Annotated in this window: 55 protein-coding genes and 1 riboswitch (1 of these 56 cut by a window edge); of the genes, 26 read left to right on the top strand and 29 right to left on the bottom strand. The window is 73.0% G+C overall.

Going from position 1 to position 56326, the window contains the following annotated elements:
• Nucleotides 1-161: 161 nt before the first annotated feature.
• From ACIPEP_RS17465 to ACIPEP_RS17480, 4 genes are all read right to left on the bottom strand, one after another.
• Nucleotides 162-293, bottom strand: coding sequence for a hypothetical protein (locus ACIPEP_RS17465; protein WP_258027649.1), 132 nt, complete (start codon nt 291-293; stop codon nt 162-164).
• 110 nt (nt 294-403) lie between these two features.
• Nucleotides 404-2275, bottom strand: coding sequence for a hypothetical protein (locus ACIPEP_RS17470; RefSeq protein ID WP_402717958.1), 1872 nt, complete (start codon nt 2273-2275; stop codon nt 404-406).
• A 100-nt stretch (nt 2276-2375) separates the two neighbouring features.
• A complete protein-coding gene (locus ACIPEP_RS17475; protein WP_402717959.1) occupies nt 2376-2879 on the bottom strand; it encodes a peptide deformylase in 504 nt (167 codons plus the stop codon).
• A gap of 1 nt (nt 2880) precedes the next feature.
• Entirely contained in the window at nt 2881-6291 is a 3411-nt protein-coding gene (locus ACIPEP_RS17480) for a pyruvate carboxylase (RefSeq protein WP_402717960.1), read from the bottom strand.
• A 60-nt stretch (nt 6292-6351) separates the two neighbouring features.
• On the opposite strand from ACIPEP_RS17480, the gene ACIPEP_RS17485 reads away from it, so the two are divergent.
• The gene (locus ACIPEP_RS17485) at nt 6352-7164 is read left to right on the top strand and encodes a ParA family protein (protein ID WP_070418636.1); all 813 of its coding nucleotides are present in this window, start codon (nt 6352-6354) and stop codon (nt 7162-7164) included.
• A 504-nt stretch (nt 7165-7668) separates the two neighbouring features.
• Here the strand turns inward: ACIPEP_RS17485 and ACIPEP_RS17490 are convergent.
• From ACIPEP_RS17490 to ACIPEP_RS17510, 5 genes are all read right to left on the bottom strand, one after another.
• Nucleotides 7669-8229 carry a MerR family transcriptional regulator gene (locus tag ACIPEP_RS17490; RefSeq protein WP_070418635.1) on the bottom strand — a complete coding sequence of 187 codons (561 nt, stop codon included), beginning with the start codon at nt 8227-8229 and terminating at the stop codon, nt 7669-7671.
• Nucleotides 8230-8422: 193 nt separating this feature from the next.
• The gene (locus tag ACIPEP_RS17495; RefSeq protein ID WP_071301860.1) at nt 8423-9127 is read right to left on the bottom strand and encodes a MerR family transcriptional regulator; all 705 of its coding nucleotides are present in this window, start codon (nt 9125-9127) and stop codon (nt 8423-8425) included.
• Complete coding sequence (locus tag ACIPEP_RS17500) at nt 9127-9606, bottom strand: FHA domain-containing protein (protein ID WP_071294956.1); 480 nt, start codon at nt 9604-9606, stop codon at nt 9127-9129. Before ACIPEP_RS17500 ends, ACIPEP_RS17495 begins: the two co-directional genes overlap by 1 nt.
• A gap of 123 nt (nt 9607-9729) precedes the next feature.
• Nucleotides 9730-10710 (bottom strand): FecCD family ABC transporter permease, encoded by a 981-nt coding sequence (locus ACIPEP_RS17505; RefSeq protein WP_402717961.1) that lies wholly within the window; start codon nt 10708-10710, stop codon nt 9730-9732.
• The gene (locus ACIPEP_RS17510) at nt 10707-11702 is read right to left on the bottom strand and encodes an iron ABC transporter permease (RefSeq protein ID WP_254790750.1); all 996 of its coding nucleotides are present in this window, start codon (nt 11700-11702) and stop codon (nt 10707-10709) included. Before ACIPEP_RS17510 ends, ACIPEP_RS17505 begins: the two co-directional genes overlap by 4 nt.
• A gap of 198 nt (nt 11703-11900) precedes the next feature.
• Here ACIPEP_RS17510 and ACIPEP_RS17515 point away from each other — a divergent pair, with 198 nt between their 5' ends.
• Nucleotides 11901-13367, top strand: a complete 1467-nt coding sequence (locus ACIPEP_RS17515) for a S1C family serine protease (RefSeq protein WP_402717962.1) — start codon at nt 11901-11903, stop codon at nt 13365-13367.
• A gap of 11 nt (nt 13368-13378) precedes the next feature.
• On the opposite strand, the gene ACIPEP_RS17520 is transcribed toward ACIPEP_RS17515, so the two are convergent.
• On the bottom strand, nt 13379-14536 hold the full coding sequence (locus ACIPEP_RS17520; protein WP_402717963.1) for a hypothetical protein: 1158 nt from the start codon (nt 14534-14536) through the stop codon (nt 13379-13381).
• A 90-nt stretch (nt 14537-14626) separates the two neighbouring features.
• Nucleotides 14627-14884, bottom strand: coding sequence for a hypothetical protein (locus tag ACIPEP_RS17525; protein WP_402717964.1), 258 nt, complete (start codon nt 14882-14884; stop codon nt 14627-14629).
• Nucleotides 14885-14917: 33 nt separating this feature from the next.
• Here ACIPEP_RS17525 and ACIPEP_RS17530 point away from each other — a divergent pair, with 33 nt between their 5' ends.
• The gene (locus ACIPEP_RS17530; RefSeq protein ID WP_070418630.1) at nt 14918-15280 is read left to right on the top strand and encodes an RNA-binding S4 domain-containing protein; all 363 of its coding nucleotides are present in this window, start codon (nt 14918-14920) and stop codon (nt 15278-15280) included.
• 16 nt (nt 15281-15296) lie between these two features.
• Here ACIPEP_RS17530 and ACIPEP_RS17535 read toward each other — a convergent pair whose 3' ends face one another.
• The 3 genes from ACIPEP_RS17535 to ACIPEP_RS17545 form a co-directional block, all read right to left on the bottom strand.
• Nucleotides 15297-16244 (bottom strand): DnaJ domain-containing protein, encoded by a 948-nt coding sequence (locus tag ACIPEP_RS17535; protein ID WP_070418629.1) that lies wholly within the window; start codon nt 16242-16244, stop codon nt 15297-15299.
• A 162-nt stretch (nt 16245-16406) separates the two neighbouring features.
• Entirely contained in the window at nt 16407-17483 is a 1077-nt protein-coding gene (locus tag ACIPEP_RS17540; RefSeq protein ID WP_402717965.1) for a winged helix DNA-binding domain-containing protein, read from the bottom strand.
• Nucleotides 17484-17505: 22 nt separating this feature from the next.
• The gene (locus ACIPEP_RS17545; protein WP_070418627.1) at nt 17506-18252 is read right to left on the bottom strand and encodes a phosphotransferase enzyme family protein; all 747 of its coding nucleotides are present in this window, start codon (nt 18250-18252) and stop codon (nt 17506-17508) included.
• Between the two features lie 139 nt (nt 18253-18391).
• Between ACIPEP_RS17545 and ACIPEP_RS17550 the strand changes: the two genes are divergently transcribed.
• Together ACIPEP_RS17550 and ACIPEP_RS17555 are read left to right on the top strand one after the other, a co-directional pair.
• Complete coding sequence (locus ACIPEP_RS17550; protein WP_402717966.1) at nt 18392-19042, top strand: GntR family transcriptional regulator; 651 nt, start codon at nt 18392-18394, stop codon at nt 19040-19042.
• On the top strand, nt 19039-20283 hold the full coding sequence (locus ACIPEP_RS17555; RefSeq protein ID WP_071294961.1) for an MFS transporter: 1245 nt from the start codon (nt 19039-19041) through the stop codon (nt 20281-20283). Before ACIPEP_RS17550 ends, ACIPEP_RS17555 begins: the two co-directional genes overlap by 4 nt.
• 14 nt (nt 20284-20297) lie before the next feature.
• On the opposite strand, the gene ACIPEP_RS17560 is transcribed toward ACIPEP_RS17555, so the two are convergent.
• A complete protein-coding gene (locus tag ACIPEP_RS17560) occupies nt 20298-21188 on the bottom strand; it encodes an NUDIX domain-containing protein (protein WP_402717967.1) in 891 nt (296 codons plus the stop codon).
• Nucleotides 21189-21255: 67 nt separating this feature from the next.
• Nucleotides 21256-21351, top strand: a riboswitch (TPP riboswitch).
• Here ACIPEP_RS17560 and thiM point away from each other — a divergent pair.
• The 3 genes from thiM (at nt 21340) to thiD (ending at nt 24430) form a co-directional block, all read left to right on the top strand.
• Nucleotides 21340-22203, top strand: a complete 864-nt coding sequence (thiM, locus tag ACIPEP_RS17565; RefSeq protein WP_402717968.1) for a hydroxyethylthiazole kinase — start codon at nt 21340-21342, stop codon at nt 22201-22203. (Overlaps the previous riboswitch by 12 nt.)
• Nucleotides 22200-22940: a thiamine phosphate synthase gene (gene thiE / locus ACIPEP_RS17570; RefSeq protein WP_402717969.1), complete on the top strand. Its 741-nt coding sequence runs from the start codon at nt 22200-22202 to the stop codon at nt 22938-22940. The genes thiM and thiE overlap by 4 nt, the downstream gene beginning before the upstream one ends.
• Entirely contained in the window at nt 22937-24430 is a 1494-nt protein-coding gene (gene thiD, locus ACIPEP_RS17575; protein WP_402717970.1) for a bifunctional hydroxymethylpyrimidine kinase/phosphomethylpyrimidine kinase, read from the top strand. The genes thiE and thiD overlap by 4 nt, the downstream gene beginning before the upstream one ends.
• 295 nt (nt 24431-24725) lie before the next feature.
• On the opposite strand, the gene ACIPEP_RS17580 is transcribed toward thiD, so the two are convergent.
• The 4 genes from ACIPEP_RS17580 to ACIPEP_RS17595 form a co-directional block, all read right to left on the bottom strand.
• On the bottom strand, nt 24726-25235 hold the full coding sequence (locus ACIPEP_RS17580; protein ID WP_070418621.1) for a metallophosphoesterase: 510 nt from the start codon (nt 25233-25235) through the stop codon (nt 24726-24728).
• Nucleotides 25232-25702: a MarR family winged helix-turn-helix transcriptional regulator gene (locus tag ACIPEP_RS17585; RefSeq protein WP_070418620.1), complete on the bottom strand. Its 471-nt coding sequence runs from the start codon at nt 25700-25702 to the stop codon at nt 25232-25234. Before ACIPEP_RS17585 ends, ACIPEP_RS17580 begins: the two co-directional genes overlap by 4 nt.
• Nucleotides 25703-25787: 85 nt before the next feature.
• Nucleotides 25788-26249 carry a VOC family protein gene (locus tag ACIPEP_RS17590; protein ID WP_402717971.1) on the bottom strand — a complete coding sequence of 154 codons (462 nt, stop codon included), beginning with the start codon at nt 26247-26249 and terminating at the stop codon, nt 25788-25790.
• A 22-nt stretch (nt 26250-26271) separates the two neighbouring features.
• A complete protein-coding gene (locus ACIPEP_RS17595; protein ID WP_070418618.1) occupies nt 26272-26568 on the bottom strand; it encodes a GNAT family N-acetyltransferase in 297 nt (98 codons plus the stop codon).
• 80 nt (nt 26569-26648) lie between these two features.
• On the opposite strand from ACIPEP_RS17595, the gene ACIPEP_RS17600 reads away from it, so the two are divergent.
• Nucleotides 26649-27296, top strand: a complete 648-nt coding sequence (locus tag ACIPEP_RS17600; protein ID WP_402717972.1) for an NADPH-dependent F420 reductase — start codon at nt 26649-26651, stop codon at nt 27294-27296.
• A gap of 176 nt (nt 27297-27472) precedes the next feature.
• Here the strand turns inward: ACIPEP_RS17600 and ACIPEP_RS17605 are convergent, their stop codons facing one another.
• Nucleotides 27473-28441, bottom strand: a complete 969-nt coding sequence (locus ACIPEP_RS17605; RefSeq protein WP_070418616.1) for an aldo/keto reductase — start codon at nt 28439-28441, stop codon at nt 27473-27475.
• Between the two features lie 98 nt (nt 28442-28539).
• Between ACIPEP_RS17605 and ACIPEP_RS17610 the strand changes: the two genes are divergently transcribed.
• Nucleotides 28540-29790 (top strand): hypothetical protein, encoded by a 1251-nt coding sequence (locus tag ACIPEP_RS17610; protein ID WP_402717973.1) that lies wholly within the window; start codon nt 28540-28542, stop codon nt 29788-29790.
• Between the two features lie 155 nt (nt 29791-29945).
• On the opposite strand, the gene ACIPEP_RS17615 is transcribed toward ACIPEP_RS17610, so the two are convergent.
• A complete protein-coding gene (locus ACIPEP_RS17615) occupies nt 29946-30803 on the bottom strand; it encodes a LysR substrate-binding domain-containing protein (RefSeq protein WP_070418614.1) in 858 nt (285 codons plus the stop codon).
• A 143-nt stretch (nt 30804-30946) separates the two neighbouring features.
• Here ACIPEP_RS17615 and ACIPEP_RS17620 point away from each other — a divergent pair, with 143 nt between their 5' ends.
• On the top strand, nt 30947-32272 hold the full coding sequence (locus ACIPEP_RS17620; RefSeq protein ID WP_402717974.1) for an MFS transporter: 1326 nt from the start codon (nt 30947-30949) through the stop codon (nt 32270-32272).
• A 380-nt stretch (nt 32273-32652) separates the two neighbouring features.
• Here the strand turns inward: ACIPEP_RS17620 and ACIPEP_RS17625 are convergent, their stop codons facing one another.
• On the bottom strand, nt 32653-33300 hold the full coding sequence (locus ACIPEP_RS17625; protein WP_402717975.1) for an NAD(P)-dependent oxidoreductase: 648 nt from the start codon (nt 33298-33300) through the stop codon (nt 32653-32655).
• 93 nt (nt 33301-33393) lie between these two features.
• On the opposite strand from ACIPEP_RS17625, the gene ACIPEP_RS17630 reads away from it, so the two are divergent.
• Nucleotides 33394-33762 carry a helix-turn-helix domain-containing protein gene (locus tag ACIPEP_RS17630; RefSeq protein WP_070418612.1) on the top strand — a complete coding sequence of 123 codons (369 nt, stop codon included), beginning with the start codon at nt 33394-33396 and terminating at the stop codon, nt 33760-33762.
• 44 nt (nt 33763-33806) lie between these two features.
• Nucleotides 33807-34835 (top strand): NADPH:quinone reductase, encoded by a 1029-nt coding sequence (locus ACIPEP_RS17635; protein ID WP_402717976.1) that lies wholly within the window; start codon nt 33807-33809, stop codon nt 34833-34835.
• Between the two features lie 66 nt (nt 34836-34901).
• Here ACIPEP_RS17635 and ACIPEP_RS17640 read toward each other — a convergent pair whose 3' ends face one another.
• Nucleotides 34902-35087, bottom strand: a complete 186-nt coding sequence (locus tag ACIPEP_RS17640) for a hypothetical protein (RefSeq protein WP_022907754.1) — start codon at nt 35085-35087, stop codon at nt 34902-34904.
• 41 nt (nt 35088-35128) lie between these two features.
• Nucleotides 35129-35830 carry a GAF domain-containing protein gene (locus tag ACIPEP_RS17645; protein WP_402717977.1) on the bottom strand — a complete coding sequence of 234 codons (702 nt, stop codon included), beginning with the start codon at nt 35828-35830 and terminating at the stop codon, nt 35129-35131.
• Nucleotides 35831-36070: 240 nt separating this feature from the next.
• Between ACIPEP_RS17645 and ACIPEP_RS17650 the strand changes: the two genes are divergently transcribed.
• The 3 genes from ACIPEP_RS17650 (at nt 36071) to ACIPEP_RS17660 (ending at nt 40017) form a co-directional block, all read left to right on the top strand.
• A complete protein-coding gene (locus ACIPEP_RS17650) occupies nt 36071-36820 on the top strand; it encodes a S1 family peptidase (RefSeq protein WP_229086103.1) in 750 nt (249 codons plus the stop codon).
• A 152-nt stretch (nt 36821-36972) separates the two neighbouring features.
• Nucleotides 36973-37845 carry a patatin-like phospholipase family protein gene (locus ACIPEP_RS17655; protein WP_071296681.1) on the top strand — a complete coding sequence of 291 codons (873 nt, stop codon included), beginning with the start codon at nt 36973-36975 and terminating at the stop codon, nt 37843-37845.
• Nucleotides 37846-37905: 60 nt separating this feature from the next.
• Nucleotides 37906-40017 carry an alpha/beta fold hydrolase gene (locus ACIPEP_RS17660; RefSeq protein ID WP_402717978.1) on the top strand — a complete coding sequence of 704 codons (2112 nt, stop codon included), beginning with the start codon at nt 37906-37908 and terminating at the stop codon, nt 40015-40017.
• 220 nt (nt 40018-40237) lie between these two features.
• Here the strand turns inward: ACIPEP_RS17660 and ACIPEP_RS17665 are convergent, their stop codons facing one another.
• Nucleotides 40238-41431, bottom strand: a complete 1194-nt coding sequence (locus ACIPEP_RS17665; RefSeq protein WP_402717979.1) for an acyl-CoA dehydrogenase family protein — start codon at nt 41429-41431, stop codon at nt 40238-40240.
• A 46-nt stretch (nt 41432-41477) separates the two neighbouring features.
• Here ACIPEP_RS17665 and ACIPEP_RS17670 point away from each other — a divergent pair, with 46 nt between their 5' ends.
• Together ACIPEP_RS17670 and ACIPEP_RS17675 are read left to right on the top strand one after the other, a co-directional pair.
• Complete coding sequence (locus tag ACIPEP_RS17670; protein WP_402717980.1) at nt 41478-42053, top strand: QsdR family transcriptional regulator; 576 nt, start codon at nt 41478-41480, stop codon at nt 42051-42053.
• Nucleotides 42050-42493: a thioesterase family protein gene (locus ACIPEP_RS17675; RefSeq protein ID WP_071301837.1), complete on the top strand. Its 444-nt coding sequence runs from the start codon at nt 42050-42052 to the stop codon at nt 42491-42493. The genes ACIPEP_RS17670 and ACIPEP_RS17675 overlap by 4 nt, the downstream gene beginning before the upstream one ends.
• Before the next feature lie 99 nt (nt 42494-42592).
• Here the strand turns inward: ACIPEP_RS17675 and ACIPEP_RS17680 are convergent, their stop codons facing one another.
• Nucleotides 42593-43033 (bottom strand): VOC family protein, encoded by a 441-nt coding sequence (locus ACIPEP_RS17680; RefSeq protein WP_261646248.1) that lies wholly within the window; start codon nt 43031-43033, stop codon nt 42593-42595.
• 113 nt (nt 43034-43146) lie between these two features.
• Between ACIPEP_RS17680 and ACIPEP_RS17685 the strand changes: the two genes are divergently transcribed.
• A complete protein-coding gene (locus ACIPEP_RS17685; protein ID WP_229086111.1) occupies nt 43147-43371 on the top strand; it encodes a hypothetical protein in 225 nt (74 codons plus the stop codon).
• Between the two features lie 154 nt (nt 43372-43525).
• Here the strand turns inward: ACIPEP_RS17685 and ACIPEP_RS17690 are convergent, their stop codons facing one another.
• Nucleotides 43526-46984, bottom strand: a complete 3459-nt coding sequence (locus ACIPEP_RS17690; RefSeq protein WP_402717981.1) for a proline dehydrogenase family protein — start codon at nt 46982-46984, stop codon at nt 43526-43528.
• 81 nt (nt 46985-47065) lie between these two features.
• On the opposite strand from ACIPEP_RS17690, the gene ACIPEP_RS17695 reads away from it, so the two are divergent.
• The 5 genes from ACIPEP_RS17695 to ACIPEP_RS17715 all read left to right on the top strand — a co-directional run bounded on the left by ACIPEP_RS17695 (nt 47066) and on the right by ACIPEP_RS17715 (nt 53688).
• Nucleotides 47066-47968, top strand: coding sequence for a LysR family transcriptional regulator (locus ACIPEP_RS17695; protein WP_092387690.1), 903 nt, complete (start codon nt 47066-47068; stop codon nt 47966-47968).
• Between the two features lie 222 nt (nt 47969-48190).
• A complete protein-coding gene (locus ACIPEP_RS17700; RefSeq protein WP_402717982.1) occupies nt 48191-50089 on the top strand; it encodes a hypothetical protein in 1899 nt (632 codons plus the stop codon).
• A gap of 167 nt (nt 50090-50256) precedes the next feature.
• Nucleotides 50257-51090: a hypothetical protein gene (locus ACIPEP_RS17705; RefSeq protein ID WP_402717983.1), complete on the top strand. Its 834-nt coding sequence runs from the start codon at nt 50257-50259 to the stop codon at nt 51088-51090.
• 200 nt (nt 51091-51290) lie between these two features.
• On the top strand, nt 51291-52922 hold the full coding sequence (locus tag ACIPEP_RS17710) for a putative Ig domain-containing protein (RefSeq protein WP_402717984.1): 1632 nt from the start codon (nt 51291-51293) through the stop codon (nt 52920-52922).
• Between the two features lie 133 nt (nt 52923-53055).
• Nucleotides 53056-53688, top strand: coding sequence for an FMN-dependent NADH-azoreductase (locus tag ACIPEP_RS17715; protein ID WP_402717985.1), 633 nt, complete (start codon nt 53056-53058; stop codon nt 53686-53688).
• Between the two features lie 170 nt (nt 53689-53858).
• On the opposite strand, the gene ACIPEP_RS17720 is transcribed toward ACIPEP_RS17715, so the two are convergent.
• Nucleotides 53859-54902: an MBL fold metallo-hydrolase gene (locus ACIPEP_RS17720; protein ID WP_402717986.1), complete on the bottom strand. Its 1044-nt coding sequence runs from the start codon at nt 54900-54902 to the stop codon at nt 53859-53861.
• Nucleotides 54903-55022: 120 nt separating this feature from the next.
• On the opposite strand from ACIPEP_RS17720, the gene ACIPEP_RS17725 reads away from it, so the two are divergent.
• Together ACIPEP_RS17725 and ACIPEP_RS17730 are read left to right on the top strand one after the other, a co-directional pair.
• Complete coding sequence (locus ACIPEP_RS17725; protein ID WP_402717987.1) at nt 55023-56072, top strand: ATP-dependent DNA ligase; 1050 nt, start codon at nt 55023-55025, stop codon at nt 56070-56072.
• 82 nt (nt 56073-56154) lie between these two features.
• Nucleotides 56155-56298 (top strand): hypothetical protein, encoded by a 144-nt coding sequence (locus ACIPEP_RS17730; RefSeq protein WP_175473622.1) that lies wholly within the window; start codon nt 56155-56157, stop codon nt 56296-56298.
• Nucleotides 56299-56303: 5 nt separating this feature from the next.
• On the opposite strand, the gene ligD is transcribed toward ACIPEP_RS17730, so the two are convergent.
• A protein-coding gene (gene ligD / locus ACIPEP_RS17735) for a non-homologous end-joining DNA ligase (RefSeq protein WP_402717988.1) crosses the window boundary here: on the bottom strand, nt 56304-56326 show its 3' end. It continues 997 nt past the right edge of the window; only the last 23 of its 1020 coding nucleotides appear in the window; the start codon falls outside the window, past its right edge; it ends in the stop codon at nt 56304-56306.

The raw sequence follows: 56326 nt of genomic DNA on the forward strand, positions 1-56326 counted from the left end.
ACCCCCCGCCCGCCGGCCCCCCCCCGGGGGGGGGGGGCGGCGGGGCGCGCCCCCCCCCCGCCCCCCCCCCGGGGGGGGGGGGGGCGGCCCCCCCCCCCCCCCGCCTCCTGTGCGTCACCCTGCGCGCGGGGCGCGACCCGTGGTCGCGTCCGCCCGCGCGCTCAGCGCTCCTGCGGTTGCTGCGTCTCCGGGGCGTCGAGGACGGCCGTCGAGGAGGTCGTGACCTGGACCTCGGTGGGGCGACGGTTGGTGCGGGTGCGGTGCGAGCTGAGCTCGTCGTTCTGTGCGGTCATGGGGATGTCCTGGGGGTGTGGGAAACGGTGTCGGTGGGAAGCCGACGGCGATACGGTACCTCTTCGTCAGGACAAAGCGACAATCCCACGTTGGGGTGTCACCACGGCGTTCACGGAACGCGGACGGTCCGGCATCCGAGGTCGGTCTCGGGCATGCCCGAGCCGGCGCCGACGGCGGTCGTGCAGAGGGTGTGCGGCCCGCTCGCCAGCGGGACAGCGAAGCGGTAGCCGGAACCGATCGGTGCGTCCGGGTGCACCTTCCGGACGTCGTTCCGGGTGAGGCCGGTCGTGCCGGTCGCGAGGACCCGCCCGGCCTCGGCGACGCGGATCGTCAGCGGCCGGGTCGTGTCCGGGTCGTAGGCCCAGCCCGCGACCGTGACCCCCGTCGCGGTGGCCGCCGGTGCCTGGTCGTGCCCGCGCGGGTCGTGGGCGCCCACCGGGGCCGCCGACATCCGGACGGGCGCCGCGGAGGTGCTCGTCGCGGTCGAGCCGTCCGGGTGCCGGAGCGTGACGGTCGCGTGGTAGCTGCCCGCCGGCAGCGAGCCGAGGACGAACGGCACGCTGTTCGCACCCTTCGTCACGGCCGCGCCGTCCACCAGCACGCGCTTCGTCGTCGTGCCGTCGCGCGTCACGGTGACCTTCGCGGTCGTCCCGGCGGTCCAGGCGGCGTCGTGGAACCCGATGCGCGTCCACCCGTTGGCTGCCGGGTCCGCGCGGAGGTGGAACGACTTGAGGTGCCAGACGGCGGCGCCGCGGTCCTCGTTCGGGTCCCAGCGGAGGCTCGTGACGACCTGCTTCCACCCGGGGCTGCCCTTCGGCATCGTCTCGTCGAGGGGGTTCGTCGCCGCGAGGTCGATGCGGTTCTCGCCGGACTCGTTCGGGCCGACCGGGGTGGCGTTGGCGCCGGAGAAGGTCAGGACGTCGTTGCTGACCTGCAGGCCCTTCGCGCCGCGCACCGACCACACCAGGCGCGCCATCTTCCCGCCGCCGGGGGCGTTGCGGAGGTCGTAGGCGCCGTCGTACGACATCGACCAGGACAGCCAGTGGTACTGCTTGCCGTCGAAGGCCGACACCGGGAAGACGACCTCGGGGTCGCGCACGATCGGGCCGGCGTTCTGCGCGGTGAGGCCGACGGAGCTCCAGCTGCGGAACCGGGCGTTCTTCAGCGTGACGCCGCGCCCGGCGACGCCGTTCGTCAGGACCCAGGAGCGCCCGCGCTGGACGGCGGCGAGGTCCTTGCCCTGGTCGGGGTTCGGGCTGTCCACGACCGCGATCGGTCGGGCGACGACCCGGAAGGTGCCGTAGTCGCCCGCCGGCAGGGCATCCTGCGGAGCGGAGCCGCCGTGGAGCCGGGTCCAGTCGATGCTGACCTTCCCGCTCGGGCTCTCGCCGGTGTGGACGACGATCGGCTGCACGCGGAGCAGCGTCGGCTTCGAACCGGTCCAGGGGACGTGCCCGCCCATGACGGACTTCCCGGTGAGGTCGACGTCGACGACGTGGTTCCCCTTCTCGACCTTCGCCGTCACGCCGCCCATGCAGCTGAGCGATCGTACCGCGCAGGTGAACCAGCTGATCGCGATCTGCCGGCCAGCGTACGGCTGGTCCATCGAGACGGAGAGGTGCGTGTAGCGCTTCGTGTCGATCGGGTGGAGGGCGCCGTCGCGGCCGTACGGCAGCGTGCCGGGCATGGTCTCGACCGGGGAGAAGTAGGTGGAGCGCTCGAGGGTGCCGATCAGGTGGCCCTTGCTGATCGAGTAGCGGCCGTAGCCGACGCGGTCGGTGTTCTGGTCGGCGGTGTTGCTGTAGTCCCAGGGGTCGCCGAAGGTCTCGGTGGCGTAGTCGGGCGACTCGGTGTAGGTCGGCACGCTCGCGGTGGCGGCTTCGGCCGGCGCGGTGGTGGCCGGGCCGACGGCGGTGGCCGCGGCGACGGCGAGGACGCCGAGGACGGCGACGACGGCGCGGCGGGCTGGTCCCTGTGTCATGGTGCTCCCCTGATCGACGCGGTCACCGTATCCAGGAGTGCGCACGCACCTCACCCCCGAGTCAGGGTGCCGCCCGACCGAGGGTGGGCACTTCGGAGGACTAGTGGAACCAGTCCTGCGCGCGGATGTCGCGGAGTGCCTGGCGGCGGATCTCCGGGTCGAGCGTCATCACGTAGACGGTGCCGTCGAGGTGGTCCACCTCGTGCTGGAGCGCCTCGGCCATGAGCCCGGTGCCCTCGAGCACGACCTCGGCCCCGTCGACGTCGACGCCACGGACCTTCGCGTACGGGTACCGGCGCGTGGGGTACGACAAGCCTGGGACGGAGAGGCAGCCCTCGTCCATGAGCTCCGGCTCCCCCGACACCTCGACGATCTCGGGGTTGAGCACGTAGCCGACCTCACCGTCGACGTTGTACGAGAAGGCGCGCAGACCGACACCGATCTGGGGAGCGGCGACGCCGGCGCGGCCGGGCTCCTTGACGGTGTCGAGCAGGTCCTGCACGAGGTCGCGGATGCCCGCGCTGCCGAGGGCGTCTGCACGGATCGGATCGGCCGGGGACCGGAGGACGGGGTCGCCGAACAGGCGGATGGGACGGACGGTCAATTTACTGCAGCACCACCAGGAGGTCGCCGGCGTCCACCTGCTGGGTCACCGGGATCGCGAGTCGGCCGACGGTCCCCGCGACGGGTGCCGTGATGGCCGCTTCCATCTTCATCGCCTCAATGCTCGCCACGGCCTGTCCGGCCTCGACGACGTCACCGACGGCGACCTTGAGCGTCACGACACCGGAGAACGGTGCCGCGACGTGCTTCGGGTCGGTCTTGTCCGCCTGCTCGGCGGCCTTGGTCTCGACCTCGATCGAGCGGTCGCGGACGTACACCGGGCGGAGCTGCCCGTTCATCGTCGCCATGACCGTGCGGACGCCGCGCGCGTCGGCCTCGCCGATCGCCTCGAGCCCGACGAACAGGTCCACGCCCTTGCCGAGCGGCACGACGTGCTCCTGCTCGGGGCGCAGGCCGTACAGGTAGTCGACGGTCGGCACGACGGACAGGTCGCCGTACTGCTCGCGGACGCGCTCGAACTGCTGCGTCGGCTGCGGGAAGAGCAGGCGGTTGAGGGCCTGTCGCCGTTCGGGGCCGGGGGTGTCCAGGTGTGCGCGCTCGGCGTCCGGCACCGGCGTGATCTCGAGCCGGACGTCGCGGCCCGCGAGGACCTTCGACCGGAAGGGCTCGGGCCAGCCACCGGGCAGGTCGCCGAGTTCGCCGGCCATGAAGCCGACGACGGAGTCCGGGATGTCGTACTTCTGCGGGTTCTGCTCGAAGTCGACCGGGTCGGCGTCCACCGCGGCCAGCTGCAGCGCGAGGTCCCCGACGACCTTCGACGACGGCGTGACCTTCGTGGGGCGGCCGAGGATCCGGTTCGCCTCGGCGTACCAGTCCTCGACCTGCTCGAAGCGGTCGCCGAGCCCGAGCGCGATGGCCTGCTGGCGGAGGTTCGACAGCTGACCGCCGGGGATCTCGTGCTTGTACACGCGGCCCGTCGGACCCGGCAGGCCGGACTCGAACGGGGCGTACGCACGCCGCACCGCTTCCCAGTACGGCTCGAGGTCGCCGACGGCGTCGAGGGAGAGCCCCGTGTCGCGCTCGGTGTGCGCCAGGGCGGCGACGAGCGCGGACATGCTCGGCTGGCTGGTCGTGCCGGCCATCGGCGCGGCGGCGACGTCAACCGCGTCGGCGCCGGCGCGGGCCGCGGCGAGGAGCGTCGCGAGCTGTCCGCCCGCGGTGTCGTGCGTGTGCACGTGCACCGGCTGGTCGAAGCGCTCCCGCAGGGCGGTGACGAGCTGCTCGGCCGCACCGGCGCGGAGCAGGCCGGCCATGTCCTTGATGCCGATGACGTGCGCACCGGCCTCGACCATCTGCTCCGCGAGGCGGAGGTAGTAGTCGAGCGTGTAGAGGTCCTCGGACGGGTCGAGGAGGTCGGCGGTGTAGCAGAGCGCCGCTTCGGCGACGGCCGTGTCGGTGGCGAGCACCGCCTCCAGGGCCGGACGCAACTGGCTGACGTCGTTGAGCGCGTCGAACACGCGGAACACGTCGACACCCGTCGCGGCCGCCTCGGCCACGAACGCGTCCGTCACCTCGGTCGGGTACGGCGTGTAGCCGACGGTGTTGCGCCCGCGGAGGAGCATCTGGATCGGGATGTTCGGCATCGCCTCGCGCAGCGAGGCGAGCCGCTCCCACGGGTCCTCGCCGAGGAAGCGGAGCGCCACGTCGTAGGTGGCACCGCCCCAGGCCTCGACGCTGAGCAGCTGCGGCGTGAGTCGGGCGACGTACGGGGCGACCGCGACGAGGTCCTTCGTGCGCACACGGGTCGCGAGGAGCGACTGGTGGGCGTCGCGCATCGTCGTCTCGGTGACGGCGAGCTCGGTCTGGCCGCGGAGCGCCTTCGCCCACTCGGCCGGACCCAGCAGGCGGAGGCGGTCGCGCTGCCCCTCGGGGACCGGGGCGCCGAGGTCGATCGTCGGCAGCTTCTCGCTCGGCTCGACGGTCTGCGGGCGACGCTCGCCGTTCGGCTTGTTCACCGTGACGTCGGCGAGCCAGTTCAGCACCTTCGTGCCGCGGTCCTTCGAGACGTGGCCGCCGAACAGCTGCGGGCGCTCCTCGATGAACTTCGTCGAGATGTCGCCGCGGTCGAAGTCGGGGTCCTCGAGCACGGCCTGCAGGAACGGGATGTTCGTGGAGACGCCCCGGATGCGGAACTCCGCGAGGGCGCGCTTCGCCCGGGCCACCGCCGCCGGGAAGTCCCGCCCGCGGCAGGTCATCTTCGCGAGCATCGAGTCGAAGTGCGGGCTGATCTGCGCGCCGGTGGCGACCGTGCCGCCGTCGAGGCGGACGCCCGCGCCACCCGGGCTGCGGTAGGTCGTGATGCGATCGGTGTCCGGGCGGAAGCCCTGCGTCGGGTCCTCGGTGGTGATGCGTGTCTGCAGGGCGGCGCCGTGCACCCGGACGCTGTCCTGCGACAGGCCGAGGTCGCCGAGGGTCTGCCCGGCGGCGATGCGCATCTGCGACTGGACGAGGTCGACGTCCGTGACCTCTTCGGTGACGGTGTGCTCGACCTGGATGCGCGGGTTCATCTCGATGAAGACGTGCTGGCCCGCACGCTCGCCCTCGGTGTCGAGCAGGAACTCCACCGTGCCGGCGTTCACGTACCCGATCGACCGGGCGAAGGCGACGGCGTCGCGGTGCAGCGCCTGCGCGATCGCCGGGTCGAGGTTCGGCGCCGGTGCGATCTCGACGACCTTCTGGTTCCGGCGCTGGACCGAGCAGTCGCGCTCGAAGAGGTGGATCGTGCCCGCGTCCGTGCCGGTGGCGTCGGCGAGGATCTGCACCTCGATGTGGCGCGGACGGATGACGGCCTGCTCGAGGAACATCGTCGGGTCGCCGAAGGCGCTGTCGGCCTCGCGCATCGCCGCTTCGAGGGCCGCACGCAGCTCGGGCTTCGTCTCCACCCGGCGCATGCCACGGCCGCCGCCACCGGCGACGGCCTTCGCGAACACCGGGAACCCGATGGCGTCCGCGCCGGCGAGGAGTTCCTCGATGTCGCGGCTCGCCGGGGTGCTCGCGAGGACCGGGACACCGGCCGCGACCGCGTGTTCCTTCGCGGTGACCTTGTTGCCCGCCATCTCGAGCACGTGCTCACCCGGGCCGATGAACGTGATGCCCGCGGCGGCGGCAGCGGCGGCGAGCTCCGGGTTCTCGGACAGGAAGCCGTAGCCCGGGTAGATCGCGTCGGCACCCGACTCACGTGCGACACGCACGATCTCGGAGACGTCCAGGTAGGCGCGGACGGGATGTCCGCGCTCCCCGATCAGGTAGGCCTCGTCCGCCTTGAGGCGGTGCAGGGAGTTGCGGTCCTCGTACGGGTAGACGGCGACGGTCTTCGCCCCCAGCTCGTACGCGGCCCGGAAGGCACGGATGGCGATCTCGCCACGATTGGCGACCAGGATCTTGCTGAACACGAGGTCCCTTTCAGCCCGGGTTGAGGTGAGACAACCCTACTGGCGGTAACGTTGCTCACCGTGCATGTACTCAGCGTGAGCTCCCTCAAGGGTGGTGTCGGCAAGACGACGGTGACGCTCGGCCTGACTTCGGCCGCGTTCGCCAAGGGACTGCGCACGCTGGTGGTGGATCTCGACCCGCAGTCGGACGTCTCGACCGGCCTCGACATCAACATCTCCGGCCACCTCAACGTGGCGGACGTCCTCGAGAACCCGAAGGAGAAGATCGTCCGTCAGGCGATCGCCCCCTCGGGGTGGACGAAGGGCTCCCAGGGCAAGATCGACGTCATGGTCGGATCGCCCTCGGCCATCAACTTCGACGGGCCGCACCCGTCCATCCGCGACATCTGGAAGCTCGAAGAGGCACTCGCGAACGTCGAGCAGGACTACGACCTCGTCCTCATCGACTGCGCGCCGTCGCTGAACGCGCTCACCCGCACCGCCTGGGCAGCGTCCGACCGCGTGACCGTCGTCACCGAGCCCGGACTCTTCTCGGTGGCCGCTGCCGACCGGGCCCTCCGCGCGATCGAGGAGATCCGTCGCGGGCTCTCCCCCCGCCTGCAGCCGCTCGGCATCATCGTGAACCGTGCCCGCGTGCAGTCACTCGAACACCAGTTCCGCATCAAGGAGCTCCGCGACATGTTCGGCCCGCTCGTGCTCTCGCCGCAGCTGCCCGAGCGGACCTCGCTGCAGCAGGCGCAGGGTGCGGCGAAGCCCCTGCACGTGTGGCCGGGTGAGTCGGCGCAGGAGATGGCGAAGAACTTCGACCAGCTGCTCGAGCGCATCATGCGCACGGGCAAGATCGGCCCGTACGCCGAGGGCGGCGCGGCCTAGGGCGCGTCGGGCCGCTGGGGCGTGGCGCGTGGGGCCGTTCGGCTTCGCCGAGGTCGCACAACACGCCGCTCGCGTTCGCCGAGGTCGCGCAAAGTGCCGCCGGGAGCTGGCACGAACGGCAGAACGTGCGACCTCGCCTCCGGCACGGCGCACGACATCGACCGGGAGGCGCGCCTCGCCTCCGTCGCACTGCCGCCGGGCAACACGCGCGGGTTCACCCCGCGAGGTCGCTCGACATGCGGCTCACGTCCGACCAGGTCGCACGAACGGCCGCCGGAAACGGGCTCGCGCGGCAGATCGTGCGACCTCGTGGTCGGGGCGGTGTGGCGCCCGTGGAGGCCCACTCGCGGACGCACGATGCTCAGCGCGCGCCGAGGTCGCACAACACGCCACGGCTTGCGTGCCGAGGTCGCACAACGTGTCGCACGGAATGGGCGCGCGCGGCAGAACGTGCGACCTCGCGACTCGAGCGGACGCGGGCGCGGGCAGGCCCGCCGCGCGGGACTAGGACGCGCGGGAAGCCCGGCGGGCGGCGAGCTCGTCGTCGGGGTCGGCCGCCGGCGTCGCGTCGAGCTCGACCAGCGAGGACTCGACCTCGCGCAGGACCTTGCCCACCGCGATGCCGAACACGCCCTGACCCCGCGAGACCAGGTCGATGACCTCGTCGTCGGAGGTGCAGAGGTACACCGAGGCACCGTCCGACATGAGCGTCGTCTGCGCCAGGTCCGAGACGCCGGACTCGCGCAGCTGGTTCACGGCGGTGCGGATCTGCTGGAGGGAGATGCCCGTGTCGAGCAGGCGCTTCACGAGCTTGAGCACGAGGATGTCGCGGAAGCCGTACAGCCGCTGCGACCCGGAGCCCGCGGCCCCGCGGATCGTCGGCTCGACGAGCTCGGTGCGGGCCCAGTAGTCGAGCTGGCGGTAGGAGATGCCGGCAGCACGGGCAGCGACGGTACCGCGGTACCCGTTCTGCTCGTCGTGCTCGGGCAGGCCGTCGGTGAAGAGCAGCCCGAGGTCGTACCGGGTCATCTCCGACTCGGTGCCGGGGGTGTCGTTCCCACTCATCAGGCTGCCTTCCACGACGATCGAGCTCCCAACTGAACGTTCAATGACGGGTTGAGAGTTGTTCCGAGGTCCACGGTAGCGACTCGGACCGCTCCGGCGCGGGACATCCGACTCGGCGCGTCCGGCGTGTCGAGGATACGCCCCACCCACCGACGCGCACCAGCGGTCGACGAGGGACGAGCCACGACACGCGTCATGCGTCGAGACGCCCGATCGCCGTGCGGATGAGGTTCGACCGGATCACCTCGAGGTGGCCGGCGATCTCGCGCGCGAGCTCGGTCGCCTTCGCCCGGGACGTGGCGTCACCGCGGCGGGACACCGGCATGAGCGCGGACTCGATGAGCCCGACCTCGCGCTCGGCGACACTGCGCATCGTGCGGAGGTGTCGCGGTTCGATCCCGGTGCGCTGGAGTTCGACGAGGGCCTTGAGCACCGAGACCCCGTCGTCGCCGTACGTGTCGGCAGCGGGCAGCAGCGACGCCGAGACCGCGTCGGCGAGGAGCATCGGCGAGGCACCGGCAGCCCGGACCGTCTCGTCGCGGGTGTAGCGCCGCTCACGGCCGAGGATGGACGGCTTCGGCGCGTCGCCGCCCCCGGGGAGGACCGGTTCACGCCCGGCGTCGAGGTCGGCCAGGTAGTCCTTGATGACCTTGAGCGGGAGGTAGTGGTCGCGCTGCAGCCCGAGGACGACCCGGAGCCGCTCGACGTCGGCCGCCGAGAACTTCCGGTAGCCGCTCGCGGTGCGGATCGGGGTGACCAGCTCGCGCTCTTCGAGGAACCGGAGCTTCGAGCTCGACAGGTCCGGGAACTCCGGCTTGAGGCGTGCGAGGACCTGCCCGATCGTGAGCAGGTCCGGGACCGCGGACCCCGCCCGGGCCGCGGCGGACCGTGCGGCCACTACGCGGTCGCCAGGCGCGCCAGGTCGACCCGGGAGGCGTAGAAGGTCAGGCGGAACTTGCCGACCTGCACTTCGGACCCGTCGGTGAGGAGTGCTTCGTCGATGCGGACGCCGTCGAAGTACGTGCCGTTGAGCGACCCGTTGTCCTTCACGCTGAAGCTCGTGCCGTGGCGGAGGAACTGCGCGTGCTTGCGGGACACGGTGACGTCGTCGAGGAAGATGTCGGCGTCGGGGTGGCGCCCCGCCGTGGTGACGTCCGAGTCGAGGAGGAACCGAGCACCGACGTTCGGCCCGCGACGGACCACGAGCAGCGCCGACCCGGAGGGCAGCGCGTTGATCGCTTCACGTTCTTCGGCGGACACACCGGACTCGGCAGTGAGCGCCGCCCCCATGTCCATGCTGAAGGTCAGTGTGGTGTCGACCAGCCGCTGCTCAGGGGTCTTCTGACCGTCCGGCTGCGGGACCACTGGTTCTGGCATCGTGGACCTCCTCCTCTTGGCGCACCAGCGTATCGGAAACGAGCGGCCGAACGGGAGCCCCGAACGGGGCTGGGGACAACTCGGCAGAACGCGTACAGCGAACGTACCGGGAACACGGATGCGTCAGCGCCCGCGCGCGAGCAGCCACAGCAGGTAGGGCGCCCCGATGACCCCGGTCACCACACCGACGGGCAGCGCGTTCCCCGGGATCGCGAACTGCGCGATGAGGTCGCTCGCCAGCGTGATCGCGGCGCCGACGGCGGCGGTCGACCCGATGGCGACCCGTCCGCCCCCGACGAGCCTCCGGGCGATGGGGGCCGCCATCAGCGCGACGAAGGACACCGGTCCCGCGGTGGCCACGGCGGCGGCGGTCAGGCACACGGCGGTCAGCAGGAGCAGCACCTTCGCGCGGTTCGGCCGGAGCCCGAGCGCCGAGGCCACCTCGTCGCCGAGGGTCAGCACGGTGAGCCGCGAGGACTGCAGGAGGGCGAGTGTCGTGAACACGACGAAGACGACGGCGAGCACCCCGACGAGGTTCCGGTCGACGGCGTTCAGGCTGCCGGAGAGCCAGAGCAGCGCGGTGCCGGCCTGGGTGACCGTGCCGCTCGTGAGCATCCACCCGGTGATGCTCAGGCAGATCGCCGCGACGCCGATGCCCACGAGGACGACCCGGTTGCCGGTGATCCCCCGGCGCCACGCGAGTCCGGCGATGACGAGGGAGACGAGGACGGCGCCGACGAGCACGACCGAGAACAGGGTCCCGCCGCTCGCGCCGAACAGGACGATGGCGGTCAGGCCGGAGGCGCTCGCACCTGAGGTGATGCCGATGACGTCCGGACTCGCGATGGGGTTCCGGACGACGCTCTGCACGATGCCACCGGCCACGCCGAGCGACGCCCCCACGAGGATCGCCCCGGCGACCCGTGGGCCACGGAGCTGCCCGATCACGAAGTCCGAGACGGTGTCGCCGTGCCCGACGAGCGCGCTCGCGACCTGCACGGGCGAGAGCGGGATCTCGCCGACGCCGAGCCCGACGAGCACGAGGGCGACGAGCAGGACGAGGACGGCGCCGAGCACGAGCCACTCGCGGCGCACGGCGGTCACAGGCCCTTCACCGCCCGCGACCGCACGAGCCAGATGAACACCGGTGCGCCGATGAGCGCCGTGACGATCCCGACCTGCAGCTCCCCCGGGTACGCCACGACGCGGCCGATCACGTCGGCGACGAGCAGCAGCGCCGGCGCGACGATGGCCGACAGCAGGATCGTCCACCGGTGGTCCGGGCCGCTCAGCCGACGGACGGCGTGCGGCACGGCGAGCCCGATGAACGCGATCGGCCCGGCCGCCGCGACGGCCGACCCGGCGAGGAGCACGGTGACGACTCCCCCGACGGCGCGGACGAGCACGACCCGCTGCCCGAGCGACGCGGCGAGTTCGTCGCCGAGCGCGAGCGTGTTGAGCGACCGGCCGAGGGCGAAGGCGATGACGAGCCCGACGAGCACCGGGACCGTGATCACCCCGGCGGTGCCGAGGTCCTTGCCGGCCAGCGCTCCGACCTGCCAGAAGCGCAGCTGGTCGAGGAGGCTCTGGCTCGTCACGAGCACCGCCGTGGTGATCGAGGACAGTGCAGCAGCGACGACGGCCCCGGACAGGGCGAGTCCGACGGGCGACAGCCCCCGGCGGGCCACGGCGGCGATGCCGTACACGAGGAGCGCGGCGAGGGCGGCACCGAGGAAGGCGAACGGCAGGTACGCGGCGGTGCCGCTGACGCCGAACAGCGCGATCCCGGCGACGACCGCGAGCGCGGCCCCCGAGTTGATGCCGAGGACGCTCGGATCGGCGAGCGGGTTCCGGGTGACGCCCTGCATGACGGCGCCGGCGACCCCGAGCGCGGACCCGGCGAGGAGTCCGACGACGGTGCGGGGCACGCGGTTGCCGAGCACGATCAGGCCGATCTCGTCGTTCCGTCCGGGGTGCAGGACGGTGTCGAGCACGGTGCCGAGCGGGATCGGACGGGAGCCGAAGGCCACCGAGAGCGCCACCGCCACGACGAGGACGACCACCGCCAGCACGGTGGCGCCGACGAGGCGGGACACGGAGCTGGGCGCAGGAGGGGTGGGCGACGGCGAACGCATGGGAAGTAAGGCAACCCTAACGGACGACGTCGTACGGCGACCCCCGAGCAAGCCGTGAGCAGCCGCAGGGTCCGTTCATAGGCTCGTCATGGGAACCGGGCCTGTACTCGTACCCATCGACGCCCGACCGGGCAGCCGAGGGACGACCGGAGAGCACTGATGAACGAGACCCCGAACCCCGCCGCCGACGAGAACGGCACCGCCCGCACCGACGCCGCGCAGCCGCAGGCCGGGGCGACGTTTGAGGCACCGCACGCCGACCCGTCGACCCTCCGCTCGGCCTACGCGTTCGACGGCAGCGGCCCGTTCCTCTACGGGCCCGACGGCTCCGGCCCCTACGGCTACACCCCGGACGGCCGCGGCCCGTTCCTGATCGGCAGCCCGTCGCTCCCCGGGTTCCAGCACGGCTGGGTGCACGGCGCCGCCGCAGCGAACCACGCCACGAAGCGACCCCGGCGGCTGGGCTTGATGATCGGCTCCGGCATCGCGGCCCTGGCGATCGTCGGTGCGGCGGGCGGGACCGCGCTCGGACTGTCCTCGCAGCACACGACCACGACCTCGAGCCAGTCGCAGGGCACGACGCTGCCGGACACCGGATCGGGTTCCGGCACCGGCTCCGACGGCAGCGGCACGAACGGCTTCACGGTGCCGGGCGACGGCACCGGCAGCGGGTCGAGCGACGGCAGCAGCGGCACGAGCACCGAGTCCGCGGCGACCGCGGCGACGAGCGCCCAGAAGAAGGGCGTCGTGACGATCAACACGGTCCTCAACTACGACGAGTCGTCCCAGGCGGCCGGCACGGGCATGATCCTCACCTCGAACGGCACGATCCTCACGAACAACCACGTCATCCAGGGCGCGACGAGCATCACGGTCACCGACGAGACGACCGGCAAGGAGTACAAGGCGGACGTCGTCGGGACGGACGCCACCCACGACGTCGCGGTCCTCAAGCTCGAGGGCGCGTCGGGTCTGTCCACGGTGACGCTCGACGACGACGGCGAGCCGAGCACCGGCGACACCGTGACCGACGTCGGCAACGCCGAGGGCACCGGCAACCTCGTCGCCGCCGAGGGCACCGTGACCGCGACCGACCAGGACATCCAGGTGCAGAGCGAGTCGGGCACGGGCACCGAGTCGCTGCAGGGACTCATCGAGGTCGCGGCGGACATCGTCTCGGGCGACTCGGGCGGTCCGGTGCTCGACAGCGAGGGTGAGGTCGTCGGCATGGCCACCGCGGCGTCCTCGGGCACGGCGGACGTCACCGGGTACGCGATCCCGATCACCACGGCGAAGTCGATCGCGGACAAGATCCTCGCGGGCGAGTCGTCGTCGACGATCACCATCGGACTGCCGGCGTTCCTCGGGGTCGAGGTCAGCGGGACGGCCTCGACGGGCGGCGTCGCGGTCGCCGGCACGGTCGAGGGCTCCGGCGCCGCGTCGGCCGGTCTCGCCGCCGGCGACACCATCACGAGCATCGACGGCACGGCCGTGGCGAGCTCGGACGCGCTGACCTCGGCGATCCAGTCGCACTCGGTCGGGGACAAGGTGACGGTCGGGTACACCGACAGCACCGGTGCCGCGAAGACCGTCACGGTCACCCTGACCGCCGGCCCCGCGGCCTAGCAGAGAGCGGCTCAGCCGAGCAGCGCCCGCACCACCGACCGGTACACGTTCGCCGGGGAGTCCGTCGCGAAGACGGTCTCTCCGGCTTCCGTGCGTCCGACGCGCGCGAAGCCCTGCCCCGCCGCGTGCACGACGACGATCGGGTTCGGCTTGCCGGGCCGCCGCAGTGACGACACCGTCCACGGAGCCGCCCAGAAGCGCGCGAGCCGCGGGTCCGCCTCGGCGATCGTCGTCGGCAGGTCGGGGGCGGCGTCCGCCCCGGAGGTCCGACGCCCGAGCAGGTCCGCCCGGAGCGACCCCGTGCGGAACGGGAAGGTCCATGCCGGACCGATGCCGAGCCTCCCGGCCACGAGCGCGACCACGCGCTCGACCGGCAGCTGGGCGATCACCGCGCCCGTCTCGTCCGTCCCGTCCACGACGGTCTCCGACCAGGCCTGGAGGCGCGTGGTGCGCCCGTCGGGCAGCCGCTGTTCCAGGGTGACGGGCTGGGCATCGCCCTCCCACGGTGCGAGGAGCGCCTGCGTCGACTCGGGCAGGGTGCCGAGCCGGCCGACCAGGCCGGACTCGATGAGCTCGCGGCCGGCGGGCGTGCGGAGGAGCGTGGGGTTCCAGCGACGGCCGGCGAGCGAGCGCAGGGTGGCGAGGGCCTCGGAGCCGAGGTGGGTGCCCTCGAGCTCGGCGGCCGGTGCGGGCTCGGGCAGTGCCTCGAGGTCGCGCTGCACCCGCGACGGCGCGGGCTCGGTGGCGCGGACGCTGTCGAGCACGGCGAACACGAGGTCGTCGGTGGCGAGCATCCGGGCGAGGGGCCGCTCGATGGTGAGGTCGACGCGGTGCCGTCCGGTGACGAAGAGCAGGTGCGCTCCCGCGACGTCGCCGCCCTCGTCGGGCCGGACGTACTCGACGAGGCGCGCCGGCGCTCCCGCGGTCGTCCACGGGTCCGAGCCGATGAGTCGGAGCCCCTCGACCGAACCGGGGAGGCGTTCGAGCAGACTCGTGTGCTCCTCCGCGACGGTCCGGTCGCTCGGACGGGATCGGACGGTGAGCACGACGTCGTCGCCGGTGACGCGCAGGTCCGCCTGGGCCGAGTCCTCACGGCGCCACGCGTCGGGGCGGCGGAGGGTCAGGCGGGCGGTGCGGTCCTCGGTGCCGAGTGGGACGGGGACGGCCATGGCACGAGGCTACGTCGGGGCCGGTGCGGGGGCAGTGGCGGCTCGCCGGGCGCGCGCGCTTCCGGTGCGCGCGGGGTCGGACCGGCGGACTCAGGGGCGGCGCGGGCGTGGCGCGGGCGGCGGCGGGACCGGCTTCGCGGCGACGACGTCGGCGAGCGCCACCTCGACCGGGCCCCGGCGGGTGTCGATCGTCACGGCCGACGCGGTCCGGGCGACGATGACCCCGAGCGCGTCCTGCGCTCCCCCGCCGTGGTGCGCCCGCACGACCACGCGGTCCCCGACCGCGGCGTCCCGGAGGACCCCGAGCGCCAGCGCCCGGGCGATCGCGTCCTGTCCGGTGCCCTCCACGCCCCCAGCGTAGGGCGCGCCTAGAGTGTGGGGATGGCCAAGGCACGCGTGGACAGCTGGATCTGGGCGGTGCGGATCACGAAGACCCGCTCCGCCGCGACCGCCGCGTGCAAGGCCGGCCACGTCCGGGTGAACGGGGAGCGTGCGAAGCCCGCGCAGCCGATCGGCCCCGGGGACGAGGTCCGGGTCCGGCAGAACGGGTTCGACCGGATCGTCGTCGTCACGGGGATCATCCTCAAGCGGACGAGCGCCCCCGAGGCCGCGAAGCACTTCGAGGACAAGACCCCGCCGCGGCTCCCCAAGGAGGAGGCCGGCTTCGTCCCGATGCGCGACCGCGGCGCCGGACGCCCGAGCAAGCGGGAGCGCCGCGACCTCGAGAAGCTCCGCGGCTACTGACCCCGCCGTCCGGGCATCAGACGAAGCGGACGGTCTGCTGCAGGCGGTCGCGGACCTCGAACACGTCGACGCTCCCCTCGGGCGACCACACGCCACCCAGCACCTGCCCGAGCGCACTCCGGCGGACGACGAGCGCCGTGGGCTTCCGAGGGGAGCCGACGACCTGCACGTCCTCGTCGACCGCGGAGTCCGGCACGACGAGCAGCCGGCCGGTGAACCGCACCCGGGTCTGCTTCTGCACGGCGCGGGCGGCGCGGACGAGCTCCTTCACGGGGCGCTCCCCCGGTGCCAGGGTCTCCCCCGTGATCTCGCCGTGCTCGACGCGGACCGGGGCGCCCCAGTCGATCGACTCGACGGCCCACAGGCCGCTCGGGGTGAGGACCGCGTGGTCGAGCTTGCCCTCGGCCCCCGCGTCGAGGTCGTGCCAGACCGTCACGCCGATGCCCATCTCGGAGACGATCGACGCGGTCGCCTCCTCGGCGAGCGCCTCGGCCAGCAGCCGTCGGATGTGCCGGGGCGCGGAGCGGATGAGCGTGGGGTCGTAGGGGTCCTCGATGGGGTCCCCGAGGCCGACCCACTCGCGCTCGGCCTGCAGGAAGACCTCGCGCGATCGCCCGCCGGGGTGTCCGTGGGACCGGGCGCGCGGACGTGCATCGCGACGCGCTGCCGGGGGTGCGTAGGCGTCGCGGCCGGTGTCGCTCCTCCAGGCAGAGGAACCGGACGGGCCGGACGCGCTCTGCTGGCTGCCGCGCTGGGATCCCGCGTCGTAGGCGCGGCGTGCGGCGGGGGTGCCGATGCGTTCCCAGGCGATCTGGACCTGGCGGAAGCGGCGGGCGTCGCCGCCGAGGTCGGGGTGGGACTCGCGGGCGGCGCGGCGGTAGGCGCGGCGGAGTTCGTCGTCGTCGGCGGTCGCTCGGACGCCGAGGACTTCGTACGGGGTGGCGTCGGCCGGGCTGTCGGTCATGGCCCTGCGACATTACCCGAGGGAGCGTCGGAGTCCGCCGCGTGGCTGCTGGGTGCTGCCTGGAGGAACGGGTCGGGTCCGGTACGCCGGCACCGGGTCTGCGACGAGGCACCTGTCGATCGACCGGTGCGGTGTCGCGGACGGCGTCGGGGACTCAGGAGGTCAGGCGACGGCGAAGGACACGGGGGCGGCGAGGAACGATCCGTACCGGTCGGCGGCGGCCTCAAGGGCGCGGACCGCACCGGCGTCGAGCGGCTCGAAGGACGTGACGGTGACCCGGACGTCGCGGGTGCGCTCGGTGCGGCTCCAGGTCCCGACGACCCGACCCCGCACGACGGCCATCGGCAGGAACATGCCGTTGGCACCGGGGACGACCCGGTCGGCGTGCACGGGGTCGAGCTGGACGGAGCGGTCGGCGTACCCGAGGAGGTACTCGTCGAACCCGGGCAGGAGGTGCCCGGTCGGCACACCCCCGGGGTCGGGTCGGTCGGCGAGGGCGAGGAGTCCGTCGCCGAGGTCCTCCACGGCGTCACCGGCCACGGCTCGGGCACGTCGGACGTCGCCGAGCGGCAGCTTCGTCCACGAGGCGGTGTCGGCCTCGGTCACCGGGCCCCTCCCGCGCAGGTGACCGATCAGCACCCGCCGCAGGGCCTCGTCGCGGTCGGGCAGGTCGGCCGTCGCCGGTGCCCACTCGTCGAGGAGCACGAGCCCCTGGCCGACGCGGGCGGTGGGCCCCCAGGCGACCATCCCCTCGAGCGCGAGGCGGAGCAGCACGTGGTACCCCAGCCCTCGAGTCGGGTCGATGCCGGCGGCTCGGTAGACGTCGAACAGGTCGCCGCGCACGAGTGACCGACCGCCGGACAGTGCGTCGGCCGTGGCGTCCCGGGCGGACCGGAGGACGTCGTCGTCGATGCCGAGCTCGGTCGCACGCCGGGCGATGGAGCGGATCGTCCGATCGGCGGTGAGGGAGAGCAGCAGTCGGAGGTCGTCGGGGCGCATCGCGTGCAGGGTGCCGCGCATCGGCCACGAACGGACGACCTCGCCGCGGTCGAACGCGGCGCGGACGTCGTCGCGCGTGGACCCGGGCGCGCGGACGCCGATGGCCCAGGTGACCTGCCCGAGGTCCTGCCCCTGGACGGCGAGCATGCGTTCCACCACCTGGGTCGGTCCGAGCCCGGGCACGGCGATCCCCTGGGCGGCGAGACGCATCGCGCGCAGCTGGGCCGGTGTGGTCGTCATGGCACCAGCATCGCCGTCGCGGTCAGGCGACGGCTGCGGTGATCTCGTCGGCGTGCTGCTCGATGTACGCCACGTCGGCCCGGTAGAGGTCGGCGTGCCCGTGCTGCAGGTCGCTGACGAACTTCGGGTTCCCGGCCGCGGCCTCGGTCTCCATGGTCGTGACCAACGCGACGAGGGAGCCGAGGATCGTCTCGGCGAGGACCTCGCGCGACCGGGCATCCAGCTCGTAGGCGCGGCAGAACTCGGCGGCACGGTCGAGCCGTTCGTCGAGCGACGGCGCGGTCGACCCCTCGACGACGCCGGTGGTGAACGGTGCGAACCGGTACACGGCACTGGCCACGTCCCAGACCCGTGGCCCGGGGTGCGCGGTGTCGAAGTCGATGAGCCCGACCGCGGCGATGCCGTCGTAGACGCAGTTGTACGGTGCGAAGTCGCCGTGCACGATCGTCTCGGCGGGGTACCGCTCCGCCTGGGACCAGACGTCGCGGTCGTCGTCGCGCGTGAAGGTGGCGGCGGCGTCGTGGTAGTGCCGCAGCAGCCGGGCGGTCGTGACGAGGGCGGCCTCGCTCGCGACGTCGGCCGTCCACGGGTACTCCCCCGCTTCGCCGGGGACGAACGAGACGGTCTCGAGCGTGTGCCCGAGCTCGATCGGTTCCGGTGCCGCGACGAACCCCTGTTCGTGCAGGTGGGCGAGCAGCCGGTGCACGGTCGGTGTCCACGGCCCTGCCGGGCGGTGCACGCGATCGTCGGCCCTGGTGATCCGCTCCATCGGAACCTCCTGTTGTACGTCTCCGTTGACGTGGTGGCCCAGCGTATCCGCCTGTGCGCCCCGGTGTCGCGGTCCACGTGTGAACAGCGCGTGACACGACCGCATGCACCGTTGCATGCAAGGGGTAGGATCGTCCACCGTGAGCACCCCGAGCACGAACACCACCGCCCAGGCAGCGTCCGACCGGGCCTACGACCACGTGAAGCGCGCGATCATCCGCGGCGACCTGCCCGGCGGCACGGCGATCAGCGAGAACGCGCTCTGCCAGGAGATCGGCGTGTCGCGGACGCCCGTGCACGAGGCGTTCCTGCGTCTCGCCGCCGAGGACCTGCTCACCCTCGAGTCCCGGAAGGGCGCCGTCGTCCGGCCGATGTCCCCGAGCGAGGCGGCCGACGTGCTCGAGATGCGGGAGGCGATCGAGTCGACCGCGGCGACCCGCGTCGTCACCGACGGGCGCGTGGCGGACGTCACCCCGTTCCTCCAGGCGATGCTCGCGGAACAGGAGCAGGCGGTCGCGACCGGCGACGTCGACCGGTTCATCGAGGTCGACGCGGAGTTCCACGGTGCCGTCATCGGGGCGTCGCGGAACGCGATCGCCGTCATGTTCGCCCGGACCCTGCGCGACCGGCAGCAGCGGCTGCGGCACCACCTGATGCGGCTCCAGCCGTCCCAGTTGCAGGCGTCCCTCGAGGACCACCGGGCACTGGCCGCCGCGCTCGAGGCCGGCGACGCCCTCCGCTACGCCGAGGTCCTCCGCACCCACGTCGCGTCGCACCGGGGCGCCCTGTGAGCGCCACCACCGGCAGCGTCCCGACCACCGGATCGCTCGCGGTCCCGAACGCCCGCGTCCTGCCGTGGGTCGCCGTCTGGGGCGCGGTGTTCGTGTGCTCGTGGGGCGGGAACCAGTTCTCGCCCCTGCTGCTCATGTACGAGGAGCGCGCGCACTACTCGTCGCTGCTCGTGAACGTGTTCCTCGGCGTGTACGTGCTCGGGCTCGCGCCGGCGCTCCTCGTCGCCGGGTCCCTGTCCGACCGGCACGGCCGCCGCCCGCTGATGCTCGCCGGGATCGTCTCGGCCGTCGTCGGCAGCGGGCTGCTGGCGTTCGGCCCGCTCGGCGCGGGGTTCCTGATGGCCGGACGCCTGTTCTCCGGGGTCACCGTCGGGATCGCGATGGCGGTCGGCAACAGCTGGGTGAAGGAGCTCTCGCAGGGACGCTTCGACCCGTCGGCCGACGCCGGTTCCGGCGCACGCCGGGCGTCACTGGCGTTCACCCTCGGTTCGGCGTCGGGTGCCCTCGTCGCGGGGCTGATCGCCCAGTGGGGGCCGATCCCCGAGGTCCTGCCCTTCCTCGTGCACATCTGCGTCGCCGTCCCCTTCGCCGTGATCGTCTGGCGCACGCCGGAGACGAGCCGCTCCGGCGGTCTGCCCGGACCCTGGTGGAAGCAGCTCGCCGTGCCGAGCGCCGGGCACCGCCGGTTCACCCGGGTCGTGCTCGTCGCCGCGCCGTGGATCTTCGGGTCAGCAGCGATCGGGTACGGGTACCTGCCGACGAAGCTCGCCGGGGCGACCGGCACGTGGGGGCTCGTGTTCGCCACCGCCGCCACCGTCGTCGCCCTCGGGGTGTCGAGTGCCGTGCAGCCCCTCGCCGGGCGGGTCACCTCGCTCCTGTCGGCACGCGGACTGCTGACGGCCGTGGCGCTCATGACCGCGGGCATCGCCGTGGTCGTCGTGGCGGTCCAGCTGCAGTCCGTGGCGATCGGGCTCGTGGCGAACGTCGTGATCGGCCTCGGCATCGGGCTGGCGCTCGTGTCGAGCCTGCTCGAGGTCCAGCGGATCGCGGGGACACGCGACCTGGCCGGGCTCACCGGGGTGTTCTACGCGGCGGCGTACGCCGGGTTCCTGGCGCCCGCGGTCATCGCCGCGGTGGCGAACGTCGTGGCCGTGCCGACGATCCTGTGGGTGGTCGTCGGGCTCGGGGTGCTGTCGTGGGTGGCGATCCTGGTGTCGTCGCGGAAGCACATCCCCGCGTAGCTGGGACCGCGCGGTCAGAACTGGTCGCGCAGCCAGGCCGGCCCGTGCACCGCGGCGCCGAGCTCCTCGACGCGGGCCCGGAGCTCGCGGTCGGCGGTCACCACGACGACCGGCGTGTGCCCGGCGTCCACCGCGGCCCGGGCAGCCTCGACGATCGCGTCGTCACCCGACCCCGGCGCGCGCACGACGGACACCGGCTCGTCCGCGCCCACGGCGTCCCGCGCCGCCCCCTCGAGCACCACGGTCCACCGCGGCCACCACCGGTCGAACGGCAGCGCGAGCACCTCGGCCGACACACCCGCCGCGGCGAGCGCCCCCACCGACCCGAGCAGCCGCGACGCAGCCGCCGCGCGGTCCTTCCACCACCCGTCCGGCACACTGCCGACCACGTTCGCCGCGTCCACCACGACGTGCGGTGTCGTCTCGATCCGTGCCCGCAGCGCCGGCCACGACGCCCCGAACCCGGGGTGCAGCGGCAGGTCCTCGACGTCGCCGACGGGCACCCAGGCCAGTTCGAGGCTCTCGCGGTCCGCGATCACCGGTTCGAAGGCCCTGGAGGCGCGCCCCACCACCGTCGTGTACGTCCAGAACCCGAGGTCCAGCACGGCGGTGTGCCGGAGGTCCACGCCGTCCTCGGGCACGCCGGCTTCCTCCGCCGACTCGCGGAGCGCCCCGGTCACGGCGTCCTCGCCGAGGTGGCGGGCTCCGCCCGGGATCCCCCAGGTGCCGCCGTGGTGGCTCCACTCGACGCGGTGCTGCAGGAGCACGCGCCCGGAGCCGTCGTCGACGAGGAGTCCGGCCGCGCCGAACCGCCCCCAGGCCTTGGTGCCGTCGGGGCCGACCGCCCAAGCGTCGCCGGGATCGCGGGGGCCGGGAGGCGGCCCGGGAGGCGTGGTGTCTGGCACCCGTCAACCCTGTCACACGGGACCCGTCATGTGACCGGAGACGTCGGAGCCGCTCGTGTACGGTGTCGGTCGAGACACGGGGTGCCGCAACCAGCGGCTGAGATCACACCCGTCGAACCTGCTCGAGCTCGTACTCGCGAAGGGATCGTCCATGCACACTGCTGCGCCCGCCCCCGACTGGGCCCGTCGGACCGCCGAACTCCTCGAGGCCGTCCGCGCCCGGAGTCCCCTGGTGCACTGCATCACGAACACCGTGGTGCAGAACGTCACCGCGAACGTGCTGCTCGCGCTCGGCGCCTCGGCCGCGATGGTCGACGTCGTGACCGAGGCCGGGCCGTTCGCCCGGGTCACCGACGCCCTGCTGGTGAACACCGGCACGCCGCACGCCGAACCCCGGGCCGCGTCGCTCGAAGCCGCCTCGGCAGCGGTCGACGCCGGGACGCCCTGGGTGCTCGACCCGGTCGCCGTCGGCTCCCTGCCGGTGCGGACGGCCCTCGCCCGGGACCTGCTGGCGCTCGGCCCGACGGTGCTGCGGGGCAACGCCTCCGAGGTGCTCGCGGTGCTCGGCGCCTCGGCCGGTGGTCGTGGCGTCGACAGCACGGTTGGCACCGACGACGCGCGAGCGGCCGCTGTCGAGGCCGTGTCCGGCCCGAGCGGGCACGGGAAGCGCGTGGCCGCGGTGGCCGTGTCGGGTCCGGTCGACCTGCTGGTCGCGCCCGGCATCGGCGCGGTGCGGGTCGCGAACGGCACGGAGCTGCTCACGCGGATCACCGGCGGCGGCTGCGCGCTCGGTGCCGTCGTCGCCGCGTTCACCGCCGTCTCCCCCGAGGACCCGGGCGCGGCCGCCGTCGCCGCGACCGCGGTGCACACGATCGCGGCCGAGCTCGCCGCGCGCGAAGCCGGCGGACCGGGCACGTTCCAGCCGCTGTTCCTCGACCGCCTGGCGTCGCTCTCGCCGGACGACGTCGTGCGCACGGCGCGCATCACCGTCGAGTCCCCGGCGGTGGCCGCGTGAGCGCCGGTGGGTTCGGCGTGTACCTCGTGACCGACCCGGCGCTGTCGGACCGGCACGGCATCGGCGTGCTCGGGGTCGTCCGTGCCGCGGTGCACGGCGGGGTGCGGATCGTGCAGGTGCGCGACAAGGACGCCTCGGCCCGTGACCTGCTGGCGCTGACCGCCGCGGTGGCCGACGCCGTGGGCGACCGCGCGACCGTGGTGGTCGACGACCGGTTGGACGTCGCCCTGGCCGCTCGGCACGCGGGACACCGGGTCGCGGGCGTGCACCTCGGCCAGTCCGACGTCCCCGTCACCGCCGCTCGCGCCCTGCTCGGACCGGACGCACACGTCGGGCTGACCGCGAACACCCCGGAGCACCTCGCCGCCGTCGCCGCACTCCCCCGCGGCACGGTCGACCTGCTCGGGGTCGGCGTGGTGCACCCGACCACGACGAAGGCGGACCACCCGCCGGCCCTGGGCCACCACGGGTTCGGCCGGCTCGCACGCGCGACGGACGTTCCGTGCGTGGCGATCGGTGGGGTGACGCTCGACGACGTCGGGCCGCTCCGGGCAGCCGGTGCCGCGGGCGTGGCGGTCGTGTCGGGCATCTGTGCCGCGGCCGACCCCGGGTCCGCCGCGGCGGCGTTCGTGTCCGCGTGGGGCCCTGGACCCGACCACGGGGCGGAGGCGGGGCCGTCGGGTGGTGGCGATCCGTTCCTCCTGGCCGACGCGACGCACCACGGGGCGGACGCATGAGCGTCCCGCGCGTCCTGAGCATCGCCGGGACCGACCCGACGGGTGGGGCGGGGATGCAGGCGGACCTCAAGGCCATCGCGGCGCACGACGGCTACGGCATGGGCGTCGTGACCGCGCTCGTCGCGCAGAACACGCACGGGGTGCGCTCGGTGCACGTGCCGGACGCCGCCTTCCTGCGCGAGCAGCTCGACGCGGTGTCGGACGACGTCGTGGTCGACGCCGTGAAGGTCGGGATGCTCGGCACCGCCGAGGTCGTGCGGGTCGTGACCGAGTGGCTCCGCGAGCACCGCCCGCCGGTCGTGGTGGTCGACCCCGTGATGGTCGCGACGAGCGGGGACCGGTTGCTCGACGAGGACGCCTCGCGGGCGATGGCCACGCTGCTCGGGCTCGCCGACCTCGTGACGCCGAACCGGGCGGAACTCGCGGTGCTCGCCGAGCTGGCCACCTTGCACGGACGGGCCCCGGACAGCGCGGAGGACCGGGCGCTCACGATCGCCCGCACCTGGGACGTGCTCGTGCTCGCGAAGGGCGGCCACGACGACGGCGACACCTCGGACGACGTGCTCGTCGGGCCCGACGGGGTGCTCCGGACGTTCAGCGCGCCACGCGTCCGGACGACGAACACGCACGGCACCGGGTGCTCGCTGTCGAGTGCGATCGCGACGCTCGCGGCCCGCGACGGCGACTGGGAACTGGCCGTCGGCACGGCGAAGCGCTGGCTGACCGCGGCCCTCCGCGGCGCCGACGCCCTGCACGTCGGCACCGGGAACGGTCCGGTCGACCACGGCGCGCTCGTGCGTGCGGAGCGGCCGGAGCCGAGGTGGACCGACCGCTGGTGGGACGACGTCGCCGAGGTCCTGCACGAGACGATCGCGTGCGACTTCCTCGCCGGGATGCGCGCCGGGACGCTCGACCCCGAGGTGTTCGCCGCGTACCTGGCGCAGGACGTCCACTACCTCCGCGCGTACGAGCGGCACCTCGCGCTGCTCGGCTCGTGGACGACCGGGGCCGAGGCCGCGTTCTGGCAGGCATCGGCCCAGGACTGCGCCGACGAGGCCCGCGACCTGCACCATCGACGCCTCGCCGGCACGCACGCCGAGGACCCCGTCCACCCGGTCTGCGCCGGCTACCTCGCCCACCTGCAGGCCGCTGCCGACTCCGGGTCCGTCGGGGTCCTCGCCGCGGCGGTGCTGCCGTGCTTCCGCGTGTACGCGTGGGTCGGGACGCAGATCGGCGCGGTCGGGTCGGACCACCCGTTCGCGGACTGGATCGGCGCGTACGGCGACCCGGGGTTCGCCGAGGCCTCCGCGGATGCGACGGCCCAGGTCGAGCGGCTCGCCGCGGCGGCGGCACCGGCCGAGCGCGGCGCGATGACGCGCGCGTTCCGCGCGTCGACCGCGTGGGAGCTCGCGTTCTTCCGGATGCCGACCGCGGGGGCGGGCCCGGAGGCGGGCACGGACTGTGCCGCCGGAACGACACGCTCCCGCTGAGCGCCGCGGTCCCTGGCGCGGGAGCGACAGGGTGCCGTCACGGTTCGACGGCACCCTGTCGCTTTCGCGGGCGGGGGCGGGCGGCGCGGGCGGCCGGGCCGACGGGTCGGGCGCGGCGGGCGGGCGGGTCAGGCGCGGCGCGCGGACGGGTCGGGCGGGGCGCGCGGACGCGTCGGGCGGGGCGCGCGGACGCGTCGGGCGGGGCGCGCGGGCGGGGCGGGCGGCAGCGCGGCCAGGGACGCGGGGCGTCGCGGACGGGAGGCGCGGTGCGGGGCCGACCCGCGCCTCCAGGCCGTCAGCGGGTCGCGGGAGGCAGCCGCACCAGCTCGACCGACAGGTCGCGGCCGTCGACCGCACCGCGCATCCACGTGTGGTCCGGCTGGCGGCGCCGGTCCGTCGGCGAACCCGGGTTGAGCAGCCGCAGCCCCGACGGCGCGACGGTGTCCCACGGGATGTGCGAGTGGCCGAAGACGAGCACGTCGACGTCCGGGTACGCGGCCGTCATGCGACGCTCACGGCCCGTCGCGGCACCCGTCTCGTGCACCAGGGCGACGCGCAGGTCCTCGACGGCGAAGCGCGCCTCGAGCGGCAGGCGGTCGTCGAACTCGGGGCCGTCGTTGTTGCCGCGGACGCCCTCGAACCGCGCCGACCGGGCCTGGACGGCGTCGAGCGTCGCGAGGTCCACCCAGTCGCCGGCGTGCACCACGAGGTCCGCGGCGTCGATGTCCGCCCAGAGCCCGGCGGGCAGGTCCTTCGCCCGCTTCGGCAGGTGGGTGTCCGAGAGCAGGACGAACGAGGTCGTCACGGCGTGGTGCGTCCGGGCATCGGCAGCCCCGCCTCGTCCGCGGCGCCGAGCCGTTCGAGGAGCCCCGCGAGGAGCGCGATGTCGTCGTCCGACCAGCTCGCGAGCCGTTCGTCGAGCGCGTCGCGGTGCAGCTGTACGGAGCGTTCGAGTGCAGCACGGCCGGCATCGGTGGCCACGAGGGGCTTGGCGTTGCCGGTCCCGCCGTCGACCGTCCGGATGAGCCCGGCCGCCAGCAGCCCGGACAGCTGCCGCGAGATCGTGGAGCGGTTCAGCCGCAGGTACCGGGCGATGTCGATCGCCATGCAGCCCTCGTGCTGGACGACGAAGTCGACGAGGGACTGGTCGACGACGCTGAGGATCGCCTCCGAGCCGCGTGCCCGGATGCTCGCGCGGCGGGTGATGCGGGCGAGTTCCGTGTACGCGCGTCCGATGTCGCTGTTGCGGACATCGGGCCTCGGTTCGCTCATCGGACGGACTCCAGCCTGTCTGCGCCGGGACCTGCCGGCGGTGTTCGGTCCCGCCACCATACCGGCGGGTACGGATCGCGTCGGCTCAGTGACCCGCCGCGGCGGCCCGCAGGACGGGGATGTCGAGCTTGACCATCTGCATCATGGCCTCGAAGACGCGGGCGTTGGCCTCGGGGTCGCCCGAGCCGGTCATCAGGTCGCCCATCATCGACGGGGTGACCTGCCACGCCACACCCCAGCGGTCGAAGAGCCACCCGCACCGGCTCGGACGGCCACCGTCGGCGAGCAGGGCGTCCCAGATGCGGTCGAGTTCCTCCTGGTCGTCGACGTCCACCTGGAACGAGACCGCGTCGGTGTGCTCGTGCCCCGGACCGCCGTTCATCGCACGGTAGGGCTTGCCGAGGAGCGTGAACTCGACGACGAGGGTCTGCCCGTCCGGGGTCTTGCTCACGCTGTCGATGCTGCTGTCGGGGAACAGCGACACGTAGTGCTCCGCCGCCTGCTCGGCCTGGTCGTCGTACCAGAGGAACGGGGTGATCGTCGGCATGGGCGGGGCCTTCCGGTTCGGCTCAGTCCGCAGCGCCGCGGCTGAGCAGGTCTGCCTTCTCGGGGTGCTCGTCGAACCACTTGCCGACGAACCAGCACATCGGGACGATGCGCCGGGTGGAGTTCGCCTCGACGTCGGCGACCGCGAAGTCGACGAGCTCGGCGGCGTACCCGTGCCCGCGGTGCTTCGGCACCGTGTACGTGTGCGGGAACGCGATCGCGTCGCCGTTCTCGCGGTAGTCGAGGACGCTCACGAGTTCGCCGCCGACGTACATCGCGTAGCGGTCCTGGTCGGCTTCGTCGCGGAACTCGTGGTCCATGCCGCCATCATGCACCCTCGGCGCGGGCGCGGGACGCGTCCGGGAATGGGCGGATCGGGGTCGGGCGTTGGTCGGACACCATGACGACAATCGGCATCATCGGCGCAGGCAACATCGGATCCCAGCTCGCACGGCTGGCGGTGCGGAACGGACACGAGGTGGTGATCGCGAACTCCCGCGGCCCCGAGACCCTCACGGACCTGGTCGCGGAGCTCGGCGCGGGTGCCCGTGCCGCGACCCGCGACGAGGCGGCGGCCGCTGGCGAGATCGTCGTCGTCACGACCCCGCTCGCCGCGATCGAGACCATCCCGGCCGGCCCCCTCGAGGGCAAGGTCGTGATCGACACGAACAACTACTACCCGCAGCGCGACGGCCGCATCGAGGCGCTCGACTCCGAGACCACCACGACCGCGGAGCTCCTGCAGGACCACCTCCCCGGCGCCCGGGTCGTGAAGGCGTTCAACCACATCGGCGCCGCGGACCTCACCGGCCACGCCTCCGCTGCGGGCACCCCGGACCGTCGCGCGCTCGTCGTGGCCGGGGACGACACCGAGGCCAAGCGGGTCGTGTCGGACCTCATCGACCAGTTCGGGTTCGACGTCGTGGACGCCGGGCCCCTCGCCGAGGGCTGGCGCATCCAGCGCGACACCCCCGGGTACGGCCCGCGGCTGACCGCGGCGGAGCTGCGCGGGGCGCTCGCGTCCGCGGAGCGGTACCGCGACATGTAGGTCGCGACCCCTGCGGGACGGGAGGCGCGGGTCGCTCCGGCACCGCGCCTCCCGTCCCGCAGGACGACCGTCCTCACACGCTGGCCGACAGATCACGCGCCCTGTCACGCGTGACGTGTCGCTCAGCGCGTGAGGACGCCCACGGCCGCCGCGGCCGCGGGCCGCGGCGCGCCCGCTCAGGCGCCGTCGAAGACGAGCGTCATCTCGGCGAGGTCGTCCTCGGACGGCTCCCACGCCGTCCCGGCCTCGGCGTTCTGCCGGATCTGCTCCGGCTTCGTCGCCCCCGCGATGACGCTCGACAGCCCGGGCTGCGCCAGCAACCACGCGAAGGTCGCCTGCAGCATCGTGACGCCGCGCTCGTCGCAGAACCGCTGGAACTCCTCGAGGATCTCCCACGGCGCGTCCTGCAGCAGCTGCGGCTTCGCCGTGGTCAGTCGCCCGTCAGAGGGCCCGCCGGCCTTCGTGTACTTGCCCGTCAGCAGGCCGTTGTACAGCGGGAAGTACGGCAGGAACCCGAGCGCGTACGCACGGACGGCCGGCAGCACCTCGTCCTCGACGCCCCGGGCGAGCGGGCTGTACTCGTTCTGCGCGGACACGAACGCCGTGGTGCCGGCGATGGAGGCGGTGAGCTCGGCCTCGGCGATCTGCCACCCCGCGAAGTTCGAGTGGCCGATGTAGCGGATCTTGCCCTCGCGGACGAGGTCGTCGAGCACGGACAGCGTCTCCTCGATCGAGGTCACGTCGTCCGGGCCGTGCATCTGGTAGAGGTCGATCCAGTCCGTCCCGAGGCGCTTGAGCGACGACTCGACCGCCAGCCGCACGTACCGCCGGGAGCCCCGCACGCCCCAGTCCGGCCCGTTCACCCCCTGCATGTCCATGCCGAACTTCGTGGCGAGGACGATCTCGTCGCGACGTCCCGCGATGGACCTGCCGAGGAGCTCCTCGGACAACCCGCGCCGGCCGCCGTAGACGTCCGCGGTGTCGAACAGGGTGACGCCGGCGTCGAGGGCCGCGTGGACGACGGCGTCCGTGCCCTCCTGCGTCTCGGTCAGCGTGCCGGGTCGGCCGAAGTTGTTGCAGCCGATGCCGACGGTGGAGACGACGAGCCCCGACGGCCCGAGAGGACGGTGTTCGATTCCGGTCATGCCCCGACCGTACCGGCGACCCCGGAACTGGGGCTGCGCCAGCCGCACGGGTTGCCGTTAGAACTGACGATGGATCAGCCTACGGAGGGAGCACCGCAGTGGCATCGCATCGCATGCCGGACGAGGACCGGCCGCGTCGCGCCGTCCCCGACTGGGTCACCGCTCCCCCCGAGGGCGCGGCAGACGGCCTGGAGGCGCGCCCCGCCCCCGTCGCACCCGCCCCCGCTCCGGAGACGGCCGGCCCCGGCAGCACGCTCCCCGCACCGCCCGCCACACCGGCACTCGTCGACGACGACATCGTGGTGCCCGACTTCCCGCCGGAGGAGCACCTCCTGCCCCCGGCCCCGACCTCGCCCGCGGTGCACACGGTCCCGTTCGACACGGCCTCGATCGGCCCCGCCCCGGTCTCGCCGATCGACGCCGTCGGTGCCGTCGGTGCCGCGTCCGTCACGCCGGGGGCCGCACCCGCTCCCGCCGCGCCGGTCGTCCCGGCGGGCCCCAGCGTCCCGGTCGTCGGTCAGCCCCGGTTCTCCGTGCCGGGCCTCGAGCACGTCGTCGTCGAGGGGTCGGAACCGGCTCCCTCGGGACCGATCGGCTACCGCACCCCCGCCCGGTTCGCCCACCAGCGCCCCGCCGCTCCGGCCGCCGCGGCTCCGGCGACCGCCGCTCCGGCTGCGTCGCCGGCCTTCGACGCCGTCATCGCTCCGCCGGCACCCGGGGGCCCGGGCTCGACACCGGCTCCCCGTGCGGATGCACTGCCGCCGACCGAAGCACTCCCCCTGATCGACCTGCCGACCCGCGGCTCGGACACGGGACGCGGCCGGTCGACGAGCCCACGAACGCCGAAGGGCACGAAGCCCTCGAAGGGCGCGAAGGCCGCGAGGCCCGCCCGGCCGTCGCGCACGAGGAAGCCGACCGCGAGGGTCGCGACCGACGCGCCCCCGGCGGTGGACGCGACCACCCCGGCTGCCGCGACGGTGCGTGGCGGGGGCGGGCCGCGCCTCCAGGCAGCCGGGACGACGCAGCGGGTGGGGACGACTCCCGGGGCCGTCCTCGGCGCCCTCGCCGGACTCGCCACGCTCGGACTCGGCGCGTGGTGGTTCACCGCCCCCGCGACGGTGCACGGTGTCGGGCTGGTGCTCGGCGTGCTCGCGCTCCTGCTCTCGATCGTGACGCTGAGGCGGCCCGAGGCGACGTGGCAGCGGCCGCTCGCGCTCCTCGGTGCCGTGCTCGGCGGGGTCGGGACGCTCGTGCTGCTGTGGGCCGTGGCCTCGGCGGTGCTGCCGGTCCTCGGGGTGACCCTGCCGGACCTCACCGGGACGGGGACGGTCCCGACGCTCGCGCCGTAGCGCGCCGCGCTGCGCGCCGCGCTGCGCGCTGCGCCCCACGCACCGCGCCCCCGCGCCCCCGCGCCCCGCGCCCCGCGCGTTTCGTGAGCAGAAATGGTCGGGTGCGCGCCACCGACCCGACCATTCCTGCTCACGAAACGACCACGCCCCCCCCCTCACACCGCGCGGACCACCCCGCGGGACAGGATCGCGTTCGTCAGGGCGTCGATCGGTTCCCGCTGCACCGTCGGGTTCGCGATGAGCACGTAGTCGACCGCCGGGAGGTCCGGCAACGCCAACCGCTGCGACACCTTCACGAGGTCCGCCGGGATGAGCGAGTGCGGGAACACCGCGACCCCGATCCCCGCGCGGACGGCCGCGAGCACCCCGTTCACGTCGCGCGTGTTGCAGGTGATCCGCCACGTGCGTCCGGCGGACTCGAGCGCGTCGATCGCCATCTGTCGACTGATGCTCGGCGCCTGGTACGCGATGAGCGGCACGGGCTCCCCGGGCTCCAGCGCGATGCCGTCCTGCGCCATCCAGACCATCTGGTCGGTCGCGACACGGGTGCCCTCGGCGGACTCCCCCGCGGTCTGCTTGATGAACACGAGGTCGAGCTGCCCCGCATGCACCCGGCGGAGCAGTGGTGACGACTGGTTCACCGTCAGCTCGAGGTTCACCTGCGGGTGCAGCCGTCGGAAGTCCCGCAGGATCCGGGGCAACTGCGTGATCGCCAGGTCGTCGGCCGCCCCGAACCGGAGCCGCCCGCGGGTCGCGGCTCCCGAGAAGTACGCGTCGGCGGTGGCGTGCGCCGCGAGGATCGTCCGCGCGAACCCGGCCATCGCGTCCCCGTTGTCGGTGAGCGCCACGCCCCGGGTGTCCCGGGCGACGAGGGTCCGGGAGACGGCCGTCTCGAGCCGCCGCACGTGCTGCGACACCGTGGGCTGGCTGATGCCGAGCCGGGCGCCGGCCTGGGTGAAGCTCCCGGTCTCGGCGACCGCGAGGAACGTCTGCAGCAGAACCGGATCCAGCACCGGACACCCTTCGTCGTGACGACCCCATTCGACTTCGCAATGGAGTGATAGCCACCATAGGGGTATCGAATGGGCCGCGCGCAGTTAGTTTCGAGTGGGTACAGTCCCGCCTGCTCCACCTCGACCTCCGGAGACCCCCACTCGTGAGTGCGTCATCGACGACCCTCCCCCCGCCCACCGAACCACTGCCGATCCAGGCCACCAGACCGCCGTGGCGCCACACCCTCATCGCCCTGTCGGTGCCGAACTTCCGGCTCTTCACCGCCACGAACCTCGTCGCGATGACCGCCGGCTGGATGCAGCGCATCGCGCAGGACTGGCTCGTCCTGCAGCTCACCGGGTCGGTCGCGCAGGTCGGCATCACGGTCGCGTGCCAGTTCGCGCCGATGCTGCTGTTCGGGCTCCTCGGCGGAGTGCTCGTCGACCGGTTCTCCAAGCGCGCGCTGATGATGATCACGCAGGGCTCGTTCGCCGTGCTGTCGGCCCTGCTCGCGGTCCTGACGCTGTCCGGGGTGGTGCAGGCGTGGCACATCTGGGCGATCGCGTTCGTCGTCGGCATGGTCACCGTCATCGACAACCCCGCGCGCCAGGTGTTCGTCACCGAGATCGTCGGCCACGAGCACCTCCGCAACGCGATCAGCGTGAACTCGTCGGTCTTCCAGCTCGGCGGCATGATCGGCCCCGCCCTCTCCGGAGCGCTGCTCGTCGCGGTCGGCGCCGGCTGGTCGTTCGGCGTCAACGCGATCGCCTGCGTCGCCGTGGTGGTGACGCTCGGGTTCCTGAAGGTCTCGGAGCTCCACCGCACACCCCCGGCACCACGCGGGAAGGGGCAGCTCGTCGAGGGCCTCCGCTACGCCGTCCGGAAGCCGACCATCATTATGCCGGTCATCCTCGTGGCGTTCTTCTCGGTCTTCGCGCTGACGATGCCGGTGCTGCTGTCGGCCTTCGCGTCCGAGGTGTACGACGTCGGCGCCGGTGGCTACGGCGTGTTCAACTCCGCCGTCGCGATCGGCGCCCTGGCCGGCGCACTGCTCTCGACACGGCGCGCCACCGTCCGGCTCCGCACCATCGTCGGCGGGGTGTTCTGGACGGGGATCCTGCTCGTGGTCTCCGGCTCGATCCCGGTCATCGCGCCGTTCACCGTCGCGCTCGTCGCCGTCGGGATGTCGCAGCTGCTCTTCCAGACCGCGTCGAACTCGCTCGTGCAGCTGTCCTCGAACGTGGCGATCCGCGGCCGGGTGATGTCGCTCTACGTCCTGGTGCTGCTCGGCGGGCAGGCGATCGGCGGCCCCCTCATGGGCCAGGTGGTCGACCACTTCGGAGCCCACGTCGGGATGGTCGTCGCCGGAGGCGTGCCGGCCGCGGCCGCGGCCGTCGTCGGGCTCGTGCTCGCCCGCCGCGGCGGGCTCCACCTGGCGGTGCGGATGCGGCACCACATGCCGGTGCCGTCGATCGTCGGGCACCGCTGACGCGTCGGACGGGAGGCGCGGTGCGGGCGGGCGCCGCGCCTCCCGTCCGCTCCGTGGTCGCGCTGGGCGCGCGCGCTCGCTGCTGCCGTCGTCGGCGCGGGCGCGTCGCTGCTGCCGTCGTCGGCGCGTGCGAGTCGCTGCGCCGCTGCGCTGCCGCGGGGCGTCGAACCACGAAACCGACGTGGAACCAGGCGCGCCGCCTGGTTCCACGTCGGTTTCGTGGTTCCGCACCGAGCGCGCGCTGCGCGCCCGCACGCACACCGCGCCGCGCCGCGCCGCGCCGCGCCGCGCAGCGCCGCGCTGCACAAGCAAAGTCACCCGGAACCGCGCAATGGCGCAGTTCCGGGTGACTTCCGTTGTGCGGAGGCGACCCGAACCGCCTAGTAGGCGACCCCGAAGCGCGCCTGGTGGTGCGCCGGCGAAGCGATCTCGTCGACGAAGGCGATCGCGAAGTCCTCGCCGGAGATGTCCGAGTTGCCGTCGGCGTCGGTGAGCAGGACGTCGTCGGTGGTGCGGTAGGTGCCACGACGCTCGCCGGGGTTGTAGCCGCCGAAGGCAGCCGCCGGGCTCACGTAGAACCAGTCGACCTCGGTGTCCGACGCGCGGAGGGCCTCGAGGACCTGACCGTGGCTCTTCGCCTCGCCCTTGAACGCGTCGGGGAACTCGGCCGTGTCGTACAGCGCCGGGCCACCCTCGGCGACGAGCAGCGAACCGGCTCCGCCGACGATGCCGAGGCGCGCACCGGCAGCAGCGGCTGCGTCGACGAACGGCTGGAACGCGTCCTTCAGCTCGCTGCCGTCCGCCTGCACCGCGTGGAGCGCGACGACGATGACGTCCGCACCCTTCGTGACCTCGGCGACGAAGTCGGTGTCGAAGGCGTCACCCTGCGCGAGTGTGAGCCCCTCGGCCGGCTCGAGCTTCGAGGTGTCGCGGGCGACGGCAGTGACGGCGATGCCGCGGGAGAGGGCCTCGCGGGTGATGGCGGAGCCGGCGTAGCCGGTGCCACCGAAGACGACGATGCTGGTCATGGAGCAGTCCTTTCGTGGAACGTTGACACTCACCGTACAAGCGTTACTCTCTCTGAGTAAGTAGGCACCTCACGGTGCGTAACGGAGGTCGTCGTGTCAGCTCTCGAGTACAGCCCCTACGCCGCCGAGTGTCCCTCGCGACAGCTGCTCGACCGCATCGGCGACCGGTGGAGCGTCCTGACGATCGGCACCCTCGCCGACGGCCCGGCACGCTACTCGGCGATCGCCACCCGCGTGCAGGGCGTCTCGCAGAAGATGCTCACGCAGACGCTCCGGGCGCTCGAGCGCGACGGACTCGTCACCCGCACGGTCTTCCCCGAGATCCCGCCGCACGTCGAGTACGAGCTGACCGATCGCGGCCGATCTCTGCGCGAGGTGCTGAAGCCGCTCGAGGACTGGGCGACATCGCACATGGACGACGTCGCGGTCTCCCGCGAGCAGTACGACACCCGGCCTCGCTGAACGCCCCCGGAATCCCCGCGCGACCGCCGTGGTTGCCTGGGGACATGCGATCAGTCGTCTACTCGAAGCCCGGTGACTCGTCCGTCCTGACCCTCGAGGAGCGTCCGCTCCCGGATCCCGGTCCTGGCGAGGTCCGTGTCCGTGTCGTCGTCTCTGGTGTCAACCCGACCGACTGGAAGGCCCGCGCCGGCGGCACGTACGGCGACGGCCTGCCGTTCCCCGAGATCACGCCGAACCAGGACGGCGCCGGAGTCGTGGACGCGGTCGGCGAGGGTGTCGACGGACTGTCCGTCGGTGACCACGTCTGGCTGTACATGGCGGCTGCGAGTCGCCCGACCGGCACCGCCCAGGAGTACACCGTCGTGCCCGCTGCCCGTGCCGTCCCGCTGCCGGAGGGCACGAGCTTCGACGTCGGCGCCTCGCTCGGGGTGCCGGCGATGACCGCGCACCGTGCCCTCACGACGCACGAGCACGGTCCGGACCGGCTCGCTCCGGGAGCCCTCGACGGCAAGACGGTGCTCGTCGCCGGCGGTGCGGGAGCCGTCGGACACGCGGCGATCCAGCTCGCACGCTGGGCCGGCGCCACCGTGGTCACCACCATCAGCTCGGACGCGAAGGCCGCGCTCGCCACCGCCGCCGGGGCGCACCACACGGTGAACTACCGCGACGAGGACGCCGCCGCGCGGATCCGCGAGATCGCCCCCGACGGTGTCGACATCGTCGTCGAGGTCTCGATCCCGCAGAACGCCGGGCTCGTCGCCGAGGTCCTGGCGAACCACGGCGTGGTGTCGATCTACGCGAACAACGGCGGCGACGAGGCCACCCTGCCGATCCGCCCGAACATGAGCGTCAACGCCCGCTACCAGTTCCTGCTGCTGTACACGATCGGCGACGAGGCCCTCGCGGCAGCGGCCGAGGACGTCACCGCGGCGCTGCGCGACGGCGTGCTCCCCGTCGGCGAGGACGCGGGCCTGCCGCTCGTGCGGTTCACTCTGGAGGACACCGCGGCAGCGCACGACGCCGTCGAGCAGGACACCGTCGGCAAGGTGCTGATCGACGTCAGCGCGGAGTGACGAAGCGCTGCGTCCGCCCGGGTCGGGTGGACGCAGCGCTCCGGTGGTCGGCGCCGCGGGGCTGGTTCAGCGGGCGAGCGCAGCGGCGAGGCGTGCCTCGAAGCGGCGCCGGGCTGCGACCCGCTCCCGCTCGATGTTCGCGGCGATGACCTCGAGGTCTTCGTAGTCGGCGTCGGTCGTGTCGTCGGTCCAGTTCGGGGTGTACACCCGGGACCGACCGAAGGGCTTCGGTTCGGGGGTCACGATGGTCATGTGGGGATGGTACGTCGAGCGTCCGACAAATCGTGTGCGCATCACGGGCCTTTCCTGCGGTTGCGGTCGCGGTCCGGGAACGGGGTCGCGAGCGAGAACGCGATGGCCATGAACGAGGCCATCAGCGCGACGTACTTGGCGTCGAGGTCGGTGAACGCGTCCGGCACCGGCGAGTCCACGGTGAGCATGCCGAACGAGTACTCCTCCGACCGGATCACGACCGAGACGTACGAGCGGTAGCGGGGTTCGAACCCCGGCAGGTCCTCGTCGGCGTCGACGTCGGTGGCACGGTCGCCGACCACCCGCGGGCCGCCACCGACCAACACCCAGTCGAGGTTCCGGTCGCCGTACGGGGTCCCCGCCCGGAACACGCCGGCGGTGTCCTCCGCACCCCCGTGCCCGATCGGTTCGAGGCCCCGCAGGTCCTCCGACAGCTGGTAGACGTTCGCACGGACGTCGGGCACAGCGGGGAGCAGGTAGAACGCGAGGGCCACGGCGACCCGGTCCGCGAACGCCGGCAACTCCTGCCGGCGGTCCCGGCGGCGCAGCTCGGCGAACCGGGCGAGCCGCGTGGCGAGCTGCCCGAACGCGTACCGGACGGCCGTCCCCTGCTCGAGCTCGGTCGACCGCGCCACCGCCGCCGCAGCCGTGACCGACGCCTCGGCCCGTCGGGCGCGGACGACCTGCACGACCACCGCGGCAGCGAGCACGACCAGCCCGAACACGACGAGCGAGACCTTCACCCCTTGGAGTCACGACGAGGTTCGGCAGCTGGAAGGCAGCGGTCGGCGCCGTCGCGACCACGATCGGCCAGACGACCGCTCCGGCCCGGCGTCGCCCACGACCCGTCGTGGCCTGGTCCCCTGTCATGTCGACGACGCTAGGACACCCCACCGACGCTGACGGAGTTGTCCACAGGGTGACGTTGTTGTCCCCTGCAACGCGGACTTGACCCCCGAACAGGGGGCGAGCACGATCGGGCCATGAAGCAGCGAACGAACCTCAGAGGCCTCGCCCTCGCCGGAGCCGCCGCAGCAGCCGCGGCCATGACCCTGCTCGGCGGCGGCCTCGGCGCGACCGCAGCGAGCGCCGCCACCGTCTCACCGCAGGTCATCGGCGGCGAGCAGGCACCGAGCACCCCGTGGGAGGTGCAGCTCGTCTTCCAGCAGGGCGGCACCGGCACGTACGGGTGCACCGGCGAACAGCTCAACGCCTCGTGGGTGCTCACCGCCGAGCACTGCGTCGACGGCACCACGGCGATGAACGTCTACCACTCGAACAGCACGACGAACCGGGGCGCGGCGACCGCGGCGGACCGGCTCTACTCCGCGCCGTCCGGGGACATCGCGCTCGTGCACCTCAGCACGCCGAAGACCCTCTCCTCGTACGCCCAGCTCGACCTCGGGTACACCACGAAGAGCTCCGGCACCGGCACGATCCTCGGCTACGGCAACCGTGCGAACAGCGTGCCGACGACCGGGCTCTACCAGGCGACCGTCAACCTCACGGGGAGCTCGACGGACGCGTACGGCGGACGCGCGCAGCACGTCACCGGCGTGACCGGCGCCTCGAACCACGGCGACTCCGGCGGCGCGCTCGTCGTGAACGGCAAGGTCGTCGGCGTCTGCTCGACCGGCGACGTGGCCGACCCCGGCGCGAACACCCACGCCGGCTCGAACTACGCCGTCCTCACCCAGTCCGCCAGCTGGATCCGCTCGACCGCGGGCGTCTGACCCAGCGCACCCACCACGGGTCGGGAGGCGCGGTGCGGGCCCGCACCGCGCCTCCCGACCTCCCGTGCGCACGACCGGTGCCGCGCTCGGTCGCTCTCCACAGGTCGCGTTGCGCGCCCCTGCGCGTCGTCTGCACCTGGTAAGCAAGACGCATGACCGACGTCTCCACGCCTGCGCCCGGAACCAGAGCACTCGTCCTCGGCGGTGGTGGCGTCGCCGGCATCGCCTGGGAACTCGGGGTGCTGTCCGCCCTGCAGGACGCCGGGGTGGACCTCGACGCCGCGGACCTCGTCGTCGGGTCCAGCGCCGGCAGCGTCGTCGGCACCTTCGTCCGGTACGGCGCGGTGCAGCAGGCGTACGACCAGCAGCACGCAGCCGTCCCGACGACCTACGAGGAACCCGTCCCGATCGACGGCGAGGACTTCCAGCAGCGCGTCGGCGCCGTGCTCGACGGAGCCTCGTCCGACCAGGACGCCCGCGCCCGACTGGGCCTCCTCGCACAGCGCACCACCGACGGGCAGACCGACGACGAGCGCACGGCCACCTTCGCCGAGACCCTCCCGTCGACGGAGTGGCCGGCGAAGCCGCTCGCCCTCACCGCGATCGACGCGACCGACGGCACCTTCCGCGTGCTCACCGCGGCCGATGCCGTGCCGCTCCCCCGCGCCGTCGCCGCGAGCTGCTCGGTGCCGCTCGTCTGGTCACCGGTCGGGATCGAGGGCCGCCCCTACGTCGACGGGGGCATGCGCTCCGCCACGAACGCCGACGTCGCCGCCGGGTACGAACGCGTCCTCGTGATCGCGTGCGGTCCCGAGGGGCCGTCGCCGCTCGGGCCGTGGCTCGACGTCGCGGTCGAGGGGCTCCGGGCGGCCGGTAGCTCGGTCGAGGTCGTCGTCGCCGACAGCACCTCGCAGCAGGCCTTCGGCACGAACTCGCTCTCGCTGTCGACTCAGGCACCCGCCGCCGATGCCGGACGGACGCAGGGCGCTGCCGTGGCCGAGGGCATCGCCGCGTTCTGGGCGTGAGTTCTCCACAGACCGCCGAGTGACCGTGTCGGGTTCCGGGAGCGCCGCTAGCGTGGGTGCATGACGACGCCGTTCTCGGACCTCGACCAGTACACAGCCCTCCCCCGCGTGGACGGGATCGCGGTGAGTCCGGACGGCTCCCGGGTCGCGCTGACCGTCAGCGTGCTCGACGCCGACGGCACGGGCTACCGGCGGTCGATCTGGGCGGTCCCCGGAACCTCCGACGCTGCGGCCGCTCCGGTGCGCTTGACGCGCTCGGCCAAGGGCGAAGGCGGCGTCTCGTTCACGCGCACCGGTGACCTGCTGTTCGTCTCCGGCCGCCCCGACGGCGACGGCGACAAGGACAGCGACGCCGCGCAGCTCTGGGTCCTCCCCGCTGCCGGTGGTGAGGCACGACCGGTCACGAAGCTCGCGGGCGGGGTCGGTGGCGTCCTCGGCACCGCATCGCACACGGACACGGTCGCGGTCACGGCCGGGCTGCTGCCGGGTGCCGGCACGGACCGGACCGGCGTGGTCGCCGCCGACGCCGAGCTGCGCGGACGCCGGAAGGACCGGAAGGTGCAGGCGATCCTGCACGAGACGTACCCGGTCCGGTTCTGGGACCACGACCTCGGCCCGGACGAGACGCACGTGCTGACGCTCGACCTCGGCACGCTGCAGGAGAAGGCGACCACACCGTCAGCGACCGCCGCCGATCCTTCCGATGACGAGGCCGGACCCTCCTACCCGGCGCACCTCCCCGCGCTCACCGACCTCACCCCCGCCCCGGGGCGATCGCTCGAACACGTCGACGGGGTCGTCACGCCGGACGGCTCGGTCGTCGTCGCCACGATCGGCGTGCAGGAAGCCCGCGGGTCCCGTTCGACGATCGTCGCGTTCGACGTCGCGACGGGCACGCGCACCGTGCTGCTCGACGACCCCGATGTCGACCACGAGATGCCGACGATCAGCCACGACGGCCGGACGCTGGCATGGGTCCGGACCGAGCGGTTCACACCCCGCGGTGCGACCGAGCAGGAGATCTGGGTCGCCCGGTTCGACGGGTCCGCGCTGTCCGACGCGCGGCGGATCGCGGCCGAGTGGGACCGCTGGCCGAACGAGCTCGTGTTCGCGCACGACGACGGTGCGCTCCTGGCCACGGCGGACCACGACGGTCGCGCGCCGGTGTTCCGGCTCCCGCTCGACGGCGGCGCCGTCGAACAGCTCACCCACGACGACTGGGCGTACTCGAGCCTGCGCGTGGCGGCGGTGAGCGGGACCGTGGTGGCGCTCCGTGCCTCCTGGGCCGCGCCGCTGCACCCCGTCCGGATCGAGGCCGACGGCACCGTGACGACCCTGGCGAGCCCGGCGCCGCTGCCCGAGGTGCCCGGCCACCTCGAAGAGGTCGAGACCACCGCGGCCGACGGCTCCCGCGTCCGCGGCTGGCTCCTCCTGCCGAACGACGATGCCGGCACCGCCCCGCACCCGCTGCTGCTCTGGATCCACGGTGGTCCGCTCAATTCGTGGAACCAGTGGTCCTGGCGGTGGAACCCGCAGCTCGCGGCGGCCCGCGGGTACGCCGTGCTGCTGCCGGACCCGGCACTGTCGACCGGGTACGGACTCGACTTCATCAACCGCGGCTGGAACGCGTGGGGGCAGGCGCCGTTCACCGACCTCATGGCGATCACCGACGCGGTCGTCGCCCGTGACGACGTCGACGAGACCCGGACGGCAGCGATGGGCGGGTCCTTCGGCGGCTACATGGCGAACTGGGTCGCCGGGCACACCGACCGGTTCCGGGCGATCGTCACGCACGCCAGCCTCTGGGCGCTCGACCAGTTCAACGGCACGACGGACATGTCGCAGTACTGGCAGTCGATCTTCGACGAGACCGGGCTGCACGAGAACGACCCGCACCGGTTCGTCGCGGACATCACGTCACCGATGCTCGTGATCCACGGCGACAAGGACTACCGGGTGCCGATCGGCGAGGGGCTGCGTCTCTGGTCCGAGTTGGCGGAGCACCACGCGGCGGACGACGGGACGATGCCGCACCGGTTCCTGTACTTCCCGGACGAGAACCACTGGGTGCTCAAGCCGCAGCACTCGGTCGTCTGGTACGAGACGGTGTTCGCGTTCCTCGAGCAGCACGTGCTCGGGGGCGAGTGGCGGCGGCCGGAGTTGCTCGGGTAGCGGGGCCCGGGCGCGCGGCGTCAGTGGGAGGGCGCCGAGTCGGAACGACATCGTCGCTGTCGTACGACATCGGCTATGTCGCACCCGCGCGCCCGCAACCCTTGCACGCGCAACCAGCGACACGTCCGCTGTCGCACGACAACGATCGTGTCGTTCCGCAGCGGCACCCGAACGCTCCCGCCGCCGCCCAACCCCGCCGCGGCCCAGCCCCGGCCCGCCCTCAGACGAACGCAGCCTGCCCCGTGATCGCCCGCCCCACGATGAGCGTGTTCACCTCGCGCGTCCCCTCGTACGAGTAGATCGCCTCGGCGTCGGCGAAGAACCGCGCGACACCCTTCTCGAGCACGATCCCGTTGCCGCCCTGCACCTCGCGGCACCACCCCACGGTCTCGCGCATCTTCGCCGTCGCGAACGCCTTCGCCATCGCCGAGTGCTCGTCGGCACCGGTGCCGGCGTCCTGCATCGCCGACGCCTGCGTGCACAGAGCGATCGACGCGGTGATGTTCGCGAGGGACTTCACGAGCAGGTCCTGCACCATCTGGTGCGCTGCGATCGGCTTGCCGAACTGCACGCGGGAACGGGCGTAGTCGAGCGCGGCCTCGTAGGCGCCGACCGCGATGCCGATCGCCTGCCACGCCACCTCGGTGCGGGTCAGGCGGAGCACCTCGGCGGTCGCGCGGAACGAGTCGGCGTGCTGCAGCCGGCGCGACTCCGGCACCCGGACGCCGGTCATGACGATGTCGGCGTTCTGCACCCCGCGGAGTGCGATCTTGTCCTCGATCTTCGTCGCCGTGAACCCCGGCGTGTCCGTCGTGACGAGGAAGCCCTTCACCTGACCGTCGGCGACGTCCTTCGCCCAGATCACGACGACGTCCGCGAAGGTCGCGTTGCCGATCCAGCGCTTCTCGCCGTCGAGCACCCACGTGTCGCCCTCGCGCCGGGCCGTCGTGCGGAGCCCCCGGGCGGAGTCGCTGCCGGACAGCGGCTCGGTCAGCCCGAACGCCCCGACGAGCTCGCCGGAGGCCATCCGCGGCAACCACTCCTGCTGCTGTTCGTCGCTGCCGGCCACCGCGATCGAGTTCATCGCCAGGCCGGACTGCACGCCGATGAACGTCGCGACGCTGGCGTCCACACGCCCGAGCTCGAGCGCCGCCCACCCGCGGTAGACCGCCGAGTTCTCGAACTGCCGGACGAGCGGGATCCCCGGCCCGTACATGCCGAGCTCGGACAGCGGCTTGATCACCTGCACCGGGAACTCGGCGCGCGCCCAGTACGCGTCCGCGATCGGGCGCACGTCGGACTCGAGGTAGGTGCGCAGCCGTCCGAGTGACTCGCGCTCCTGGTCGGTCAACCCCTCCTGGAACCGGTAGAAGTCGGACTCGAGGAGCGCGGGGATGGCCGTCGTCAGTGACATACACTGATCGTGCATCATTCTGGGAAACGTTGCAAGGGAGGCGCGCGTGTACACATCGGATTCTGCGCTGCGCGCGTTCCGGGAGGCGCGACACACCTTCATCGCCGGCGCACGCATCGACATGGGCGCGCTCGCCACCTCGCTCGGCGTGGACCGCACGTCGCTGTTCCGGTGGGTGGGCAACCGTGACCGGTTGCTGTCCGAGATCCTCTGGTCCCTCGCCGTGCCGACGTTCGACGCGGCGGCCGCCGCGGCGGCTCTCGCCGGGGCCCCGCGCATCGTCGACGTGCTCGACCGGTTCACGGCGGACCTGATCGACGCGCCCTACTTCCGGTCGTTCCTCACCCGCGAGCCAGCCCGGGCACTCCGCCTGCTGACCACCACCGAGAGCGACGTGCAGAGCCGGTTCGTCGGCCGGGTCACCGCCCTCGTCGAGGAGCAACGCGTCGCCGGCGCGTTCGACCCGACGCCGCTCTCCGCCGAGGAGCTCGCCCGGCTGCTCGTCCGGATCTCCGAGTCCTTCACGTACGCCGACCTCATCTCCGGCCAGACGCCGGACCCCGAACGCGCACGAGCCACGTTCGAGTACGTCCTCCGACCGACCACGACAGGAGCCCGATGACCATCGCCGACTACCCCTTCGTCCGGCTCTACCCCACCCGGTGGAACGACAACGACATGTTCGGGCACGTGAACAACACGATCTACTACAGCGCGATGGACAACGCGGCCACCTACTGGTTCCGCGAGGAAGCCGGCCTCGACCCGTTCGCGTCCGAGTGGATCGCGGTGCTCGTGTCGTCGAGCTGCCGGTTCGTCGAGTCGGCGGTGTGGCCCGACGTCATCGAGGTCGGGATGCGGTCCAAGCACCTCGGGAACACGAGCCTGTCGTGGGAGTTCGGCCTGTTCCGGCAGTCCGACGGCGCGCTGCTCGCGACCGGGGAGTTCGCGCACGTCATCATCGACCGCGAGGGCGCCCGTCGGCCGATCCCCCTCCCGGACGACCTGCGCGAGCTCGTCACCGCCACGATGGCGACGCCCGCGGCAGTCCACTCCGACTGACGCGCACACAACCAAACACCATTCGAACCGGGCAGAACCGCGGTTCGCTTGCACTTTGGTTCTGCAGCGACTGCCGGAACCAAGGCCGGATAGCTCGCGTCAGCCCTTCAACGCCGCCAGCTCGAGGTTGATGTCGTCGGGGTCCTGCACCGACAGGATGACCATGCCCGCGTCACCGAGGTCGGTCACCTCGCCGTGCTCCACCCCGGCCGCGTCGAGTCGCGCGGCCGCCTCGTGGAGCTCGTCCACCGACCCGACGACGAAGCTCACGTGGTCGAGGCCGACCGTCTCCGAGTCGAACCGCTGCCCCGCCGGCGCGACTGGACGGAGCCCGAACACCTGGTCACCGAGACGGAAGACGCTGCCGCCGTAGAAGCGCTCCCGGTCCTCGCGGATGCCCGGTTCGTCGATCTGGTCGCTGAAGTCGATCGCCGGGTCGGTCCCGAGCAGCTGCTGGTAGAAGGCCTTGCTGCGGTGGATGTCGGTCACGGTCACGCGGACGTGGGCGAGTGCGGTGGGTCGGGCGAACGGTTCGGTCACGGGAGTGCTCCTCAGGGAAGGGGCCGACAGGGTCCGGCCCACCCCGACGCAACGCGCCCCACCTGACCGGACGCCCCGCCCGTGCGGCCACCGGACAGCCGTAGGCTCGACGCGTGGGCTCGTGGTTCTGGATCTCGATCGTCCTCATGGCGTACGGCGTCGTGCTGCTCGTGTTCCCGAAGCAGTTCGCCCGCTGGGGCCGGAAGCTGGAACAGCTGCAGGGCGACCGCTGGGCGGCCTCGATCATCACGCCGGGCTTCATCCGGGTGATCGGCTGCCTCTTCATCGTCGGTCCCGGCCTGACCCTGATCGAGCTGCTCCTGCACCGGGGCCCGTGACCGCCTGACGCCGCCCGGCGCCCGGCGCGGATCGTCCCCGAACAACCGAAGCGCTCCCGAATCGCGGGTTCGCGTGGTTCGGGAGCGCTTTGGTTGTGCGCCGCAGTCGACGCGCCGCCGGGCAGACGCAGCGCGGCGCGGCGCGGCCGCCGCGCTAGATCAGGTCGTCCGTCAGGTGGTTCGGGGTGCCGAAGCGGTGCGCCGTGATCGACACGGCCTGCTCCCGCACGAACGGCAGGACCTCGAGGCGCCCGGCCTCGGTCGCCGGCTCCCCGTACACGGCCACATCCGGCCGCCCACCGATCGCCGTGTACAGCGCCGACGTGTCGCCACCGATGAGCCGCACGCGCCCGGACGGACCACTCGCCACCGCCGAGGCGAACGCCGCGTCGGAGTGCGACTGCGTCAGCGAACGGACGTTCGGCAGCGCCCGGACGGCCGATGCGACACCGGCCGGCAGGGTCGACACGGTCGAGACATCGATCGTGGTGCCGGCTCGGACCGCCGCTGCGATCACACGAACGAGGTCGGTCACGGCATCTTCCGCAACGGACGCCAGGCGCACCCGCACCGCCGGGTAGGGCAGGTACCGCGCGATGTTCCGTTCCGCCGTCAGCGCGGACACGTCGGTCGCCGTGCCGAAGAGCGACGCCCACGCCTGCTCGTCGGACGCCACGGCCCGGTCGAGCGACGGCGACGCCACCCCGGCGGCACGGACGAACGCGGCGACCGCGGACGAGGGAGACGAACCGGACGCGGCCGGAGCAGGCGCCCAGGACCCGAGCCCGAGCAGGTAGTTCAGCCCACCGGCCTTCGTCCCGGCACCGACGGCCGACTTCTTCCACCCGCCGAACGGCTGGCGGCGGACGATCGCGCCCGTGATGCCACGGTTGACGTAGAGGTTGCCCGCCTCGATGCGCCCGAGCCAGGTGCCGATCTCGGCGCGGTCGAGGGAGTGCAGGCCCGAGGTCAGGCCGTAGTCGACCTCGTTGACGATGTTGATCGCCTCGTCCAGCGTGCGCGCGGTCATGATGCCGAGGATCGGCCCGAAGTACTCCGTGCGGTGGAACGCCGACCCGCGGCGGACACCGTCACGGACGCCGGGGCTCCAGAGCGTGCCGGAGTCGTCGAGCTTCGCGGGCTGCACGGCCCACGACTCTCCCGCGCCGAGCGTCGTCAGGCCGTCCAGGAGCTTGCCGGCGGCGGGCTCGATGACCGGCCCCATCTGCGTGGTGGGGTCGGTCGGGTAGCCGACGGTCAGCGACGACACCGCGTCGATGAGCTGCGAACGGAAGCGTCGCGAGGTGGCGACGGAGCCGACGAGCACGACGAGGGATGCGGCCGAGCACTTCTGCCCCGCGTGCCCGAAGGCCGAGGCGACGACGTCCTTCACGGCCAGGTCGAGGTCGGCGGACGGGGTGACGATGATCGCGTTCTTGCCCGAGGTCTCGGCGAGCAGCGGCAGGTCGGGCCGGAAGGACCGGAACAGCGAAGCGGTCTCGTACGCCCCGGTGAGGATCACCCGGTCGACGAGCGGCGACGCGACGAGCTGCTGCCCGAGGTCGTTCTCGGACACCTGCAGGAACGCGAGCACGTCGGCCGGTGCGCCCATGGCGTCGAGCGCGGTCTCGATGATCGACGCGAGGACGGCACCGGAGCGCTCGGCGGGCGGCGCGGGCTTCAGCACGACGGCGGACCCGGCGGCGAGCGCGGCGAGGGTGGACCCGGCGGGGATCGCGACCGGGAAGTTCCACGGCGGCGCGACGAGCGTGAGGGCGGCCGGGGTGAAGGACGCGCCGTCGACCTCGTCGAGCTCGGCCGCGAGCGAACCGTAGAAGTGCGCGAAGTCGATCGCCTCGGACACCTCGGGGTCGGCCTGGTCGATGGTCTTGCCGGTCTCGGACGCCATCACCTCGACGAGGGCTGCGCGGTTCGCCTCGAGGGCATCGCCGACGGCGTGGAGCACCGCGCCACGCGCGGCACCGGACCAGGTCCCCCAGACGGCACCGGCGTCACGGACGCGACCGAGCGCGGTGTCGAGCGCCGTGGCGGAGTCGACCCGCGCCTCCTGGACGGCACGGACGCCGAGCGTCGACGACGCGACCCGGTCCGTGATCGCCGCACCCCACGACCGCACCGCGGCGACCGACGGGTCGCTGTCCGGCGTGTTCTCGAAGTGCCCCGGGCCGGGGCGACCGACGGCGGCGTAGCGGTCGGCGACGCGGTGCGATGCGGGGGCATCGAGCCCACCGGGCAGTGCGAGGGGGGCGAGCGACGTGCGGAAGCGCTCCTCCTCGCGGGCGAACAGCGCCGGCGAGGACACCAGGGAGAACACCGCGGACATGAAGTTCTCCTGCGACGCGCCTTCCTCGAGGCGGCGGATCAGGTAGGCGATCGCGACGTCGAACTCCTGCGGGTGCACGACTGGCGTGTAGAGCAGGAGCGATCCGACGGTGTTCTTGACCGCAGAAGCCTGCCCCTGCGCCATGCCGAGCAGCATCTCGAACTCGATGCCGTCCCGGACGCCGCGCTCCCCGGCGAGCAGCCAGGCGTGCGCGACGTCGAAGAGGTTGTGGCCGGCGACCCCGACGCGGACGTTCTCGATGCGCGACGGCGTCAGCGCCCAGTCGAGCACGCGCTTGTAGTTGGTGTCGGAGTCCTGCTTGGTGTGCCAGGTGGCGAGCGGCCAGCCGTGCACCGACGCCTCGACCTGCTCCATCGGCAGGTTGGCGCCCTTGACGAGGCGGACCTTGATGCCGGCACCGCCGCGGGCACGGCGGGCGGCGGACCACTCCTGCAGGTGCTCCATCGCGGCGAGCGCGTCGGGCAGGTACGCCTGGAGCACGATGCCGGCTTCGAGGCCGAGGAACTCCGGCTCGTCGAGGAGCTTCGTGAAGACCGCGATGGTGAGGTCGAGGTCCTTGTACTCCTCCATGTCGAGGTTGATGAACTTCGCCGGGGACGCCGACGCGGCCCGGCGGAACAGCGGGCGGAGCTTCTCGATGATGTCCTCGACCGCGTGGTCGAACGCCCACGGGGAGTGCGGGTGCACGGTGGAGGAGACCTTGATCGACACGTAGTCGACGTCGTCGCGGGCGAGGAGCTTGTGCGTGCCCTCGAGTCGGCGGGCTGCTTCACCCTCGCCGAGGACAGCCTCGCCGAGCAGGTTGACGTTGAGCCGCACGCCGTCGCGCTTGATCTTCGCGATGGCCGGCCCGAGCTTGGCGTCGGTCGCGTCGACGATGAGGTGGCCGACCATGTCGCGGAGCACGCGGCGGGCGATCGGGACGACGACGCCGGGCAGTGCCGGTGCCATCCCGCCGCCGAGTCGGACGAGCCCGCGGAGCGCGGCGGGCAGGAAGCCGGGCGCACCGGGCGCGATCGCACGGAGCTTGCGTGCGGCGACGCCGAGGTCCTCGGGGCGGACGACGCCGTCGACGAACCCGACGGCGAAGTCGAGGCCGGCGGGGTCGGCGAGCACTCCGGCGAGTTGCTTCGCCGAGCCGTCGACCGGGTAGGTCTCGGCTTCGGCGAGCCACTGTCGCACGAGCGCGACGGACTGGTCCGCGAGGGCGTCGTGGTCGGTGGCGGGGTGCTCGTGCAGGGTCGTCATGGCATCAGTGTGGAGCCCGCCATGCTGAAGCGGAAGCAATGTTTCGTGACGGATACCCATCAGCGACACTAAAGTGTCGGCATGCTCGACGTCCGCCGCCTGGTCCTCCTCCGGGAGCTCTCGATCCGTGGCACGATCGCCGCCGTGGCCGAGGCCGTGAACTTCACGCCGTCGGCCGTCTCGCAGCAGCTCTCCGCCCTGGAACGCGAGGCCGGCGTGCCCCTGCTCCGCAAGGCCGGACGGCGGCTCCAGCTCACCCCGCAGGCCGAGGTGCTCGTCCAGGCCGCGGGGCACGTGCTCGACGTCCTCGAGCGGGCGCAGTCCGAGGTCGAGGAGACCATGCCGACCGTGCAGGGTCGGATCCGGGTGGCGGTGTTCCAGTCCGCGGCGCTCGCCCTGATGCCGAACGCCCTGCACGCGATGGCGACCGAGCACCCGGACGTCCGCATCGAGATGGTGCAGCGCGAGCCGGAGACCGCACTGCACGAGACGTGGATCCGGGACTTCGACATGGTCATCGCCGAGCAGTACCCCGCGCACGCGGCACCGCGGCTCCCCGGGCTGCAGCGCGAGGACCTCACGACCGACGCCGTCCGTCTGGCGCTGCCCCCGGTCGACACGGCCCTCGCGCCGGTGTCGTCGATCGATGACGCCGCGGCGCTGCCGTGGGTGATGGAGCCTCGAGGGACCGCGTCGCGGCACTTCGCCGAGCAGGTCTGCCGTCGCTGGGGCTTCGAGCCCGACGTGCGGTACGAGACCGCCGACCTGCAGACGCAGATCCGGCTCGTCGAGTCCGGCAACGCCGCGAGCCTCATGCCGGACCTCATGTGGACTGGCCGGACCACGACGTGCCGGTTGGTGGAGCTGCCGGAGCACCCGCGGCGGACGATCTTCACGGTGGTCCGCGCGGCCGGGTCCTCGTCGCCGGCGGTCCGCGCCCTCCGCTCGGCCCTCGAGCGCGCTGCCGCGACCGTCGGCGACTGACCGTCGGCGACCGACCGTCGGCGACTGACGGTCGGCGACCGACCCGAGCGCGACCGACTCGAGCACGGCCGACCCGAGCGCGACCGACCCGAGCGCAACCGACCGGTCGCTCCGTCGTCGTTACCGGACCGAGACGTACCGGGTCGTCAGGATCGTCGGCGCCGCGACACCTCCAGGATGAGGGCACCTCCCGGTGCCCCGCACAGCATCCAGGGGGATCCCATGAAGCAGTCCTGCACCGCCAGTGTCCGACGCGGCGCCGCCATCGGCGCAGCCGTCGCCATCGTCACCGCCTCCTCGGCGTTCGGCATCGGCGCGACGAGCGCGATGGCCGACGAGGCTCCGACACCGCTCACGCCCGCCACCACCGTCACGACCGGCACGTCCGACGGCTCGGGAGGCGCGGCGAGCGACCCCACGTCGGCCACCGCCGACGAGACGGGGACGACTCCCCCCGTGCTCACCGACGACCCCGCCGAGTCGCCCGAGCCGGTCCCGACGTCCGACCCGACCACGGACCCGACAGCAGCACCCGAGCCGTCCGCCCCCGCGAGCGCACCCGCGGCGAGCGCGCCGACCGAGGAGGCTCCGGACCAGTCCGCCGCCGCGGCCCTCGCCTTCCCCGAGGGCACGAGCGCCGACGCCCCGCTGGTCCTCACCGCGACGGTGGGCGACACCGTGTCCCGGACGTTCACCGCGACGGGCGGGTCGGGCACCGTGACGTACAAGGTGCGCGGCGCGAACGGCAGCCCGGTCATCGGCCAGGGCGACTTCAACAGCGACTTCTCGTTCGACGGGACCACCGGCACGCTGTCCGGGTCGCCTCGGTACGCCCTGCGGACCTACACGTTCCAGGTCATCGCCACGAGCGGTTCCGAGACCGCCGTCGAGTACGTCGAGCTCACGGTGAAGCCCGGTGCCCCGGTCGGTGTCACCTTCTCGGTCGCCGCGCAGGAGACCTCCGGCCTGTGGCAGGTCGAGCCGGACGGCACGATCTGGGAGGAAGCAGTCGGCAAGGGACGAGTCCGCATCGTCTCCGACGTCCCCGTCGCGACCGGGACGACCCTCTCCCTGGCTGGTCTCGCGGTCGACGCCTACGGCAACCGCGTGACCGGGAGCGACCAGGACGACGACTACCCCCGGTCGACCGTCACGAGCACCGTGGCGTCCGACCGTGCGGTGTGGGACCCGGCGGGTGCGAACCTCGTGACCTTCACCGAGGCCGGCACCCGCACGGTGACCGTCTCCGAGGGCGGCGTGTCCACGTCCTTCACGGTCGTGGTCGCCGACGAACCGTTCGCCTTCGTCGACCCGTCGTCCGCCGACGCCCCGATCGCCATCGCCCCGACCGCGGGCGAGCAGTTCACGCGGACGTTCGACGTGTCGGGAGCGACCGACCCGTCCGACCTCCGCTACGAGCTCCGCGGTGTCCAGGGCGAGCCCTTCGACGACACCTACGCCCGGAACGGGCTCGACCTCGCCATCGACCCGACCACGGGCGTGCTGACCGGGACCGGCACGGCGGCGACGTCGTTCCGCTTCCAGGTCGTCGCGACGAGCGGCGGGCAGGAGGCCGTCGCGAACGTCGAGGTCACCGTCTCGCCCGCGGCCTTCGCGAAGCTCGTCGTCGCGGTCCTGCCGTCCGACCGGGACCCGGAGTCGGAGACCTGGTCGGTCGACGGCGACACGATCACGCACATCAACCCGGACGGCGGTTCGGAGGTCGTCGACGCGGTCCCCGCACGACAGGGGCAGCGCATGCTCGTGCTCGCGGTGCCGGTGGACGCCTACGGGAACGCGGTCGCCGACCACGACGACCTGACCATCACGAGCGACGTCGCCAGTGACCGGATCGCCTACGACCCGAGCACCGCCGCGACCTGGGTCACGTTCGAGCACGCCTCGCCGCACGTCGTGACCGTCGCGTACCAGGACCGCACGCAGGACATCCGGTTCGACGTCATCCCGACCGCGGCGACGGCGGGAGCCACCACGAACACGGGCTCCGGCCGTCTCGCCTACACCGGCGCGGAGACCTCGGGTCCCCTCGCCTGGGCGCTCGGACTGCTCGCCGCCGGCGGCGGACTGCTGGTCCACCGGCTGCGTCGCCGTCGCGCCTGAGCCGCGACCGTCCGGCGGACCGGGAGGCGCGGTGCCAGCTGGCACCGCGCCTCCCGTCATCGTCGGCACGCCTGAGTGAACCGGAATGCCCCGGGGACGCCTGCGGTCGTACCGTCGTCGCTGACAGGAGCGGATCGCCGCCCTGCACAGAACGACCAGGGGATCTCATGAACACCACCACTCCGTCGCGCCGTCGCGCGGCCCTCGTCACCGCCGTCGCGGTCGCCGTCGCCGCAGCCGGTTCGACCGCCGTCCTCGGCGTCGACGCCGCATCCGCCAGCACCACGGTCACGAGCCAGCACGCCGCGGCGACGCCCGCGCCGCTCGCCTTCACGCAGAGCTCCTCCGCCGCCCACCCGATCGCGCTGACCGCGACCGCGGGGAAGGCGTTCGCGTACACCTTCACCACCAACGCGAAGGCGGGGTCGGTCGCCTACGCGATGGACGAGCCAGCCGGGCTGACGCCGGACTCGCCGCGCGCGTCCGACCACTTCTCGGTGAACACGAACACCGGCGTCCTGTCCGGCACGGGGGTCGAGAGCGGTATCTGGGACTTCCAGGTCGTCGCCCTCCGCAACGGCGTCGAGGCCCACGCGTACGTGCAGCTCACCGTGCGCCCGGGGGCGGCAGTCGGCGTGCGGACGTACGTCTCGCAGCCGAACACGACCGCGCCGATCTGGTACATCGCGCCGAACGGTGTCATCCGGCAGCGGCTGACCCCCACGAGCAAGGCGACGGTCGTCAAGACCGTCCCGGCGGTCCGGCTCGAGCAGCTCATCGTCACCGGGGTCGCGGTCGACGCCGAGGGCAACGTCATCAAGGCTCCCGACGAGGGCGGCGACGTGTCCACGGTCACGAGCAACGTCACGTCGGACCACGTCACCCGGACCGGCGCCCAGGACACGATCACGATCAGCGGTGCGTGGTCGCACCGCCTCACCGTGACCCAGGAGCACGCGCACACGTCGTTCACGGTCTCGGTGGCGCACGCCGCGCACTGAGTCGACCACGGGGAGCCGCGGGTGGCGCGCTGAGCAGCTCGCCACCCGCGGTTTCCCGCACGCACCCCCAACCCAGGTCACATTTCGTGCTCGGTGCTCCCGGACCCGCGCGCGTACCCCTACGATCCGATCAGGCCGAGGATTCTCGGCAGATTCTTACGATCCGGCACCCGACCGGACCTGAACACCTGGGGGAACACGTGCGCCGCAGCACTTCCACCGTCCGACGCGCCTGCGCGCTCGGGACCACCGCCGCGCTCATCGCGCTGACGACCGGTCTCGGCATCGCGACCGCGACCGCAGCACACGCCGAGGGCGCCGACACGTCGGTCCCGACGCAGACCGCGCCGGCCGACCCGACGCCGACCGACGCGCCGACGGACACCACGCCGACGGACGCGCCGACCGACCCGGCACCCACGGACGCGCCGACCGACACCGCGACGGACGCGCCGACGAGCACGCCGACGAGCACCACCGCACCGTCCGCTCCCGCACGGAACCAGACGCCGTCGGCCGCTTCGACGGACGCACCGGTCACGCCGCTGGCCGCCGACCCCACCGTCACCGTCACCGGCGACACCAAGGTGGGCTCGCAGCTCACGGCGGACACGACCGGGTTCGACGAGGACGGTTCGTTCAAGTACGTCTGGACCGAGGCCGACGCCGGCCCGACGCCGACGACGATCTCCAAGTCCAAGACCTTCACGGTCGACCAGACCGAGGCGGGCAAGCAGCTCGTCGTGACCGTGACCGGCGACCTGCCGGGCGGCGGCAAGGAGACCGTGACCTCGGACCCGTCCGCGGTCATCACGCAGGACCCGGTGTTCGTCGACGCGGACGGCAAGCCCATCACCGAGGGCACCGAGGCGGACGTCGACGTGCTGCCCCTCGAGGCCACCGCCGGTGACCCGTTCTCGTACACGTTCCGCGCCCAGGGGTACCCGGCGCCGACGTACGAGCTGGACTGGTACTACGGCGACGAGGAGGACTCCGCCGACTCGATCGTCGAGTCGAAGTCGCAGGCCGACTCCATCGCCATCGGGTACGGCTTCGAGGAGGACGACGACTTCACCGTCGACGACCAGCTCCCCGAGGGCATCACGTTCGACCCGACCACGGGCGAGCTGAGCGGCACCGCCACCCTCGCGTCGTTCTACGACTTCGCCGTCACGGCCACGAGCGGTGACGTCTCGACCACGCAGTACGTCGAGCTGACCGTCGACCACGCCGCCGCGTTCGGCATCACCGCGTTCACGACCGACGAGAAGTCGATCACCGCGCGGGACAAGCGCATCTGGCTCATCCAGCCCGACGGATCGATCTACACCGTCGACCTGTCGACCGACGAGGACGGCTTCCCCGAGGAGCTCACCCTCACGCCGACCGGCCGTCCCACCGTGGCGCAGGGCGGCACGCTCATCGTGTCCGGCTCGCCCGTCGACCGCTTCGGCAACGACGCGTCGGACTTCGACGACGAGGGCAACCCCACGTTCGTCCCGACGGTGACCTCGGACGTCGCCACCGACGTGGTCGCGCCCTACGAGGAGAACGGTGCCGAGGGGCAGGGCGTCTTCGGCGTCACGTTCCCGCACGCGTCGATCCACACCCTCACGGTCGCGAGCGGCGCGCTGCAGCCGCTCTCGTTCGCGGTCGACGTGCGTCCGACGACCCCGACGGTGGCCGTCGTCACGCCCACCACCGCGAAGGGCCAGCTCGCCTACACCGGTTCCGACGCGACGGGTGCCCTCCCCTGGGCCCTCGCGCTCGTCCTCGCCGGCGCCGGTCTGATCGGTGTGCGCACGCTGCGCCGCCGTCACGCCCAGCGCTGACGCCCAGACGCCTCCCGCCAGTCGCGTGCCCGCGTGACTGACGGGAGGCCCACCTCGGCCCCGCCTCGCCCCTCACCGGCGCGGCGGGGCCGTTCCCGTCATCCGGCGGGTGTCGATCGGTAGCGTGGGGGCCATGCCCACCCTCCTGCACATCGACTCCTCGGCCGACCTCGCGCACTCCCGCTCCCGCACCCTCACCGCGGCCTTCGCGGACGCCTGGCGCGCACGTGGCCCGGAGTACACGGTCGTCCGCCGCGACCTGCACGTCGACCAGCTCCCCCACCTCGAGACCTCGGCGCTGCACTGGGCCGCCGCCGACCGCACGGACGACGAGGTCGTGGCCCCCGAGGCCGATGCGCTCCGGCAGGAGGTGATCGACGAGCTCCTCGGCGCCGACGTCGTCGTGGTCGGTGCGCCGCTGTACAACTACACGGTGCCGTCGACGCTCAAGGCGTGGATCGACCGCATCCACGTGCCGGGTGTCCTCGCCGGTGCCGTGCAGCCGCTCGCCGGGCGTCCGGTCGTCACCGTGGTCAGCCGGGGTGCCACGTACGACGCCGGGAGCCCGACGGAGGGCTGGGACCACGGCTCCCCGGTCCTGCACCTCATCCTCGGGACCGCGCTCGGCATGAAGCCGTACCCGATCACCGTGAGTGCGACCCTGGCGGACCGGCTGCCCGATCTCGCGCCGCTCGCGGACCACGCCGCCGCCGAGTTCGCCGACGCGAAGACGACCCTGGAGCGCCTCGCCGCGACGCTCGGCTGACCCGGGTCCGCGGCGGCCGCGGCGGTCGCGGCGGCCGCGGCGGCGGCAGCGACCGCGGCGGCCCGCACAACCGAAGTCCATCCGCGCCGCGGCGATCCACGGCGCGGATGCACTTGCGTTGTGCGACGGCGGTGCGAACCACGGCGCCAAGGCCGCCGCGACCGGCAGGGTCAGGCGGGGCGGACCTCGTCCGCGCGACCGAGCAGCGCCGCGTGGAACGCCGTCTGCGTCAGCGCGCTGGCGAGCAAGAACCCCGTCATCGACTCGATGCCCCCGCTGAAGGGCACCCGGGACGCCACCTCGTAGAGCGTCGGCGAGGACAGGGCGTCGAGCGCCTCGGCGACGTGCCGCGACCGTTCCTCGCGGTGCCGAGCCAGGGTGCGGGCACGGCCGACGACGTCACGGAAGCGGTACTCGTGGCCGGGGCAGACCTCGAGGTCGGCGTACCCGTCGAGCCGTCCGAGTGACGCCAGGTAGTCGCCGAGCGGGTTCGTGGCGGATCGGCCCCCGAGCCCGATCCCGGAGTTGATGCGGGGCAGGACGTGGTCGCCGGTGAACAGCAGGCCGTCCTCCGCGTCGACGAAGCAGCAGTGCCCGGCGGTGTGCCCGGGGGTCCACAGCGTCCGGATCGTCCGACCGGCGACCGGCAGCACGTCGCCGTCCTCGAGCAGGAGGTCCGCGAAGGGCTCCGCCGTCCGACCGAGCCCGATCCGTCGTCCGCTCCCCCAGGCCTCGACCACGCCGGCGCGCAGGTGCTCCGGCAGTCCCCACGTCGCGATGTCGGCGTCGTTCGCCGCGGCGTCCGCCCGCTCCCGGTGCAGCGCCTCGACCTCGAGCCGGTGCATGGCGACCCGGGCGCAGGTGGCGCGTCGGATCGCCGCCGCGGCGCCGAGGTGGTCCGCGTGCAGGTGCGTCACGACGACCAGCCCGACGTCGTCGAGCGACCGCCCGATCGCCGTGAGGCCGTCGCGGAGCACGTCGAGACCGTCGTCGGCGGTCCACCCGGGGTCGATCAGCGCGAGCGAGCCGTCGGAGCCCTCGACGACGTACACGAGCGTCGCGTCGGGCACCCCGAAGCGGAACGGCACGGCGAGGGTCCAGATGCCTGGGCGGACCTCCTCCAAGGGCGGCAGGACGCCGTCGCGGAGCGCGGCGGCCTGCACGGGGCTGATCGGTTCCGGTGCCGGCGCTGCCGGCGGGGGCACGGTCGTCACGCGACCACCCTACTGAGGTGCGGGTCGCGACCGGGCCGAGCCGCGCCTCCAGGGCCACGGCCACCGGACGACGGACCGACACCTGCCGGACGGACGCGGCCGCCCGAGTAGACAGGACGCATGGAGATCGCACCGATGCTCGCCAAGGCCGTCCCCAGCGTCCCCGAACCCGACAGCGTGCGCGGAGGACTCCGGTACGAGCCGAAGTGGGACGGGTTCCGCGGCATCGTGACCATCGACGGCGACGACGTGGAGATCGGCAGCCGCGGAGCGAAGCCCCTCACCCGGTACTTCCCCGAACTCGTCGAGGCCTTCCGCGCACAGTTCGGTGGCCGCGAGCACCCGGTGGTCCTCGACGGCGAGGTGATCCTGCGCTCCGGGGACGCCGGCGCGGAACGGCTCGACTGGGAGGCGCTGTCGCAGCGGATCCACCCCGCGGCCTCGCGGATCGCGAAGCTCAGCGCCGAGACTCCCGCGCAGTTCGTGGCGTTCGACCTGCTCGCGGCGGACGGCACCGAGCTCCTGGACCTACCGTTCGACGATCGTCGGTCGCGCCTGGACGCGCTGTCGCTGGACATGTCCGACCCGCTGTTCGTCACGCGCACCACGCTCGACGTCGACCTCGCCCGCGAGTGGCTGACCACGTTCGAGGGCGCCGGGCTCGACGGTGTCGTCGCGAAGCCCCGGGCGAAGCCGTACGAGCCGAACAAGCGCACCATGCTCAAGGTCAAGCACCACCGCACGGCCGACGTCGTCGCGATCGGGTACCGCGTGCACAAGAGCGGGACCGGCGTCGGCTCGCTGCTCGTCGGGCTGTACGGCGACGACGGCGAGCTCCGGCAGGTGGGCGGCGTGTCCGCCTTCTCCGACAAGCGACGGGTCGAGTTGGTGGACGAGCTCGACCGGGTGGTCCTCCGGGATGCGGACGGGAGGCCCGTCACCGGTGACGGGGAACGCTCGCGGTTCTCGTCGGGTCGCGACACGTCGTTCGTCCGGCTGGCGCCGTCGCTGGTCCTGGAGGTGCGGTACGACCAGATGGAGGGCGACCGGTTCCGGCACACGGTCCAGTTCGAGCGGTGGCGTCCCGACCGCGAGGCCGCCTCGTGCGGCTTCGACCAGCTCGAGGTCCCGGCTGCGTACGACCTCGACGACGTGCTGCTGTCCGATTGACGCTCGACGATTGATGTAGTTAGGCTAACTAGGTAACTTCTTCCATGCGGATGCATCCGCATCGAGCAGACGGGAGCGGGACATGATCATCGACGGCATCAGCGACGCCCACCGCGGGACGTGGTCCCGGTTGACGCGTCTGCACACGGCGAGCGTCTCGCTCCCGACACACACCACGCGCGTCGCCGAGCCCGAGGGCCGGGCTGAGGACTGCGCCGCGGTCTGACCCGTTCAGGCCTTCTTCGCGCGTGACG

The organism is Curtobacterium sp. NPDC087082 (genome assembly GCF_044745045.1).
Classification (GTDB): Bacteria; Actinomycetota; Actinomycetes; order Actinomycetales; family Microbacteriaceae; genus Curtobacterium.

Coding starts and splice junctions, on each gene's coding strand:
- ACIPEP_RS17585 (WP_070418620.1), bottom strand. CDS start 25,702: ATGAGCGAACCGAGGCCCGATGTCCGCAACAGCGACATCGGACGCGCG.
- ACIPEP_RS17465 (WP_258027649.1), bottom strand. CDS start 293: ATGACCGCACAGAACGACGAGCTCAGCTCGCACCGCACCCGCACCAAC.
- ACIPEP_RS17730 (WP_175473622.1), top strand. CDS start 56,155: ATGATCATCGACGGCATCAGCGACGCCCACCGCGGGACGTGGTCCCGG.
- ACIPEP_RS17540 (WP_402717965.1), bottom strand. CDS start 17,483: ATGACGACCACACCGGCCCAGCTGCGCGCGATGCGTCTCGCCGCCCAG.
- ACIPEP_RS17625 (WP_402717975.1), bottom strand. CDS start 33,300: ATGACCAGCATCGTCGTCTTCGGTGGCACCGGCTACGCCGGCTCCGCC.
- ACIPEP_RS17640 (WP_022907754.1), bottom strand. CDS start 35,087: ATGACCATCGTGACCCCCGAACCGAAGCCCTTCGGTCGGTCCCGGGTG.
- ACIPEP_RS17650 (WP_229086103.1), top strand. CDS start 36,071: ATGAAGCAGCGAACGAACCTCAGAGGCCTCGCCCTCGCCGGAGCCGCC.
- ACIPEP_RS17595 (WP_070418618.1), bottom strand. CDS start 26,568: ATGGACCACGAGTTCCGCGACGAAGCCGACCAGGACCGCTACGCGATG.
- ACIPEP_RS17715 (WP_402717985.1), top strand. CDS start 53,056: ATGCCCACCCTCCTGCACATCGACTCCTCGGCCGACCTCGCGCACTCC.
- ACIPEP_RS17725 (WP_402717987.1), top strand. CDS start 55,023: ATGGAGATCGCACCGATGCTCGCCAAGGCCGTCCCCAGCGTCCCCGAA.
- ACIPEP_RS17545 (WP_070418627.1), bottom strand. CDS start 18,252: ATGGAGCGGATCACCAGGGCCGACGATCGCGTGCACCGCCCGGCAGGG.
- ACIPEP_RS17470 (WP_402717958.1), bottom strand. CDS start 2,275: ATGACACAGGGACCAGCCCGCCGCGCCGTCGTCGCCGTCCTCGGCGTC.
- ACIPEP_RS17660 (WP_402717978.1), top strand. CDS start 37,906: ATGACGACGCCGTTCTCGGACCTCGACCAGTACACAGCCCTCCCCCGC.
- ACIPEP_RS17605 (WP_070418616.1), bottom strand. CDS start 28,441: ATGACCGGAATCGAACACCGTCCTCTCGGGCCGTCGGGGCTCGTCGTC.
- ACIPEP_RS17700 (WP_402717982.1), top strand. CDS start 48,191: ATGAAGCAGTCCTGCACCGCCAGTGTCCGACGCGGCGCCGCCATCGGC.
- ACIPEP_RS17695 (WP_092387690.1), top strand. CDS start 47,066: ATGCTCGACGTCCGCCGCCTGGTCCTCCTCCGGGAGCTCTCGATCCGT.
- ACIPEP_RS17600 (WP_402717972.1), top strand. CDS start 26,649: ATGACGACAATCGGCATCATCGGCGCAGGCAACATCGGATCCCAGCTC.
- ACIPEP_RS17635 (WP_402717976.1), top strand. CDS start 33,807: ATGCGATCAGTCGTCTACTCGAAGCCCGGTGACTCGTCCGTCCTGACC.
- ACIPEP_RS17535 (WP_070418629.1), bottom strand. CDS start 16,244: ATGACCGACAGCCCGGCCGACGCCACCCCGTACGAAGTCCTCGGCGTC.
- ACIPEP_RS17665 (WP_402717979.1), bottom strand. CDS start 41,431: ATGTCACTGACGACGGCCATCCCCGCGCTCCTCGAGTCCGACTTCTAC.
- ACIPEP_RS17490 (WP_070418635.1), bottom strand. CDS start 8,229: ATGAGTGGGAACGACACCCCCGGCACCGAGTCGGAGATGACCCGGTAC.
- ACIPEP_RS17515 (WP_402717962.1), top strand. CDS start 11,901: ATGAACGAGACCCCGAACCCCGCCGCCGACGAGAACGGCACCGCCCGC.
- ACIPEP_RS17590 (WP_402717971.1), bottom strand. CDS start 26,249: ATGCCGACGATCACCCCGTTCCTCTGGTACGACGACCAGGCCGAGCAG.
- ACIPEP_RS17530 (WP_070418630.1), top strand. CDS start 14,918: ATGGCCAAGGCACGCGTGGACAGCTGGATCTGGGCGGTGCGGATCACG.
- ACIPEP_RS17655 (WP_071296681.1), top strand. CDS start 36,973: ATGACCGACGTCTCCACGCCTGCGCCCGGAACCAGAGCACTCGTCCTC.
- ACIPEP_RS17520 (WP_402717963.1), bottom strand. CDS start 14,536: ATGGCCGTCCCCGTCCCACTCGGCACCGAGGACCGCACCGCCCGCCTG.
- thiD (WP_402717970.1), top strand. CDS start 22,937: ATGAGCGTCCCGCGCGTCCTGAGCATCGCCGGGACCGACCCGACGGGT.
- ACIPEP_RS17675 (WP_071301837.1), top strand. CDS start 42,050: ATGACCATCGCCGACTACCCCTTCGTCCGGCTCTACCCCACCCGGTGG.
- ACIPEP_RS17690 (WP_402717981.1), bottom strand. CDS start 46,984: ATGACGACCCTGCACGAGCACCCCGCCACCGACCACGACGCCCTCGCG.
- ACIPEP_RS17500 (WP_071294956.1), bottom strand. CDS start 9,606: ATGCCAGAACCAGTGGTCCCGCAGCCGGACGGTCAGAAGACCCCTGAG.
- ACIPEP_RS17705 (WP_402717983.1), top strand. CDS start 50,257: ATGAACACCACCACTCCGTCGCGCCGTCGCGCGGCCCTCGTCACCGCC.
- thiM (WP_402717968.1), top strand. CDS start 21,340: ATGCACACTGCTGCGCCCGCCCCCGACTGGGCCCGTCGGACCGCCGAA.